The sequence below is a fragment of the Pseudokineococcus lusitanus genome (assembly GCF_003751265.1).
GTDB lineage: Bacteria > Actinomycetota > Actinomycetes > Actinomycetales > Quadrisphaeraceae > Pseudokineococcus > Pseudokineococcus lusitanus.
The window spans coordinates 230,107-287,140 of sequence record NZ_RJKN01000006.1; the positions used below are offsets into that span (position 1 = coordinate 230,107).

53 protein-coding genes (1 of these 53 cut by a window edge) are annotated in these 57,034 nt (G+C 77.7%); 25 read left to right on the forward strand and 28 right to left on the reverse strand.

What is annotated here, in order from left to right:
* From gyrA to EDC03_RS12615, 10 genes are all read right to left on the reverse strand, one after another.
* Positions 1-2,385: the 5' portion of a DNA gyrase subunit A gene (gyrA, locus tag EDC03_RS12570; protein WP_123380582.1), read on the reverse strand. Its footprint begins 378 nt before the window's first position; 2,385 of the gene's 2,763 nt are visible here — the first part of the coding sequence; the start codon lies at positions 2,383-2,385; the stop codon falls past the left edge of the window.
* Positions 2,386-2,494: 109 nt separating this feature from the next.
* Positions 2,495-4,516, reverse strand: coding sequence for a DNA topoisomerase (ATP-hydrolyzing) subunit B (gene gyrB / locus EDC03_RS12575; RefSeq protein WP_123380698.1), 2,022 nt, complete (start codon positions 4,514-4,516; stop codon positions 2,495-2,497).
* Positions 4,517-4,989: 473 nt separating this feature from the next.
* On the reverse strand, positions 4,990-5,181 hold the full coding sequence (locus tag EDC03_RS12580) for a hypothetical protein (protein ID WP_123380583.1): 192 nt from the start codon (positions 5,179-5,181) through the stop codon (positions 4,990-4,992).
* Positions 5,182-5,293: 112 nt separating this feature from the next.
* A complete protein-coding gene (locus EDC03_RS12585) occupies positions 5,294-5,878 on the reverse strand; it encodes an Asp23/Gls24 family envelope stress response protein (RefSeq protein ID WP_123380584.1) in 585 nt (194 codons plus the stop codon).
* Complete coding sequence (locus EDC03_RS12590) at positions 5,875-6,471, reverse strand: DUF6286 domain-containing protein (RefSeq protein ID WP_123380585.1); 597 nt, start codon at positions 6,469-6,471, stop codon at positions 5,875-5,877. Before EDC03_RS12590 ends, EDC03_RS12585 begins: the two co-directional genes overlap by 4 nt.
* Entirely contained in the window at positions 6,468-6,854 is a 387-nt protein-coding gene (locus EDC03_RS12595) for an Asp23/Gls24 family envelope stress response protein (RefSeq protein WP_123380586.1), read from the reverse strand. Before EDC03_RS12595 ends, EDC03_RS12590 begins: the two co-directional genes overlap by 4 nt.
* Positions 6,847-7,026 carry a DUF2273 domain-containing protein gene (locus tag EDC03_RS12600; protein WP_123380587.1) on the reverse strand — a complete coding sequence of 60 codons (180 nt, stop codon included), beginning with the start codon at positions 7,024-7,026 and terminating at the stop codon, positions 6,847-6,849. The genes EDC03_RS12595 and EDC03_RS12600 overlap by 8 nt, the downstream gene beginning before the upstream one ends.
* A 117-nt stretch (positions 7,027-7,143) precedes the next feature.
* Positions 7,144-7,866, reverse strand: a complete 723-nt coding sequence (locus EDC03_RS17900) for a hypothetical protein (protein ID WP_199720221.1) — start codon at positions 7,864-7,866, stop codon at positions 7,144-7,146.
* A complete protein-coding gene (locus tag EDC03_RS12610; RefSeq protein ID WP_123380588.1) occupies positions 7,863-8,366 on the reverse strand; it encodes an Asp23/Gls24 family envelope stress response protein in 504 nt (167 codons plus the stop codon). The genes EDC03_RS17900 and EDC03_RS12610 overlap by 4 nt, the downstream gene beginning before the upstream one ends.
* Positions 8,367-8,634: 268 nt before the next feature.
* The gene (locus EDC03_RS12615; protein ID WP_123380699.1) at positions 8,635-9,444 is read right to left on the reverse strand and encodes a TetR/AcrR family transcriptional regulator; all 810 of its coding nucleotides are present in this window, start codon (positions 9,442-9,444) and stop codon (positions 8,635-8,637) included.
* Between the two features lie 312 nt (positions 9,445-9,756).
* Between EDC03_RS12615 and EDC03_RS17645 the strand changes: the two genes are divergently transcribed.
* Both EDC03_RS17645 and EDC03_RS17650 read left to right on the forward strand, forming a co-directional pair.
* Positions 9,757-10,176, forward strand: a complete 420-nt coding sequence (locus EDC03_RS17645) for a hypothetical protein (RefSeq protein ID WP_158674290.1) — start codon at positions 9,757-9,759, stop codon at positions 10,174-10,176.
* Entirely contained in the window at positions 10,173-10,508 is a 336-nt protein-coding gene (locus EDC03_RS17650; protein WP_158674291.1) for an STAS domain-containing protein, read from the forward strand. Before EDC03_RS17645 ends, EDC03_RS17650 begins: the two co-directional genes overlap by 4 nt.
* A 30-nt stretch (positions 10,509-10,538) precedes the next feature.
* Here EDC03_RS17650 and EDC03_RS12625 read toward each other — a convergent pair whose 3' ends face one another.
* From EDC03_RS12625 to dnaA, 5 genes are all read right to left on the reverse strand, one after another.
* On the reverse strand, positions 10,539-11,165 hold the full coding sequence (locus EDC03_RS12625; RefSeq protein ID WP_123380590.1) for a DciA family protein: 627 nt from the start codon (positions 11,163-11,165) through the stop codon (positions 10,539-10,541).
* Positions 11,155-12,411 (reverse strand): DNA replication/repair protein RecF, encoded by a 1,257-nt coding sequence (recF, locus tag EDC03_RS12630; RefSeq protein ID WP_123380591.1) that lies wholly within the window; start codon positions 12,409-12,411, stop codon positions 11,155-11,157. The genes EDC03_RS12625 and recF overlap by 11 nt, the downstream gene beginning before the upstream one ends.
* 64 nt (positions 12,412-12,475) lie before the next feature.
* Positions 12,476-13,468 (reverse strand): phosphogluconate dehydrogenase (NAD(+)-dependent, decarboxylating), encoded by a 993-nt coding sequence (gene gnd / locus EDC03_RS12635; protein ID WP_422393826.1) that lies wholly within the window; start codon positions 13,466-13,468, stop codon positions 12,476-12,478.
* Positions 13,469-13,689: 221 nt separating this feature from the next.
* Complete coding sequence (gene dnaN / locus EDC03_RS12640) at positions 13,690-14,835, reverse strand: DNA polymerase III subunit beta (RefSeq protein ID WP_123380593.1); 1,146 nt, start codon at positions 14,833-14,835, stop codon at positions 13,690-13,692.
* Between the two features lie 636 nt (positions 14,836-15,471).
* The gene (gene dnaA / locus EDC03_RS17905; RefSeq protein WP_123380700.1) at positions 15,472-16,845 is read right to left on the reverse strand and encodes a chromosomal replication initiator protein DnaA; all 1,374 of its coding nucleotides are present in this window, start codon (positions 16,843-16,845) and stop codon (positions 15,472-15,474) included.
* A 736-nt stretch (positions 16,846-17,581) separates the two neighbouring features.
* Between dnaA and rpmH the strand changes: the two genes are divergently transcribed.
* The 10 genes from rpmH to EDC03_RS12695 all read left to right on the forward strand — a co-directional run bounded on the left by rpmH (position 17,582) and on the right by EDC03_RS12695 (position 25,210).
* A complete protein-coding gene (rpmH, locus tag EDC03_RS12650; RefSeq protein ID WP_010849920.1) occupies positions 17,582-17,719 on the forward strand; it encodes a 50S ribosomal protein L34 in 138 nt (45 codons plus the stop codon).
* Positions 17,720-17,728: 9 nt separating this feature from the next.
* Positions 17,729-18,127 carry a ribonuclease P protein component gene (locus EDC03_RS12655; RefSeq protein WP_123380594.1) on the forward strand — a complete coding sequence of 133 codons (399 nt, stop codon included), beginning with the start codon at positions 17,729-17,731 and terminating at the stop codon, positions 18,125-18,127.
* Positions 18,124-18,453, forward strand: a complete 330-nt coding sequence (yidD, locus tag EDC03_RS12660) for a membrane protein insertion efficiency factor YidD (RefSeq protein WP_241967178.1) — start codon at positions 18,124-18,126, stop codon at positions 18,451-18,453. The genes EDC03_RS12655 and yidD overlap by 4 nt, the downstream gene beginning before the upstream one ends.
* Before the next feature lie 95 nt (positions 18,454-18,548).
* Positions 18,549-19,772 carry a membrane protein insertase YidC gene (gene yidC / locus EDC03_RS12665; RefSeq protein WP_123380596.1) on the forward strand — a complete coding sequence of 408 codons (1,224 nt, stop codon included), beginning with the start codon at positions 18,549-18,551 and terminating at the stop codon, positions 19,770-19,772.
* Between the two features lie 143 nt (positions 19,773-19,915).
* Positions 19,916-20,491, forward strand: coding sequence for a Jag family protein (locus EDC03_RS12670; RefSeq protein WP_123380597.1), 576 nt, complete (start codon positions 19,916-19,918; stop codon positions 20,489-20,491).
* Positions 20,492-20,574: 83 nt separating this feature from the next.
* The gene (gene rsmG / locus EDC03_RS12675; RefSeq protein WP_123380598.1) at positions 20,575-21,210 is read left to right on the forward strand and encodes a 16S rRNA (guanine(527)-N(7))-methyltransferase RsmG; all 636 of its coding nucleotides are present in this window, start codon (positions 20,575-20,577) and stop codon (positions 21,208-21,210) included.
* A 676-nt stretch (positions 21,211-21,886) separates the two neighbouring features.
* Positions 21,887-22,978, forward strand: coding sequence for a ParA family protein (locus EDC03_RS18510; protein WP_422393827.1), 1,092 nt, complete (start codon positions 21,887-21,889; stop codon positions 22,976-22,978).
* Positions 22,979-23,059: 81 nt separating this feature from the next.
* Positions 23,060-24,187: a ParB/RepB/Spo0J family partition protein gene (locus EDC03_RS12685; RefSeq protein WP_123380599.1), complete on the forward strand. Its 1,128-nt coding sequence runs from the start codon at positions 23,060-23,062 to the stop codon at positions 24,185-24,187.
* A complete protein-coding gene (locus EDC03_RS12690; RefSeq protein ID WP_123380600.1) occupies positions 24,184-24,366 on the forward strand; it encodes a hypothetical protein in 183 nt (60 codons plus the stop codon). Before EDC03_RS12685 ends, EDC03_RS12690 begins: the two co-directional genes overlap by 4 nt.
* A 130-nt stretch (positions 24,367-24,496) precedes the next feature.
* Entirely contained in the window at positions 24,497-25,210 is a 714-nt protein-coding gene (locus EDC03_RS12695; protein WP_123380601.1) for a GNAT family N-acetyltransferase, read from the forward strand.
* Between the two features lie 25 nt (positions 25,211-25,235).
* On the opposite strand, the gene EDC03_RS12700 is transcribed toward EDC03_RS12695, so the two are convergent.
* The 9 genes from EDC03_RS12700 to EDC03_RS12740 all read right to left on the reverse strand — a co-directional run bounded on the left by EDC03_RS12700 (position 25,236) and on the right by EDC03_RS12740 (position 36,906).
* Positions 25,236-26,429 carry an N-acetylmuramoyl-L-alanine amidase gene (locus EDC03_RS12700; protein ID WP_199720223.1) on the reverse strand — a complete coding sequence of 398 codons (1,194 nt, stop codon included), beginning with the start codon at positions 26,427-26,429 and terminating at the stop codon, positions 25,236-25,238.
* A 108-nt stretch (positions 26,430-26,537) separates the two neighbouring features.
* The gene (gene trxA, locus EDC03_RS12705; protein WP_123380602.1) at positions 26,538-26,861 is read right to left on the reverse strand and encodes a thioredoxin; all 324 of its coding nucleotides are present in this window, start codon (positions 26,859-26,861) and stop codon (positions 26,538-26,540) included.
* 49 nt (positions 26,862-26,910) lie between these two features.
* Positions 26,911-27,924: a thioredoxin-disulfide reductase gene (gene trxB / locus EDC03_RS12710; RefSeq protein WP_123380603.1), complete on the reverse strand. Its 1,014-nt coding sequence runs from the start codon at positions 27,922-27,924 to the stop codon at positions 26,911-26,913.
* Between the two features lie 151 nt (positions 27,925-28,075).
* Positions 28,076-29,080 carry an anti-sigma factor gene (locus EDC03_RS12715; RefSeq protein ID WP_123380604.1) on the reverse strand — a complete coding sequence of 335 codons (1,005 nt, stop codon included), beginning with the start codon at positions 29,078-29,080 and terminating at the stop codon, positions 28,076-28,078.
* Positions 29,077-29,841: an RNA polymerase sigma factor SigM gene (sigM, locus tag EDC03_RS12720; protein WP_123380605.1), complete on the reverse strand. Its 765-nt coding sequence runs from the start codon at positions 29,839-29,841 to the stop codon at positions 29,077-29,079. Before sigM ends, EDC03_RS12715 begins: the two co-directional genes overlap by 4 nt.
* 35 nt (positions 29,842-29,876) lie before the next feature.
* Positions 29,877-31,904: a hypothetical protein gene (locus EDC03_RS12725; RefSeq protein ID WP_123380606.1), complete on the reverse strand. Its 2,028-nt coding sequence runs from the start codon at positions 31,902-31,904 to the stop codon at positions 29,877-29,879.
* Between the two features lie 145 nt (positions 31,905-32,049).
* Complete coding sequence (murJ, locus tag EDC03_RS12730; RefSeq protein ID WP_123380607.1) at positions 32,050-33,837, reverse strand: murein biosynthesis integral membrane protein MurJ; 1,788 nt, start codon at positions 33,835-33,837, stop codon at positions 32,050-32,052.
* The gene (locus EDC03_RS12735; RefSeq protein WP_123380608.1) at positions 33,834-36,368 is read right to left on the reverse strand and encodes a DUF6049 family protein; all 2,535 of its coding nucleotides are present in this window, start codon (positions 36,366-36,368) and stop codon (positions 33,834-33,836) included. Before EDC03_RS12735 ends, murJ begins: the two co-directional genes overlap by 4 nt.
* On the reverse strand, positions 36,361-36,906 hold the full coding sequence (locus EDC03_RS12740; RefSeq protein ID WP_123380609.1) for an NUDIX hydrolase: 546 nt from the start codon (positions 36,904-36,906) through the stop codon (positions 36,361-36,363). The genes EDC03_RS12735 and EDC03_RS12740 overlap by 8 nt, the downstream gene beginning before the upstream one ends.
* A 149-nt stretch (positions 36,907-37,055) precedes the next feature.
* Here EDC03_RS12740 and EDC03_RS12745 point away from each other — a divergent pair, with 149 nt between their 5' ends.
* Positions 37,056-38,537, forward strand: a complete 1,482-nt coding sequence (locus EDC03_RS12745; RefSeq protein ID WP_123380703.1) for a CCA tRNA nucleotidyltransferase — start codon at positions 37,056-37,058, stop codon at positions 38,535-38,537.
* A gap of 101 nt (positions 38,538-38,638) precedes the next feature.
* Here EDC03_RS12745 and EDC03_RS12750 read toward each other — a convergent pair whose 3' ends face one another.
* The gene (locus EDC03_RS12750; RefSeq protein WP_123380610.1) at positions 38,639-38,923 is read right to left on the reverse strand and encodes a hypothetical protein; all 285 of its coding nucleotides are present in this window, start codon (positions 38,921-38,923) and stop codon (positions 38,639-38,641) included.
* Positions 38,924-39,030: 107 nt separating this feature from the next.
* Here EDC03_RS12750 and EDC03_RS12755 point away from each other — a divergent pair, with 107 nt between their 5' ends.
* A complete protein-coding gene (locus EDC03_RS12755) occupies positions 39,031-39,390 on the forward strand; it encodes a hypothetical protein (protein ID WP_123380611.1) in 360 nt (119 codons plus the stop codon).
* 142 nt (positions 39,391-39,532) lie between these two features.
* Here the strand turns inward: EDC03_RS12755 and EDC03_RS12760 are convergent, their stop codons facing one another.
* Complete coding sequence (locus EDC03_RS12760) at positions 39,533-40,993, reverse strand: MFS transporter (RefSeq protein WP_123380612.1); 1,461 nt, start codon at positions 40,991-40,993, stop codon at positions 39,533-39,535.
* A 298-nt stretch (positions 40,994-41,291) separates the two neighbouring features.
* Here EDC03_RS12760 and EDC03_RS12765 point away from each other — a divergent pair, with 298 nt between their 5' ends.
* The 6 genes from EDC03_RS12765 to rplI all read left to right on the forward strand — a co-directional run bounded on the left by EDC03_RS12765 (position 41,292) and on the right by rplI (position 47,328).
* On the forward strand, positions 41,292-43,610 hold the full coding sequence (locus tag EDC03_RS12765; RefSeq protein WP_199720225.1) for a transglycosylase domain-containing protein: 2,319 nt from the start codon (positions 41,292-41,294) through the stop codon (positions 43,608-43,610).
* A gap of 33 nt (positions 43,611-43,643) precedes the next feature.
* The gene (locus EDC03_RS17655; protein ID WP_158674292.1) at positions 43,644-45,269 is read left to right on the forward strand and encodes a hypothetical protein; all 1,626 of its coding nucleotides are present in this window, start codon (positions 43,644-43,646) and stop codon (positions 45,267-45,269) included.
* A gap of 165 nt (positions 45,270-45,434) precedes the next feature.
* Positions 45,435-45,725, forward strand: coding sequence for a 30S ribosomal protein S6 (gene rpsF / locus EDC03_RS12775; protein ID WP_123380613.1), 291 nt, complete (start codon positions 45,435-45,437; stop codon positions 45,723-45,725).
* 147 nt (positions 45,726-45,872) lie between these two features.
* Positions 45,873-46,457 carry a single-stranded DNA-binding protein gene (locus EDC03_RS12780; protein ID WP_123380614.1) on the forward strand — a complete coding sequence of 195 codons (585 nt, stop codon included), beginning with the start codon at positions 45,873-45,875 and terminating at the stop codon, positions 46,455-46,457.
* Positions 46,458-46,627: 170 nt separating this feature from the next.
* Positions 46,628-46,864 carry a 30S ribosomal protein S18 gene (gene rpsR, locus EDC03_RS12785; RefSeq protein ID WP_123380615.1) on the forward strand — a complete coding sequence of 79 codons (237 nt, stop codon included), beginning with the start codon at positions 46,628-46,630 and terminating at the stop codon, positions 46,862-46,864.
* A 14-nt stretch (positions 46,865-46,878) separates the two neighbouring features.
* On the forward strand, positions 46,879-47,328 hold the full coding sequence (gene rplI, locus EDC03_RS12790; RefSeq protein WP_123380616.1) for a 50S ribosomal protein L9: 450 nt from the start codon (positions 46,879-46,881) through the stop codon (positions 47,326-47,328).
* A 137-nt stretch (positions 47,329-47,465) separates the two neighbouring features.
* On the opposite strand, the gene EDC03_RS12795 is transcribed toward rplI, so the two are convergent.
* Positions 47,466-48,848, reverse strand: coding sequence for an MATE family efflux transporter (locus EDC03_RS12795; protein ID WP_123380617.1), 1,383 nt, complete (start codon positions 48,846-48,848; stop codon positions 47,466-47,468).
* A 44-nt stretch (positions 48,849-48,892) separates the two neighbouring features.
* Positions 48,893-50,122, reverse strand: coding sequence for an MFS transporter (locus EDC03_RS12800; RefSeq protein ID WP_123380618.1), 1,230 nt, complete (start codon positions 50,120-50,122; stop codon positions 48,893-48,895).
* 26 nt (positions 50,123-50,148) lie between these two features.
* On the opposite strand from EDC03_RS12800, the gene EDC03_RS12805 reads away from it, so the two are divergent.
* From EDC03_RS12805 to EDC03_RS12825, 5 genes are all read left to right on the forward strand, one after another.
* The gene (locus tag EDC03_RS12805; protein ID WP_123380619.1) at positions 50,149-50,841 is read left to right on the forward strand and encodes a FadR/GntR family transcriptional regulator; all 693 of its coding nucleotides are present in this window, start codon (positions 50,149-50,151) and stop codon (positions 50,839-50,841) included.
* A gap of 334 nt (positions 50,842-51,175) precedes the next feature.
* The gene (gene dnaB / locus EDC03_RS12810) at positions 51,176-52,552 is read left to right on the forward strand and encodes a replicative DNA helicase (RefSeq protein ID WP_123380620.1); all 1,377 of its coding nucleotides are present in this window, start codon (positions 51,176-51,178) and stop codon (positions 52,550-52,552) included.
* 104 nt (positions 52,553-52,656) lie between these two features.
* A complete protein-coding gene (locus EDC03_RS12815) occupies positions 52,657-55,080 on the forward strand; it encodes a SpoIIE family protein phosphatase (RefSeq protein WP_158674293.1) in 2,424 nt (807 codons plus the stop codon).
* Complete coding sequence (locus EDC03_RS12820; protein ID WP_148058082.1) at positions 55,077-55,652, forward strand: hypothetical protein; 576 nt, start codon at positions 55,077-55,079, stop codon at positions 55,650-55,652. The genes EDC03_RS12815 and EDC03_RS12820 overlap by 4 nt, the downstream gene beginning before the upstream one ends.
* 69 nt (positions 55,653-55,721) lie before the next feature.
* Positions 55,722-56,963: a cysteine desulfurase-like protein gene (locus tag EDC03_RS12825; protein WP_123380705.1), complete on the forward strand. Its 1,242-nt coding sequence runs from the start codon at positions 55,722-55,724 to the stop codon at positions 56,961-56,963.
* Positions 56,964-57,034 lie beyond the last annotated feature (71 nt).

Genomic DNA, 57,034 nt, shown 5'->3' on the forward strand with positions numbered 1-57,034 from the left:
CTCGACGAGCAGCGACCCGACGAGGTCGCCGCCGCGCTCGGAGAGGCGGGCGACCTTGATGCCGTAGCCGCCGCGGCCCTGGACGCGGTAGGCGTCGACCGGCGTGCGCTTGGCGATGCCGTTCTCCACGACGACGAAGACGTCCGTCGTCGCGCCCTGCGGCACGACGCCGAGGGCGAGGAGGTCGTCGCCCTCGCGGAAGCGCATGCCCGTGACGCCGGAGGTGGCCCGGCCCATGGGCCGCAGCGCCTCGTCGGAGGCGGTGAAGCGCAGCGACTGCCCGCGCCGCGAGACGAGCAGCAGGTCGTCGGTGGCGTCCACGAGCACCGCGGAGACGAGCTCGTCGCCGCCCACGGCCACCGCCGCGGGCGGGGCCTCGTCGCCCTCGACGTCGCCGCCGTCGACCGCCACGTCCGCCTCGGCGGTCTGCGCCCCCCGGAGGTTGATGGCGATGAGCCCGCCGGAGCGCGGGGAGTCGTAGTCGGCCAGCCGGCTCTTCTTGACGAGGCCGCGGCGGGTGGCGAGGACGAGGTAGGGCGCCTGCTCGTAGTCGCGCAGGTCGAGGACCTGGGCGATCTGCTCCCCCGGCGCGAAGGCCAGGAGGTTGGCCACGTGCTGGCCGCGGCCGTCGCGCGAGCCCTCGGGCAGCTCGTAGGCCTTGGCGCGGTACACCCGGCCGTGGTTGGTGAAGAAGAGCAGCCAGTGGTGCGTCGTCGTCGTGAAGAAGTGCTCGACGACGTCGTCCCCGCGCAGCGCGGTGCCGCGCACGCCCTTGCCGCCGCGCCGCTGCGAGCGGTACGCGTCGGTCCGGGTGCGCTTGGCGTAGCCGCCGCGCGTGATGGTGACGACGACCTCCTCCTCGGGGATGAGGTCCTCGGCGGACATGTCCCCGTCGAAGGGCACGATCTCCGTGCGCCGCTCGTCGCCGTAGCGCTCGATGATCTCCGCGAGCTCGGCGGAGACGATGTCCCGCTGGCGCTGCGGCGAGCCGAGGATGTCCTTGAGGTCGGCGATGTCGCGCTCGAGCGCGGCGAGGTCGTCGACGATGCGCTGCCGCTCGAGGGCGGCCAGGCGGCGCAGCTGCATGTCGAGGATGGCGCGGGCCTGCACCTCGTCGATGGCGAGCAGCTCGATGAGCCCGTCGCGGGCGACGTCGACCGTGGCGGCGGCGCGGATGAGGGCGATGACCTCGTCGAGCAGGTCGAGCGCCTTGGCGAGGCCGCGCAGGATGTGGGCCCGCTCCTCGGCCTGGCGGAGCCGGTAGCGGGTCCGCCGGACGATCACCTCGACCTGGTGCTCGACCCAGTACCGGACGAAGCCGTCGAGCGAGAGCGTCCGCGGCACGCCGTCGACGAGCGCCAGCATGTTGGCGCCGAAGCTCTGCTGCAGCGACGTGTGCTTGTAGAGGTTGTTGAGGACGACCTTCGCGACGGCGTCCCGCTTGAGGACGACGACGAGGCGCTGGCCCGTGCGGCCGGAGGTCTCGTCGCGGATGTCGGCGATGCCGGCCATGCGGCCGTCGCGGACGAGGTCGGCGATCTTCTCCGCGAGGTCGTCGGGGTTGACCTGGTACGGCAGCTGGGTGACGACGAGGCAGGTGCGCCCCGCGACCTCCTCCACCTCGACGACGGCGCGCATCATGATCGAGCCGCGACCGGTCCGGTAGGCGTCCTCGATGCCCCGACGCCCGACGATGAGCGCACCCGTGGGGAAGTCGGGGCCCTTGACCCGCTCGAGGAGCGCCTCGAGCAGCTCCTCCTTCGTGGCCTGCGGGTTCTCGAGGTACCACTGCACGCCGGCGCCGACCTCGCGCAGGTTGTGCGGCGGGATGTTCGTCGCCATGCCGACGGCGATGCCGGCGCTGCCGTTGACGAGGAGGTTGGGGAACCGGCTCGGCAGGATGAGCGGCTCCTGCGTGCGCCCGTCGTAGTTGGCGCCCATGTCGACCGTGTCCTGGTCGATGTCGCGGACCATCTCCATGGCCAGCGGCGCGAGGCGGCACTCGGTGTAGCGCATGGCCGCCGCGGGGTCGTTGCCCGGCGAGCCGAAGTTCCCCTGGCCCTGGACGAGCGGGTACCGCAGCGTCCAGTCCTGCGCGAGGCGCACGAGGGTGTCGTAGATCGAGCTGTCGCCGTGGGGGTGGTACTGCCCCATGACGTCCCCGACGACGCGGCTGCACTTGTTGAAGCCTCGGTCCGGGCGGTACCCGCCGTCGTACATGGCGTAGAGGACGCGGCGGTGCACCGGCTTGAGGCCGTCGCGCACCTCCGGCAGCGCCCGCCCCACGATGACGCTCATCGCGTAGTCGAGGTAGCTGCGCTGCATCTCCATCTGGAGGTCGACCGGCTCGACCCGGTCGGTGGGGGGCGGCGTCGTCTCGCTCATGGCGGGTCCTGTCCGTTCGGTGCGGGGGCCGGGCCCGCGGCGGGGCGCCCGGGCGGGGCGGGGACGTCGGGGCGGGCCGCGCGCCCGGCGGGGGGCGCGGCCCGCCGCCTCAGATGTCGAGGAAGCGGACGTCCTTGGCGTTGCGCTGGATGAAGGAGCGGCGCGACTCGACGTCCTCGCCCATGAGGACGGAGAAGATCTCGTCCGCCCCGGCGGCCTCGCCGATGGTGACCTGGCGCAGCGTGCGCTGGTCGGGGTCCATGGTCGTCTCCCACAGCTCGGAGAAGTCCATCTCGCCCAGGCCCTTGTAGCGCTGGATGCCGTTGTCCTTCGGCAGGCGACGGCCGGCGGCCGTGCCCTCCTTCACCATGGCGTCGCGCTCGCGGTCGGAGTAGACGAACTGGTGCTCGCCCTGCGTCCACTTGAGCCGGTAGAGCGGCGGCTGCGCGAGGTAGACGTGCCCGCCCTCGATGAGGGGCCGCATGTAGCGGAAGAGCAGCGTCAGGAGCAGGGTCGCGATGTGCTGGCCGTCGACGTCGGCGTCGGCCATGAGCACGACCTTGTGGTAGCGCAGGCGGGCGATGTCGAACTCCTCGCCGATGCCCGTGCCGAACGCCGTGATGAGGGCCTGCACCTCGCGGTTGCCGAGGGCGCGGTCCAGCCGCGCCTTCTCGACGTTGAGGATCTTGCCGCGGATCGGGAGGATCGCCTGGGTCTCGGGGTTGCGGCCGCGGACGGCCGAGCCGCCGGCCGAGTCGCCCTCGACGATGAAGATCTCCGAGCGCGCGGGGTCGCGGGTCTGGCAGTCCTTGAGCTTGCCGGGCATGCCGCCCGACTCGAGCAGGCCCTTGCGCCGGGTGGCCTCACGGGCCTTGCGGGCCGCCATCCGGGCCGCCGAGGCCTGCAGCGACTTGCGGATGATGTCCCGCGCCGCCCCGGGGTTGCGCTCCAGCCAGTCGCCCAGCTCGGTGCCGACGACCTGCTGGACGAAGGTGCGGGCGATGGTGTTGCCCAGCTTGGTCTTCGTCTGCCCCTCGAACTGCGGCTCGCCGAGCTTGACGGAGATCACCGCGGTGAGGCCCTCGCGGATGTCGTCGCCGGTGAGGTTGTCGTCCTTCTCCCGCAGGAGGTTCTTCGCCCGCGCGTAGCGGTTGACGAGCGAGGTCAACGCGGAGCGGAAGCCCTCCTCGTGGGTGCCGCCCTCGTGCGTGTTGATGGTGTTCGCGTAGGTGTGGACGCTCTCCGAGTAGGCGCCCGTCCACTGCATGGCGATCTCGACGTCGATCTGGCGCTCGGCGTCCTCGGACTCGAAGGAGATGACGCCGTCGTGGACGGTCTCGACCTTCTTCGCGGCGTTGAGGTGCGTGACGTAGTCGACGAGCCCGCCCTGGTAGCAGTACGTCACCCCGCGCTGGGCGCCGTCCTCCGCGACGTCGGCCGCCTCGTCGGTGCTCTCGTCCACCGCGCCCGGGACGGGCTCGCCGCGACCGTGGCCCGCCCGCTCGTCGGCCAGCGAGATCGTGAGGCCCTTGTTGAGGAACGCCATCTGCTGGAAGCGGCCGCGCAGCGTCTCGTAGTCGTAGACGGTGGTCTCGAAGACGGTCGGGCTCGGCCAGAAGGTGACGCGCGTCCCCGTCTCGTCGGTCTCCTCGCCCTTCGCGAGCGGGGCCTCGGGGACGCCGAGGTGGTAGCGCTGGCGCCAGACGTGCCCCTGCCGCCGGACCTCGACCTCGAGCTTCTCCGACAGCGCGTTGACGACGGAGACGCCGACGCCGTGGAGCCCGCCGGAGACGGCGTACCCGCCGCCGCCGAACTTGCCGCCGGCGTGGAGGACGGTGAGGACGACCTCCACGGCGGACCGGCCCTCGGTGGCGTGGACGTCGACGGGGATGCCGCGGCCGTCGTCGGTGACACGGACGCCGCCGTCCGCGAGGAGGACGACCTCGATGTGGCTGCAGTACCCGGCGAGGGCCTCGTCCACGGCGTTGTCGACGACCTCGTAGACGAGGTGGTGCAGGCCGCGCTCGCCCGTGGAGCCGATGTACATGCCGGGGCGCTTGCGGACCGCCTCGAGCCCCTCGAGCACGGTGATCGCGTCGGCGCCGTAGCTGCCCTCGACCCGGTCGGCCAGCGAGGCGGCCGCCTCGGGGTCGGCCGACGGGTCGAGCCCGGCGCCGTCCTGGGTGACGGGCGCGACGCCCGCCGCGTCGGCCACGTCGTCCTCGCCCAGCTGCGCGGGGTCCTGGACCCCGGCGGCGTCACCGGTGGGGGGGACGTGCGGGACGCCCGGCTCCTCCGGCGTCGCAGGGCTGCCGTCTGCTCCGGTGCTCACGCGGGCGGGGTCCTTCCGGCTGGCCGACGCGGTCCCTGCCGCTCCGCGCACCCGCGGGCGCACCGGGCGCAGCCCCGCTGATCACGACCATGGTACCCCGCGAGGGGTCGCCGGCCGGCTCCGGCGCGGGCCCCGGACGGGCCCGACCCGCCCCCTGCGGGCCCTGGTCGGCCTCAGGGCCGCCGCGAGGTGCCGCGCGGGGAGGGGTACGTGCTCGGCCCGGGCGGGCCGAGGGCGGCCCGGGACCGCGCCGGGCCGACCCGGGCAGGGCCTCAGCGGTGGCCGCGACCCCGGCCGCGCTGCTGCTCCGCGAGGCGGCCGCCGCCCTGGAGGATCTTGGGGAGCAGGCCGGGCCCGCGGCTCGCCTCGAGGCGGCGGCCGGCGGCCCCGAGGCCCTTGGCGGCCAGCGGGAGGACGACGGCGGCGACCGCGTAGCGGCGGACGAGGTTGGCGATGACGGGCACGGGGGCCTCCGGGGTCTCGGCTGGTGCGGGGTCGTGCGCGGCGGCCGGGCGCCGGGTGGGCCCGGGTCCGGCCGCCGGGCCGCGCCGGGGGGCGGACGCCCCCCGGCGGCGGTCAGGCCAGCTGCCGGCGGGAGCCGCGGCTGGTGCGGGCGACGTCCAGGTGGACGCGGGCCGTGACGTCGTCGCGGCCGAGGACGGTCGCGAGCTCGCCCATGGTGCGGTCGGCCGCGGCCGCCACGGTGGTGAGGTCGGCGTCGGGCTCGACGGTCACCTTCAGCTCGGCGACGAGGTGGCCGCGGTCGGCCACCACCTTGCCGCCGGCCGAGCGGACGCCGTGGGTCTCGGCGATGACGTCCGCCGCGGTGGCCGCGGCGGCGGAGCCGTCGACCCGGCGCGGGTCGGCGGGCGTGCTGCCCTGCAGGCGGAGGTCGCCGACCGAGCGGTGCGTGCGGTGCGCGACGAGCCACCACAGCGCGAGCAGGCCGAGGACGACGCCCGCGGCGAGGGAGGCCCCCGGCCACCACGAGGCGGCGAAGGCGTCCGTGGCGGTGGCGAGGGTGACCTCGTCCGGGGAGCGGTCCCAGACCCGCGGGAGCAGGCCGGCGCCCCAGGCGGCGACGACGAGGCCGACCGCGAGGACGAGGAGGCCGAGCAGGACGAGGACGACCCGGTCCAGGCCCAGGACGCTGCGCTTCACGAGGAGCTCCCGTCGGTCGTGGCCCGGACGCGGACGCGCGGGGCGGGGTCGAGCGCGGACAGGCGGCGGGTGACGGCCTCCTGGACCTGCGCCTGCACGTCCCCCGTGCCGACGACCTTGACGGTCACCGAGCGCAGGGAGGCGCTCGACGACGCGTCGAGCACGCCGTCGACGGACCGTGCGGCGCCGGAGGCGAGGCGGGCGACGTCGCTCGTGCCGGTGAAGACGCCGGTCTGCGAGCGGACGGAGACCTCGGAGCGCGTGCGGCGGCGGAAGCCCTGCAGCAGGAGCCACAGCCCGACGAGGGCGACGAGGACGCCGACGACGGCGACGGCCGCCGAGGGGGTCAGGCCGACGAGCGCCTCGACGGCGGCGGGCAGCCACGGCGAGCCGGCGAGGGTGCCGAGGCCCACGAGCGCGTCGCGGACGAGCACGACGGCGAGCGCGAGCAGGAGCACCGCGACGACCGCGGCGAGGACGGGGACGCGCCCCGCCCCGGTCCGGGCGGGCGCGGGGCGCATGGTGCGCGCCCCGGTGCCCCGGTCGCCCGACCCCGTGGCGGGGGCGGTGCGGGGGCCGGTCGTGGTGGTCATCGGACGCTCCTCTGGCCGGGCCCCGCCGCACGGGCGAGGTCGGCGACGGTGACGGCGACGCTGTCGACGTCGACGGACACGTGCTCCCGCAGGCTGCGACGGACCGCCTCCTGCACGCGGCCGGCCACGGCGTCGGCCGGCTGCGGCCAGACGGCGGCCACCTCGACGTCCACGGTGGCGCGCGTGCCGGCGCGGTCGACGTCGACGGAGGGGTACCCGCGACCGAGGACGGAGCCGAGGCGGCTCGTCGTCGCGTCCTGCGGGGCCACGCCCTCGACCTGCAGCGTGGCCCAGCGGGCGAGCTTCTCCACGACCTTGTCGGCCACGGTCAGCGTGCCGCGGCCCCCCGCCTCGCCCCGGCCGCGCTCCGCGCCGTCAGCCACGGCCTCGGCCGGACAGCACGGACGAGAGGTCGAGGCGGCCCTCGAGGTGCGCGCCCACGGCGAGGCCGACGGCGCCGAGCACCACGGCCAGGAGGAAGTAGCCGAAGCCGCCGACGGCGGCCACGAGCGCGAGGATGAGACCGACGAAGAGACCGGTCAGGGACTGGGGCATGACGACTCCAGAGAGGTTTCGGGGGTGCTCGCGGGGGCGCCGGGTCGGCGCGGGCGCGCGGGGCGGGGGCGCCCCGGGGCCGCGCGGCCGGCGAGGGCCGGCCGCGCGGGCGGGTGGTCAGGAGCCGTCGCGGGGCGGCTGCTGGTCGTGCTCGGTGACGTGCACCGACGCGTCCTGCCCGTCCGCCGAGGTGGTGACCTCGGCGGTCTCGGCCACGACGACGACGGCAGGGGTGCCGTCCCCGGGGGCGGCGGCCGGGACGGTCCTCCCGGACCGCTCCCCGTCCTGCCCGGCGGGCGCGTCCTGCTCGTCCTGCTCCTCGCGGCGCGCCTGCTCGGCGTCGTCCTCCGCGCGACGGGCCGCGCGCTCGCGGTCCGCCTCGGCCTGCTCGCGCCCGGCCTCGGCCCGCTCGGCCTCGCGGCGCTCGGCACGCCGGGCCTTCTCGGCCTCCGCCTGCTCGCGCTCGCGGCGCTCGCGCTCCTCGCGCTCGCGCTGCTCGGCCAGCTCCGCCGCCGTCATGACGTCCTCGACGACGACGTGCACCGGGCCGCTGACCAGCGGGGTGACCGCCGCGTGCACCGCGGCGGCCGTCTCCGTGACCGGGACCTCGGCGCTGGCGACGACGTGGACCTCGCTGGGCCGCCCGTCGCCGTCCGCGGCCGGGTCGGCGAGCCGCACCCCGGCGACGCGACGGCCCGGGAGGAGGGTCGCCACCTCGCCGAACGCGCCGCCGTGGAGGGAGACGACGCCGTCGACCGCGAGGACGGCCGCCGCGACGGCGTCCGCGGGGTCGGCCGGGCCGGTGGTGCCTGCCCCGTCGGCCCGCTCGGCGGGCGTCACTGGACGCGCGAGGTGCGCTGCGGCTGGTCGTCGGCGTCGTCGTCGTCCGAGTCGTCGAGACCCGGCACGAAGACGTCGACGACCTCGACGTTGACCTCGGTGACGTCGAGGCCCGTCATCCGCTCGACGGAGGAGATGACGTTGCGGCGGACGCCGGCGGCCAGGTCCGCGATGGCGATGCCGTACTCGGCGACGAGGGTGATGTCGACGGCGGCCTGCTTCTCGCCGACCTCGACCGACACGCCCTGCGAGACGTTGGTCTTGGCGCCGGGGATGCGCTCGCGGAGCGAGCCGATGGTGCGGGCCGCGCCGCCGCCGAGGGCGTGGACGCCGGAGATCTCGCGCGTCGCGATGCCCGCGATCTTCGAGACGACCTGGTCGGCGATGGAGGTGGTCCCCTGCGTCGTCGCGAGCTCCGAGCCCGTCGAGGACGCGTGGCCGGCGCTGCGAGCCGTGCTCGTGGCGGCGGACGAGGAGGACGAGGAGGTGCTCTGGCTCATGGCATGACCCCTGTCTCAGCCCGGGCGGGCTGGCCTGCGGCGCCGGCGGCGCCGCACGTGCGGACCGGCGCGACCCCTGCGGTCCCGCCGTGTTTACGTCGTAAGACGTCTACGGGTGACGACGCTAGGGGCGGTCCGAGCGACCCGCCACCGGAAGCGCGGGGGGCGCCCGCGGCGTGGTCACCCGTGCGGTGGGAGGGGTGCCGGGGGCAACGGTCGGTGGCACCGCCCCGGCCGGCCGGGCGCGCCGGCGGGCGTCAGGCGGACGTCAGGCGGAGGGGGCGGACGGGGCGAGCCGCCCGCGCGCGGCGTCGAGCCGGTCGAGCAGCGCCTCGAGCGCGTCGTCGAACTCCTCGCCGAGGTCCTCGACGGCCAGGCGGTCCGCCAGGCGGCCGATGACCGGGTAGGCGGCCACGGGCTCGCCGGGCGGGCCGACGGCGGCGGCGCCGGCGTCGGCGCCGTCGAGCCCGGCCCCGCCCTCGGGGTCGCGAGGGCTGGCCACCTGCGAGCCCGGGGACACGTTCTCGGCCGCGGCGACGTCGACGAGCAGGTGCCCCACGAGGAAGCTGCCGAAGGCGCGGTAGGCGTAGACCGCGGCCTCCTCGTCGAAGCCGCGGGACAGCAGGCCCGACAGGAAGCCCTCGACCCACCGCAGGCTGCGCAGCGGCGGGCGGATCCACGGCGCCGTGGGCGCCCGCGTGGCGAGCAGGGGGAAGAGGGCCGGGTGCTCGTGCGCGACGCGGCGGATGCCCTCGGCGATCTTGCGGAGGAACTCGCGCCAGTCGTCGCCGTCGGCGAGGAGGACCGACGGGTCGGCGTAGAGCTGGTCCATGACGCGGTCGACCATGGCGTCGAGCAGCTCGTCGCGGCTGCGCACGTAGCGGTACAGCGCCATGCCCTCGACGTCGAGGGCGGCGCCGAGCTTCCGCATCGACAGCTCCGCCAGGCCGTAGCGGTCGACGAAGTCCACGGCGGCCTCGAGGACCGCGCTCTTGGAGAGGGAGGGACGGCGACGGGTGGAGCCGCCGCCGGGCCCGTCGGAGGGCGGCGGGGCACCACGTCGTGACGCCGGAGCCATGCCCGCCACCCCTCGTCGTCGCCTCGTCGGGTCCCGTCGCAGATCGCGCCGACCGCCCGGGTCGGGACGAGTCTCCCACCGGGACCCCCTCCTGCCGCGACCGGAGGAGGCGCTCCGCACCACCGGGAGGGTGAATCGTGAACGACACGATCACCTTTACGATGTAATCTGCGGTCCGTCGGCACCGTGGCCCCGAAGGCCCCGGTCACACCCACGACGGACCACCGACGGCGTGCCCTCCACAGCAGGCGGGCTGCCGGCGGCGCGGTCCCCGAGTCCCGGCCGAGACCGCGCCACGGACAGGAGCCCGTCATGCCCAGGCCCATCACCGAGGACCAGGCGCTGCTGGTCGCCCAGGCGGCGGCCGTCGACCGCGAGGGCCGCACGCTGGGACGGGTGGTCGACCTCTACTGGGACGACCACACCGGCCGGCCGACGTGGGTGGCGGTCCGGCTCGTCGACGAGCTGCGCCCGGCCGACGACAGCGGCGTCACGGCGGCCCCCCTGGCCAGCGCCTCGTACGCCCGCGGCATCCTCACGCTCGACGTCACGGCGGCGCAGGTGCTGGGCTCCCCGCGCCTCGAGGACGCCGACCACCTGGACGGCCCGGCCGAGGTGCGCCTGTACCGGCACTACGGCCTCTCGCCGGCCGGGGACACCGACGTCGACCCGGGCACGGGCAGCACCGTCCGCGAGGGCGGGTCCGCCCACTCCCTCCTGCCGCCGTCGTGAGCGCCGACGCCGCCGCGGGGGCCCTCGCGCCGTCGGGGCCGCCGGCCGTGCGGGCGGACCCGGACGAGCCGGGCGTCCTGCGGCTCGCCGGCGACGTCGACCACGCGGCGGTCGTCGCCGCGGAGCCCCTCGTCGCGTCCCTGGCGGGCACGGTCCGGGTCGTCGACGTGGGCGAGGTCGCCTTCGTCGACTCCGCGGGGGTCGACCTGGTCCTCCGGCTGCGCGCCGCCGCGCCGGACGGTCGTCTCGTGCTCCGCGACGTCGTGCCCGACGGCCTCGTGGCGTCCCTGCTCGCCCTGCTCGGCCTCACGGGCGCCTTCTCCTACGCCTGACGCCCCGGTCGCGCCGACGGCCGCCCGACGTCACCCGTAGGTGTCGCGCGGGCCCCGCCCGCCCGCGGCGCGGCGCGGCCCCCGCCCCCACGACGGCGCCCCCGGGCCCTTGACCTGCAGCCGCGTGACGACACCGGCGCCGAGCTCCTCGTCGAGACGGCGGGCGATGACCGGCTCCAGCAGGCGCAGCTGCGCCGCCCACGCCGTGGAGTCGGCGCGGACGAGGAGGACGCCGTCGGCGAAGCGCTCGGGCGTCGCGTGGGCCGCGACCTCGGGCCCGACCACCTGCTCCCAGCGGCCGACGACGCCGCCCACGGCCACGGGCGCGGACCAGCCCATCTCGCCGACGAGCCGGTCGACGCTCGTGCGCGCCGTCTGCGGGTCGCGCGCGTCCGGCCCCGCCCCCGACATCGCCGGCCCGCCCCGCCGCCGGGCCTCGCGCCGCGCGGCCGCGCCGGAGCGCCCGGTGCCCGGGGCGCCGCGCACGTCGCCGCGGGCGCGCGCGGCGGCGCGGGCCCGCCCGAGCGCGGCGCGGACGGCCTCGGCCGAGACCTCCTCCGACACCTCGGCGCCGGCCGGCCCCGCGGCGGGCGTCGGTGCCCGGTCGTCCGCGGGGTCGTCCGCGGGGTCGTCCGGCCCGTCCGCCTCAGCCGCCACCGTCGTCGCCCCCCGCCCCCGTCGTGCCCGCGGGAACGGCCGTCGCCGCGGGCAGGCTCAGGGAGCCCGCGCTGACGCCGACCCGTCGTCCGGTGAGCTGCGCCGGCACGTCCTCGGGCACGGCGGCCGTGAGGAGGACCTGCTCGGCCGGCGCGACGAGCTCGGCCAGGCGGGCCCGGCGGCGGCCGTCGAGCTCGGCGAAGACGTCGTCGAGGACGAGGACGGGCTCGCGCTCCGACGGCGTCCCGGGGCCCTCGCTGCGCAGCAGCTCGTAGGCCCCGAGCCGCAGCGCCAGCGCGAGCGACCACGACTCGCCGTGGCTGGCGTAGCCGCGCGCCGGCAGCCCGCGCAGCGAGAGCAGGACGTCGTCGCGGTGGGGCCCGACGAGGGTGAGGCCGCGCTCGACCTCCCGGCGCCGCAGGTCGGCCATCGCCTCGAGCAGCTGCGCCGCGAGGACGTCCCGGGGCGCCGCGCCGGCCTCCCGCGCCGCCTCGGCCGACAGGTCCTCCTCGCCCTCGCCGCGGTGCTCGGCGAGGGAGCCGCGGTAGGCCGCGCCCACGGCCGTGCCGCCGCCGTCCGTCTCGGCGACGGCGTCGTAGGCGCGGGCCACGTACGGGGCGAGCCGGGCCAGGAGGTAGCGCCGGGCCGAGAGCAGGTCCGCCCCCAGCGCGGCCAGCTGGGCGTCCCACACCTCGATGCCGGGCAGCGGACCGGCCCCGCGGCGCGCGGCCGCGGTGGCGCCCGCCGACCGCAGGAGGGCGTTGCGCTGCCGCAGCGCCCGGTCGTAGTCGGCCCGCACGCCGGCGAGCCGGGGCGCGAGGAGGACGAGCAGGTCGTCGGCGAAGCGGCGGCGCCCCTCGGGGTCGCCCTTGACGAGGGCGAGGTCCTCCGGCGCGAAGAGGACCGTCCGCAGGGTGCCGACGAGGTCGCGCGCCCGGGGGAGCGCGCTGCGCCCGAGCCGGGCGCGGTTCGCCCGCCCCGGCGTGATCTCGACCTCCGCCAGCAGCGACCGCCCGTCCCGCACGACGGCGGCCCGCACCACGGCGCGCTCGGCGCCGGCCCGCACGAGCGGCGCGTCCTGGGCGACGCGGTGGCTCGACAGCGAGGCGACGTAGCCCAGCGCCTCGACGAGGTTCGTCTTGCCCTGGCCGTTGGGCCCGACGAGCGCCGTCACGCCCGGCTCCAGCGGCAGGTCGGCGGCCGTGTAGTTGCGGAAGTCGACGAGCTGGAGGTGCGCCACGTGCACCGCGCGTCCTCCTGCCCTCGACCTCCGCCGTCCTGCTGCCCGCCGTGCCCGCCGGCCGGGTGGCTCAGGCGGTGTGGTCGACCTCGCCGCCGCCGGACGTCGGCCCGGCGTGCGCCGCGTCCTCGGCGGAACGGCCCGTGCTGCGGTCGGTCGTCGCGTCGCCGAGGTCGCCGCCGCCCGAGCTGGGGCCGGCCTCGTGGACGGCGTGCCCGCCGAACTGGTTCCGCAGCGCCGCCACGGCCTTCATCGCGGGGGAGTCGTCCTGCCGCGAGGTGAAGCGGGCGAAGAGGGACGCGCTCATGACGGGGGCGGGGACGCCGTTCTCGACGGCCTCCTGCACCGTCCAGCGGCCCTCGCCGGAGTCGTCGACGTAGCCGGTGATCCGCTCGAGGTCCGGGTCGCTGTCGAGCGCCCGCACGAGGAGGTCCAGCAGCCAGGAGCGGACGACCGTGCCGCGCGTCCACGCCTGGAAGCAGCCGGCCTCGTCGGTGATGAGGTCCTTGGCCCGCAGGAGCTCGAAGCCCTCGGCGTAGGCCTGCATGAGGCCGTACTCGATGCCGTTGTGGACCATCTTCGCGTAGTGCCCCGCGCCGACCGCGCCGGCGTGGACGTAGCCCTCCTCGCGGGGGCCCTCCGGCCGCAGCGCGTCGAAGACGGGCAGGAGGCGCTCGACGTCGGCCGCGTCGCCGCCGCACATGAGGCCGTAGCCGGCCTCGCGGCCCCAGACCCCGCCGGAGACGCCGCAGTCGACGAAGCGGACGCCGACCTCGTGCAGCTGCCGCGCGTGCACCTCGTCGTCGGTCCACTTCGTGTTGCCGCCGTCGACGACGAGGTCGCCGGGCTCGAGCAGGCGGGCGAGCTCGTCGACGACGCCCGAGGTGACCGCGCCGGCCGGGACCATGACCCACACGGCGCGCGGCGCGGGCAGCGCGGCGACGAGGGCCTCGAGGCTCTCCACGTCGGTGGCCTGGGGGTCGCGGTCGTAGCCGGTGACCTCCACGCCGCCGGCGCGCAGCCGGTCGCGCATGCCGCCGCCCATCCGGCCGAGGCCGACCATGCCGAGGTGGCGCACGGGCGGGGCGGACGCCGTGCCGCCGTCGGGGGCGTCGGTGGGGGACGTCGCCTGGTCGGTCGTGCTCTGCGTGCTCATCGCTCTCCTTCCCGCCCGGGGGCGGGGTCGTGCCGCGTGCCGGCCCCGGGTGCTCCGGGCCGGTCGGCGTCGGTGAGGGGCGGTCGGGCCCGCCGTGCCGCCCGCCCTCGAGCGTGCTCCCCGAGGGGTCAGCCGGCCATCCGGACGGGCATGAGGAGGTAGCGGTAGCCGGGGTCGTCGTCGCCCTCCGCCTCCTCCTGGCCCGTGAGGACCGCGGGCTTGGTGGGCTGGGTGAAGGACAGGCGCACGTGGCTCGTGGGGATGGCGCCCAGCCCGTCGAGGAGGAAGGCCGGGTTGAAGGCGATCTCCAGAGGGTCGCCGTCCAGCGTCGCGGGGAGCGCCTCGCTGGCCTGGGCGTCGTCGCCGGCACCGGCCTCGAGGACCACCTGGCCCTCGGAGAAGGACAGCCGGACGGGGGTGTTGCGCTCGGCGACGAGGCTCACGCGCCGCACGGCGCCGACGAGGTCCTCGCGGGCGACGACGGCGCGGACCGCGGCCTCGGCCGGGAAGAGCGAGCGCACCTTGGGGTACTCGCCGTCGACGAGCAGCGACGTCGTGCGGCGGCCGCCGGCCTCGAAGCCGATGAGCTCCCCGCCGCCACCGCCGGAGCGGCCCTCGGACAGGGCCACGACGACCTCGCCGCCGCCGGAGCCGAGCGACCGCGCCACCTCCGACAGCGTGCGGGCGCGGACGAGCGCCGTCGCCGAGGCCCCGGGCGTGGCCGGTCGCCAGGGCAGCTCCCGCATGGCGAGCCGGTAGCGGTCGGTGGCCAGGAGCGTGAGCCGGTCGCCCTCGATCTCGAGCCGGACGCCGGTGAGGATCGGCAGCGTCTCGTCGCGGCTCGCGGCGACGACGACCTGGCCGACGGCCTGCGTGAGGACGTCGCCCGCGACGGTGCCGCTGGCGTCGGGCAGCGCCGGCAGCGCCGGGTACTCCTCGACGGGCATGGTGAGGAGCTGGAAGCGGCTCGCGCCGCAGGTGAGCGTGACGCGCGCGCCCTCGCTGACGACCTCGACCGGGCGGCCCGGCAGCGAGCGGGCGATGTCGGCGAGCAGCCGGCCGGAGACGAGCGCGCGGCCCGGCTCGTCGACGTCGGCGGCCACCTCGACCCGGCCGGAGACCTCGTAGTCGAAGCCCGCGAGCGAGAGGGTGCCGCCCGCGTCGGCGTCGAGCACGAGGCCCGCGAGCACCGGCACCGGCGGCCGGGTGGGGAGGGACCGGGCGGTCCAGGTCACTGCCTCCGCGAGCACGTCGCGCTCGACCCTGAACCTCACGACGGACCGCCCCTCGTCACCGCCCGGGCGCTGGTCGCGCCGGCGGGCACCGGTGCCCGGCAGCAGTCCCGGGCGCGGTCGCCGACCCTACGGCAGCAGGCGGTGCCCGGGCGCGCGAGGAGCGGGGGAGGCGGACGCACCCGCTCCGGCCCTTGGGGGCCCCCGGCGCTCGTCCCCAGGTCGGGGTCCTCCCTGGTGTGCGCGGGCAGATGTCGTCACGGGGAGGCTCGTCAACGTCATCGGTGGTGTGGACGGTGTGGACGACGGGGTGACCTCGCAGGTCGGCAGGCGTGTCGCCCTCGGGACGACCTGGTGGCGGCGCCCGGACCACCCGGGGCCCGTCTGTGCACGGACGGCCGTGCGGGGGCGTCCGTCCACGGGGGTGTGCACGACGACGGGGCGGGGTCCACAGATGTCCACAGCCTTGTGCACACCTGTGGGAGATGACGCGGAGCGACGCCGGTGACCGTGGGGTACGGCGGACGTCACGCTCGGTCCCCCTGGCGGGTGCACGCCGCGTGCCCGGGGCGTCGCCCAGGAGGGTCCGGGACGCCGCAGCCCCCGTCCGGCGGGGGCCGGCGGGGGCTGCGGGGCGCGACGGGGCGTGACAGGGGACGGACGGCGACGCGGCCGGCCTCAGGTGCGGTGCTGCTGCTTGATGCGGTTCGTCAGCTCGGTCACCTGGTTGAAGGTGGACCGGCGCTCGGCCATCTGCTCGCGGATCTTGCGGTTGGCGTGCATGACCGTCGTGTGGTCCCGCCCGCCGAAGGCCTGCCCGATCTTGGGGAGCGAGAGGTCGGTCAGCTCGCGGCACAGGTACATGGCGGTCTGGCGGGCCGTGACGAGCGTGCGCGACCGCGAGGCCCCGGCGAGGTCCTCCATCGTCACGCCGAAGTAGTCCGACGCCTGGGCCATGATCGTCGCGACGGTGATGACGCCGGTGCCCGTGTCGGTCAGCAGGTCCTTGAGGACCACCTCGGCCAGCGGCAGGTCGACGCCCTGGCGGTTGAGGTTGGCGAAGGCCGTCACGCGGATGAGGGCGCCCTCGAGCTCGCGGATGTTCGTCGAGATCTTGCTGGCGATGAACTCGAGGACGTCGTCGGGCGCCTGGAGCTCGTCGCCCACCGCCTTCTTGCGGAGGATGGCGATGCGGGTCTCGAGGTCGGGCGGCTGGACGTCGGTGATGAGCCCCCACTCGAAGCGGGACCGCATGCGCTCCTCGAACCCCGACAGCTGCTTGGGCGGCAGGTCGCTCGTGACGACGACCTGCTTGTCCGCGTTGTGCAGCGTGTTGAAGGTGTGGAAGAACTCCTCCTGCGTCTGCACCTTGTTCGACAGGAACTGGATGTCGTCGATGAGCAGCACGTCGACGTCCCGGTACCGGCGCTGGAAGGCCGAGGCCTTGTCGTCGCGGATCGAGTTGATGAAGTCGTTGGTGAACTCCTCGGAGTTCACGTACCGCACCCGGACGCCCGGCCAGAGCTTGGCGGCGTAGTCGCCGATGGCGTGGAGCAGGTGCGTCTTGCCGAGCCCCGACTCCCCGTAGACGAACAGCGGGTTGTAGGCCTTCGCGGGCGCCTCGGCCACGGCGACCGCCGCCGCGTGGGCGAAGCGGTTGGAGGCGCCGATGACGAAGCTGTCGAAGGTGTACTTGGGGTTGAGCCGGGTGGGCTCGCTCGGCCGGCTGGGGTCGCGGGGCCGGACGGCGGCGGGCGGCGGCTCGTCGTCGGGGACCTCGGGGACCTCGTCGTCCTCGTCGGGCGCCGCCTCCGGGGCCGGGACGTCCTCCATCGACGTGTCGACGGTGACGGCCAGGCGCACCGGGCGCCCGAGCTCCTCGCCGACGACCCCCACGACGGTGTCGCGGACGCGCTGCTCGAGGACGTTCTTCGTCAGCTCGTCCCGGACGACGAGCAGCAGCGTGCCGTCGATGAGGCCCAGCGGGCGGGTGTGGTGGAGGAAGCCGCGGTGGGCGGCGGTGATGCGCTCGTCCGTCCGCAGGCGCGCCATCGCGCGCCCCCAGGCGACCGCGAGGTCCCCCTGCTCCGTGCCGGCGTCCGTGCTCACGCGTCTCCTCGTGCCGCCAGTGGTCCCCCGGGTGGTGCCGGCGGCCGTGCTCGTCCTGCCGCCCCACGGTCGCACGCGCGACCGGGCGGCCGGCCCGCGGCATCGTGCCCGCCGGGGCGGGCCACCGGGGCCGTCGTGCACAGGTCGCGCCGCCGCCGTGGCGCCGGGCCGCGTCGGGCGGCCCTCACGAGGAGGACGCCGTCCACAGACTTGTCCACACCTGTGGGTAGCACACGGGGCGTCGCCGTCGGGGCGCGGCTGCGCGGCCCCCGACGCGACGTCGTCCGACCCCTGCGGCCGGCCCCGCGGCAGCGGTCGTCCGGCCCGACGGCGTGTCGGTCCGCGGACACTACATGCCGGAGGGCGAGGATCGAAGGCTCTCGCGGCGTCCCCTCGTCCCGGCCCCGGGACCACCGGCGACGTCGCCCCGACAGCGCGGCGCGACGTCGCCCGCGCGCGCCCCACCAGGTCCTGCGCCGGGTCCCCGCGCCGTTTGACCCCGGGCGCCGCCCGCCCGTACCGTGCTGCGGTCCGGGCCCTGCTGCCCGCTGCCCTCCTCCCGCCCCCGCCACCTCGGCGACGGCGCCGGTGGGCAGGGACGGCAGCGCCCCGCACCACCGAGGACCACCAGCACCGACCGCACGTGCGCTCACCCAGCGCGCCGACCCGTGGAGACGCCGTGAGCAAGCGCACCTTCCAGCCCAACAACCGCCGCCGGGCCAAGACCCACGGCTTCCGCCTGCGCATGCGCACCCGCGCCGGCCGCGCCATCCTCGCCGCCCGGCGCCGCAAGGGTCGCGCCGAGCTGTCCGCCTGAGACGGGCGCGTGCTGCCGGCGGCCCGCCGCGTGCGCACCGCTGACGCCTTCGGGCGCGCGGTGCGCGGCGGCGACCGGGCCGGCCGCAGCACGCTCGTCGTCCACCTGGCCCCCCCGCGGGCGGGGACGGACGACGACGACCCCACGACCACCCCGTCACCGCGTCCTGCGGCGGCGGGGTTCGTCGTCTCCCGCGCCGTCGGCGGCGCCGTCGTCCGCAACCGCGTCCGGCGCCGGCTGCAGCACCTCGTGGCCGCCCGGCTCGACGGGCTGCCCCCCGGCACCGAGCTCGTCGTCCGGGCGCTCCCGCCGGCCGCCGACGCCGACGGGGCCCGGCTCGCCGAGGACCTCGACGGCGCGCTGAGGTCCGCCTCGCGCCGGCGTGCCCGCCGGGCGGGGACGCCGTGAGGAGCGGCGACGCCGTGCGGGCGGACGCCGGGACGCGGGAGGCCCGGGTCACGGCGCGGCCGGCCGGCCCCGCCGCCGTCCCGGCCCGCGTCCTACGGGGCCTCGTCCGGGCCTGGCAGCTCGTCGTGTCGCCCTGGTACCCGCCGGTGTGCCGCTTCTACCCGTCGTGCTCGGCGTACGCCGTCCGCGCCCTCGAGGAGCACGGCGCCGTCCGGGGGACGCTCCTGGCGGCACGGCGGCTCGCGCGGTGCCACCCCTGGAACTCCGGGGGGGTCGACCACGTCCCTCCGAGGGGGTCGCCGGACCGCCCCTCCCCGCAGGCCTGACGCCGGCACCCCGGCGTCGACCCCTCGTCCCGCCCGGCCCACCACGACCGCTCCCGGACCCGCCGGCCCGCGGTCGACCACCTCGGCAGGAGACCATGCAGCTCGGTTTTCTCTACCCCATCGAACTCGTCGTCGCCTGGATCATGGTCGGGGCGCACGACCTGCTGACGGCCGCCGGCCTGTCCGCCACCTCCGGCGTGACGTGGGCCCTGTCGATCGTCTCGCTCGTCGTGGTGATCCGGATCGTCCTCATCCCGCTGTTCGTCAAGCAGATCAAGGCGTCGCGCGGCATGCAGCTCGTCGCGCCCGAGGTCAAGCGGATCCAGGCCAAGTACAAGAACAAGAAGGACCCGGCCTCGCGTCAGAAGATGACCGAGGAGACGATGGCGGCCTACAAGAAGGCCGGCACCAACCCCTTCGCGTCGTGCCTGCCGATCCTCCTGCAGATGCCGATCTTCTTCGCGCTCTTCCAGGTCCTCAACGGCCTGAGCGCGATCGCCACCGGCGCCCGCGAGCCGATCGGCCGCATGACGCAGGAGGTCGCGGCGCAGGCGGAGGCCTCCACGCTCCTCGGCGCGCCCCTGTCGTCGACCTTCCTCGGCAGCGACGACGTCACGACGAAGGTCGTCACGGTCCTGCTCATCGTCCTCATGTCGGCGACGACCTTCACGACCCAGCGCCAGCTGATGATGAAGAACATGCCGGCCTCCATGGCCGACAACCCGATGGCGCAGCAGCAGAAGATCCTCCTGTACGTCCTGCCGCTCGTCTTCGCCGTCACGGGCGTCAACTTCCCCATCGGCGTCCTGCTCTACTGGCTCACGACGAACCTGTGGTCGATGGGCCAGCAGTTCTACGTCATCCGCAACATGCCCGCGCCGGGCTCCGAGGCCGAGACGAAGCTGCTCGAGCGCAAGGCCCGCAAGAAGGGCGTCACCGTCGCCGAGCTCACGGGCGACGCGCCCACGGGGCCCGCGGCGGCCGCCGACGGGGCCCCCCGTGGTCAGCGCGTCCAGCCGCGCCGCAAGGACCGCCAGCGCAGGCCGGGCACCCCGCAGGGCACGGACGGCACGGCGGACGGCGCCGGGACGGGCGACGCCGCGGCCCCCGTCGACGGGACGCCGGGCACGGGCGGCGCCAAGGGGCCGAAGGGCACGAAGGGCACGCCCGGCGGGGAGGGCACGGACGGCGGGGCCCGCCCCGCCGACGGGCCGTCGTCCCCGCGCGGGGCGTCGGGACGACCGGCCGGGAGCGGCAGCGCCCGCCGTCGGCCGTCGTCGTCGCGGCCCGGCCAGGGCCGCGGCGCCCGGCGCGCCTGACCGCCCGGCACCGCACCAGCAGGGCCCCGCGTCGAGGCGGGGCGCAGGACGGCACGGCGGGACCCGGCCCGGGCGACGGCGCCCGGGCCGGCCCGCCCCGCACCCTTCCCCCGGCAGCACGGGGGCACGACGGAGGAGAGCGCATGAGCACGGCGGACAGCACGGGGACCGCGGCGGAGCGGCCCGAGGACGGCACGGCCGCGGCGGCCGTGGACGCGTCGGCGTCGGAGCAGGCGCCGGCGGGCGACCGCCGCGCCCGCCTCGAGGAGGAGGGCGACGTCGCGGCCGACTACCTCGAGGAGCTGCTCGACATCGCCGACCTCGACGGCGACATCGACATCGACGTCGCGGACGGCCGCGCCGCGGTCTCGGTCGTGGCCGAGGACGCGCCCGGCTCCCTCACCCGGCTCGTCGGCCCCGAGGGCGAGGTCCTCGAGGCGCTCCAGGAGCTGACCCGCCTCGCGGTGCAGACGCGGACGGGCGAGCGCAGCCGGCTCGTCCTCGACGTCGGCGGCTACCGCGACCAGCGCCGGGGGGTGCTCACGCGGCTGGCGCAGGACGCCGTCGAGGAGGTCCGCGGCGGTGCGGCGGCCGTGCACCTGGACCCCATGAACCCCTACGAGCGCAAGGTCGTCCACGACGTCGTCGCCGAGGCGGGCCTCGTGTCGGAGTCCGAGGGGCTCGCCGACCGCCGGCACGTCGTGGTGACGGCGTCCTGAGCGGCACGCAGGGCGCGGGCGGCCCCGCCGTCCCGGCGGAGGACGGCGGGCTGCCGCCGGAGCCCCCGGAGGCGGCCCGGGTCATGGGCGCCGGGCTGGAGCAGGCGCGCCGGCTCGTCGCCGAGCTGGCGGGCGAGGGCGTCCTCCGCGGCGTCGTCGGCCCGCGGGAGGTGCCGCGCCTGTGGACCCGGCACGTCCTCAACTGCGCCGTGCTCGGGGAGCTCGTCCCCGAGGGCGTCCGGGTCCTCGACGTCGGCAGCGGCGCCGGGCTGCCCGGGCTGGTCCTCGCCATGGCCCGCCCCGACCTCGAGCTCGTCCTCGTCGACTCGCTCCAGCGGCGGGTGGCCTGGCTCGAGCACGCCGTGCGCGTCGTCGACGGCGCCGGTATCGCCCCCGCGCTGCGGGTGCGCGTCGTGCGGGCTCGCGCCGAGGAGCTCGTCGGGCGGGAGAGCGCCGACGTCGTGACGTCCCGCGCCGTCGCCCCGCTCGACCGCCTGGCCCGGTGGTGCGCGCCGCTGACGGCGCCCGGCGGCCAGGTCCTGGCCATCAAGGGCTCCTCGGCGGCCGACGAGGTCGTCGAGCACCGGGCCGCCGTGGCGCGGGCCGGCCTGCTCGAGCCCGAGGTCGTCACCTGCGGCGACGGGGTGCTGGACGAGGTCACCACCGTCGTCCGGGCTAGGGTCGGGGACCGCCGACCGGCCCGGCGCCGGCGCGGCTGACGTCCGCGCCGTCCCGCCGGGGCCCGGCACGGGCGAGGTGGTGGCAGGACGAGGGCGTGGGCCGGGAGGCCGGCGCGGTGGAGGTGCGGCGCAGGTGCGGGGACTCCCCTCAGCCGGGACGGCAGCGACGACGGCAGGAGCCGGGACGCCGCCGACGGCGCCGGTCGACCCTGCAGGGACGTCGGCGGCGCCGGTCGGCTGGCAGCCCCTCGCGGCCTCGGGCCCCCGGCCCGGTGAGCTCGGCTGGCCGGCCGTTCCACGTGGAACGGCGATCGCCGAGGTGACCGAGGCCGTCCACGGCCGTGCGGTCCCGTCGTCCGACGACGGCGTGGGCGGGGTCCCCGGACCCGTGGGGACGGACGCGACCTCGACGGCCGACGTCCCGCCCGCGCGGCCGCCCGCGGAGGCAGCCGTCGACGCGACGGCTGACGGGGTGGCCGCGTCCGACGGCGGCACGCCGAGCGACGACCCGGAGGCCCCGGACGTCGCGGAGGCCCCGGACGTCCCCGAGCCCCCGGACGTCCTGGCGGTCCCGGTCGACGGCGTGCCGGACGACGTCGCCGCCCTCGAGGCCGACGCCCTCCGCGTCGCGGTCGCCGCGGCCACGGCGTCCGGCGAGTCGGCCCCCGTCACCGCCCGCGTCGGCGGGGCGGACGAGGACGACCCCGCGAGCGGCGTGGCGTCCGCCCCCGCCGTCCCTCCGACGGACCCCGCGCCCGGGACGCGCGACACCGCGGCCGCGGCCGCCCCCCTCGCGTCGGCGGCCCCGACCGCGGACGGCGACGACCCCGCGGCCGTGCTGACGGCGGCCGAGATCGCCGGCGAGGAGGACGCCCGCCGGGCGGAGCTCGCCGGGTCCCTGCCCGACGGCGACGACCTCACCCCGCTCGCCCGCGAGGTGGCCGAGGACGCCCGTCGCCGCATCGAGCTCCACGGGCGTCCCATCGCCGCCCCGCCGCGGACCCGGGTGCTGACGGTGGCGAACCAGAAGGGCGGGGTCGGCAAGACGACGACGACCGTCAACGTCGCCGCCGCCCTGGCGCAGGCCGGCCTGCGCGTCGTCGTCCTCGACAGCGACCCGCAGGGCAACGCCTCGACGGCGCTGGGCGTCGAGCACCACAGCGACGTCGTCGGCCTCTACGACGTGCTCGTCGACGAGGTCCCGCTCGAGGACGTCCTGCAGCCCTGCCCGGACGTCCCCGGGCTGCTCTGCGCGCCCGCGACCATCGACCTGGCCGGTGCGGAGATCGAGCTGGTCTCGATGGTGGCGCGCGAGACGCGGCTGCGGTCGGCCGTGCAGGGCTACCTCGACCGGCTGCGCGCCGCGGGCGAGCCGGCCCCCGACTACGTCTTCGTCGACTGCCCGCCCAGCCTCGGGCTCCTCACGCTCAACGCCTTCGTCTGCGCCGAGGAGGTGCTCATCCCGATCCAGTGCGAGTACTACGCGCTCGAGGGGCTGAGCCAGCTGCTGAAGAACATCTCGATGATCACGCGGCACCTCAACCCGGGCCTGCACGTCTCGTCCATCCTCCTCACCATGTACGACGCCCGGACCCGGCTGGCGGCGCAGGTGGCCGAGGAGGTGCGCGAGCACTTCCCCGAGCAGGTGCTCGGCACGACGGTGCCGCGGTCCGTCCGCGTGTCGGAGGCGCCCTCGTACGGCCAGACCGTGATGACCTACGACCCTGGCTCGAGCGGCGCGCTGTCCTACCTGGCGGCCGCGCGCGAGCTGGCCGAGCGGCTGCCGCGGGCCTCCGCCCGCGCCTGACCGGCCGGTCCCCGCGGGGGCCGACGACCGGGTCGCCCGCCGGGCGCCCGGCAGCACGACCGAGCGACAGGAGCAGGGGACGTGGCGGACCGACGACGTGGGCTGGGACGAGGGCTCGGGGCGCTGATCCCCGCCGGGCCCGAGGGCGACCGGCCCAGCGACGTGTTCTTCCGGGCGCCCGAGCCGCGCGAGGGCGCGTCGGACGTCGCGTCGGCGCCCGAAGCCGCGCCACGCCGGCCGGAGGACACCGGCCCGCCGCCGGCCGACGCCGCGCCCGCCGCGGCGCCGTCGGCGGACGACGAGCCGGCGCTCGTGGGTGTCCCGGGCGTCCGGCTCGCCGAGGTCCGCCTCGACGACGTCCGGCCCAACCCCCGCCAGCCCCGCCAGGTCTTCGACGAGGACGACCTCGCGGAGCTCGAGCAGTCCATCCGCGAGGTCGGCGTCCTGCAGCCGGTCGTCGTCCGCCCCGTCCCCGCCGACGAGGTCGACGGCGGCGCACGCTTCGAGCTCGTCATGGGCGAGCGGCGCTGGCGGGCGAGCCGTCAGGCGGGGCTCGAGTCCGTGCCGGCCATCGTCCGGGGCACCGAGGACGACGACCTCCTCCGCGACGCGCTGCTGGAGAACCTCCACCGCAGCGAGCTCAACCCGCTCGAGGAGGCGGCCGCCTACGGGCAGCTCCTCGAGGACTTCGGCTGCACGCACGACGAGCTGGCCCGACGGATCGGCCGCTCGCGGCCGCAGATCTCCAACACGCTGCGCCTGCTGCGGCTGCCGCCGCTCGTGCAGCGCCGCGTCGCCGCGGGGGTCCTCTCCGCCGGCCACGCCCGTGCCCTCCTGGGGCTCGGGGACGCCGCGGCCATGGAGCGGTTGGCGCAGCGCGTCGTCGCGGAGGGCCTGTCGGTGCGGGCCACGGAGGAGGCCGTCGCCATGGGCGGCGACCCGACGCCGTCGGCCCCGCGCCGCCGGGCGGCCGCCGCGCCCGACGAGCGCGCGGAGGCCGTCGCCACAGCGCTGGCGGAGCGGCTCGAGACGCGGGTGACGGTGACGGTCGGCCGGCGGAAGGGCCGTCTGACCGTCGAGTTCGCCGGTACGGAGGACCTGGAGCGGATCGTCGCGGCCCTGGCGCTCGAGGGCGTCGACGTGACCGCCGGTGGCACCCCCGGCCACGACGCGGTCGCGGGCGAGCCGTCGGGCGCAGGCGCGGCATGAGCCTGGCCGGCACGGCGCTGCGGCGGTGGGCCGCCGTCGTCCCCGCACCGCGCACCGCGCGTGGTCGTGCCCTCGTCTCGGTGGCGCTCGGGCTGTCGCTGGGTGCGGCGGCCACCTTCACGGGTGCCCTGCTGCGTCCGCGCCGCCCGGCCTCGTACGACCCCCGGAGCCCCCGCTGAGGACGGGACGCGGCCGTTCCACGTGGAACGTCGTCGGCAGAGCGGGCGCGCACACGTTCCACGTGGAACAGCGAACCGCTCGTGGGCAGCACGGCGGCACGCCCACAGCCCGGCGGCGCCGGACGCCGTCGTGAGCACGGCCTCGGCGGACGGCGGTCGCAGCACCGGGCCGCTCACCCTCGCGGACGTCGCCTCGCTCCCGGAGCCGTGCCGCGGCTGCGTGCGGTGGGAGCTGGGCGACGAGGGGCACGACGCCGCGAGGGCCCGGGGTGACAGCGCCTTCGAGAAGGAGGCGTGGCTGTCGCGCACGCTCCTGGAGTGGGGGGCCGCCGGCCGCGTGGCGCACGAGCACGGCGCCCTCGCCGGCTTCCTCACCTACGCGCCGCCGGCGTACGTCCCCCGCTCGACGGCGATGCCGACGTCCCCCGTCTCAGCCGACGCCGTGCTCCTCATGACGGGGGGCGTGCTGCCCGGTCACCGCGGGACGGGCCTCGGCCGTGTCCTCGTGCAGGGGGCCGCCAAGGACCTCACGCAGCGCGGCGTGCGGGCGGTCGAGGCCTTCGCGGCGCGGACGCCCGAGGGGGCTGCCCCCTCCGGCCCCCCGGCGGGACGGGCGTCTGCGGCTCCGCCCGCGGGACCGCTGGACGTGCCGTCCTCACGCCTCGGCGGCGGGTGCCTCCTGCCGGCGGGGCTGCTGCTCGAGGTGGGATTCGAGGTGGTCCGCGACCACGCCGAGGTCCCCCGGCTGCGGCTCGAGCTCCGGACGGCGCTCGGCTGGCGCGAGGACGTCGAGCGCGCCCTCGACCGGATCCTCGCCGACGTGCGGGTGCCCGCCCTGCGCTGAGCGCGGCCGACCGCGCCCCGTGCGGTCAGGCCGGCGGCGGCACCACGGTCAGCACGCCCGTGGGCACGTCCTCGTCCGCCACGAGGAAGAAGCGGTGGACGGCGGCGACGAGGGCCTCGGCGACGCGGTCGCGGGCCGCCGGGTCGGCGAGCAGGGCCGCGTCGTCCGGGGAGGTGAGGTAGCCCACCTCGACGCGGACGGCCGGCATGGCGGTGAGGCGCAGGACGTCGCTGTCCCAGGTGTGGCTGCCGCAGTCGGCGAGCCCGGTGCGGACGACGAGCTCGCGCTGGACGAGGCCCGCGAGGCGGGCCCCCTCCGTGGAGCGGGAGCGGGCGGTGCCCCAGGAGAAGGTGGCGACGCCGGAGGCGGGCGAGGGCGGCGGGGGCGCGTCGTGGTCGCGTCCCGGGGGCGTCAGCGCGTCGGCGTGGAGGACGAGGACGACGTCCGCGGCCACGTCGGCGGCCAGCGCGGCCCGCTCCTCGGAGGTCGGGTTCTGCGCCGCCCCCCGGGTGAGGACCGCCGTCGTGCCGGCGGCCTGCAGCCGCCCCTCGACCCGCTGGGCGAGGTCGAGGACGACGTCCGCCTCCCGCAGTCCGTGGCCGGTCGCACCGCTCTCGGGGCCGCCGTGCGCCGGGTCGAGGACGACGACGCGCCCGGTGGCCCGGCGCCGGGCCTGCGCGGTGCGCTCGACGTCGCGCAGCGCCGACGGGTCCCCGCCCACGACGGAGCGGTCGAGGCCGCGCAGCGCCTCCAGGGTGCGGGGGCCGACGACGCCGTCGACCGCCACGCCCGTGCTCCGCTGGAGCTCGCGGACGCCGGCCTCCGTCCGCGGCCCGAGGCGGCCGTCCCGCCGGTCGTCGAGGAGGCCGAGGGCGAGCAGCCGCCCCTGCAGCTCGGCGACGTCCTCGCCGTGGAGGAGGTGCCCCGGCACGTGGCGGAGCACGCGGTCGCCCAGGCGCCAGCGCGCGCCGTCGAGCGCACGGGACGTGTGCCGGCCCACGACGCCGTCCGCCCGGAGGCCCCGCTCCTGCTGGACGGCGCGCACGACCCGCTCGAGCGCCTCGTCGAAGACCTCGGCGGCGGGGCCGTCGGCGGCGGCGTCGGCGGCGCCGGCCCGGACGAGAACGTCGCGCAGCGCGGCGACCCGGGGGCCGCTGTCCCCGCGCCGGAGCAGGAAGGTGCGGGGGGCGTCGTCGGGGTCGGGCGTCGGGGACGTCACGGGGGCTCCTGGGCGTCGGCGGGCGGGACGGGCGCCGGCGGGGCCGGCACGACGACGGCTCCCGACCGCGGGGGTCGGGAGCCGTCGACGGGTGGTGCGGGCGGTGCGTCAGAGCAGGTGGTCGGCGAGCTCCCGGACGAGCGCGGGCTTGGGCCGGGCGCCGACGACGGTCGTCACGGGCTCGCCGCCGCTGTAGACGGTGAGCGTGGGGATCGAGGTGATGCCGTAGCGCGCCGCGATCCCGGGGTTCTCGTCGGTGTTGACCTTGACGACGCGGATCTTGTCCGCGTACTCGGTGGCCAGCTCCTCGAGGATCGGGGCGACCTGGCGGCACGGGCCGCACCAGGGCGCCCAGAAGTCGACGAGGACCGGCCGGTCGGCCCGGAGGACCTCGGCGTCGAAGGTGTCGTCGGTGACGGCGGTGGTGGTCATGCGGTGCTCCTCGGGCTGCGGTCGTGCGGGCGAGCGGGGCGGGACGGCGTCAGGGCCGGTTCCCGGCGGTGCCGGCCATCTCCGGCTTGCCCTCGACGAGGCTGGCGTCGGGTGCCGGGCTGCCGGCGTCCCCGAGCTCGGCGAGGTACTTCTCCGCGTCGAGGGCGGCGGTGCAGCCGCTGCCGGCGGCGGTGATGGCCTGCATGTACTCGTGGTCGATGACGTCGCCGCAGGCGAAGACGCCGGCGAGGTTGGTGCGGCTCGAGCGGCCGTCGACGTCGATGAAGCCGTGGTCGTTGATGGTGACCTGGTCCTTGACGAGGTCCACGCGGGGGTCGTGGCCGATGGCGACGAAGAGGCCCGTGACGTCGAGCTCCCGCTCGCCGCCGCCGGTCGTGCTCCGCACCCGGAGCCCGGTGACCTTGTCCTCGCCGAGCACGTCGACGACCTCGGTGTCCCACGCGAACTGCATCTTCTCGTTCTTGAAGGCCCTGTCCTGCATGACCTTCGACGCGCGGAGCTCGTCACGGCGGTGCACCAGCGTCACCGAGCGGGCGAAGCGCGTGAGGAAGGTGGCCTCCTCGACGGCGGAGTCCCCGCCGCCGACGACGGCGATGTCCTGGTCCTTGAAGAAGAAGCCGTCGCACGTCGCGCACCAGCTGACGCCCCGGCCGGAGAGGCGCTTCTCGTTCTCCAGGCCGATCTCGCGGTAGGCCGAGCCCAGCGCGAGGATCACCGTGCGGGCGCGGTGGACGGTGCCGCCGCCGACGGTGATCTCCTTGACGTCGCCCTCGAGGCGCATCTCGGTCACGTCGTCGAAGAGCACCTCGGCGCCGAAGCGCTCGGCCTGCTGCTCCATGCGCTCCATGAGGTCGGGGCCCATGAGCCCCTCGGGGAAGCCCGGGAAGTTCTCGATCTCCGTCGTGTTCATCAGCGCGCCGCCGGCGGTGACCGACCCGGCCACGACGAGGGGCGAGAGGTTGGCCCGCGCGGCGTAGATGGCGGCCGTGTACCCGGCCGGCCCGCTGCCCACGATGATCACGTTGCGGACGTCGTCGCTCACGCTGACTTGCTCCCTCGGTCGGTGTCCTGCTGCTGCCGGCGGTGCCCCGGCGGGACGCCATGCTCCCGCACCCGGGGGCACCACTGCGTCCGGTGGCGTCAACGGCGCCCCGCCGGGCCCTGTTCCCCGCGGACGGACGGCGGCGAGGGCCTCAGCCGCCGACGACCTCGTAGTGCAGGAGCGCGTCGGCGCCGCCCGGGCAGCCCGCCCGGACGACCCACACCTGGACGTCCGCGGGCGCCCCGGCGTGGCCGACGAGCAGGACGTCGGCGGGCTCGCCCTCCCACGCGGCGGCGTCCACGGCGACGACGGCCCCGCCCGCGCCCAGGCCGGCGAGGCACTCCTCGAGGGCCGCCGGGTCGTCGGCGGTCAGCCGGGGCCCGGTCGCCATCGCCTCCTCCACCCCCTCGTCGGGGCCGCGGTCGGGGGCGGAGGGGGCGCTGCCGGCGCCCGCGTCGCCCGAGGCGCTGGAGAACTCCTGGCTCAGCGTGAGCGCCGCGGCGGCCGGGGTGCCGCGCAGCGCGGCGTCGAGCTGGTCGGCGACACGGCCGGCGCGGTAGTCGGTGCCGGAGGCGAGGAAGGTCGGGGCGGCGACGTCGGCGGACGCCCCGCTGTCACCGCTGTCCGCGCCCCCGCCGCCCCCGGCGCTCGCCGACTCGTTCGCCGCGCCCCCGAAGGACCCGTCCTGCACCTGCCCGACGACGACCGTCCCCGCCCCGCCGACGACGACGAGCGCGGCGGCCAGGGCGAACGCGGTGCGGCGGCGGCCGGCACGGCGGGCGGCGCGGGCGCGGTCCTGCTCGTCGGCGACGGCGGCCGCGATGCGGGCGGCGAGGTCCTCCGGCGGCGGGGGCGCAGCAGCGCCGCCGGAGCGCAGCAGCGCCCGGACCCCGCGCATGTCGGCGAGGACGCCGTGGCAGCGGGGGCAGCCGAGGACGTGGGCGGCGACCTGGGCCTCGGGGGGCACGGTGCCGTCGTCGGGACGCCGGTCGCGGACCTCGCGGAGGTCGGCGTCGAGGAGGGCGTCGACCTGCTCGTCGCCCGGGTGCCCGCCGGTCCAGGGGCCGGGCGACGGGTCCGGGGGGCCGCCGGGGGGACGTCCGCCGCCGCGCCCGTCGTCGGTGCTGCCGTCGGCAGGAGGCCCGGACGTGCTCACGGCTCCTCCTGCGGGGTGTCGGCGGGGGGCCCGGAGCGCCGGGACCCGTCCTCTGGGACGTGGCGGGGGCCGTGCGGGTTCCCGCCGTCGGGGGCGACGTCCGCCCGGCCCCCGCCGGGCACGGCCGGGCCGGCGCCCCCGCGCGAGGGGTCCAGCCCCCGCTCGCGGAGCATGACGGCCATCGCGGCCCGGCCGCGCGAGCAGCGCGACTTCACGGTCCCGACGGCGACGCCGAGGAGCTCGGCCGCGCGGGCGACCGGGAGGTCCTCGAGGTCGACGAGGACGAGGGCCTCGCGCTGGTGGGGCGGCAGGAGGGCCAGGACCGCCCGGACGTCGACGCCGAGGTCGACGTCGGCCGCCGCGTCGCCGGGCGCCGCGTGCTCGAGGGCGCGGCCGTCGTCGTCCGGGCCCCGCACGCCCTCGAGGGGCACGGTGCGGCGGACCTTCGCCCGCCGGAGGCGGTCGAGGCTGGCGTTGACGGTGATGCGGTGGAGCCACGTCGTCACGGCGGCGTCCCCGCGGAAGCGGTCGGCGGCGCGCAGCGCCGAGACCACGGCGTCCTGGACGGCGTCGGCGGCCTCCTCGCGGTCGCCGAGGACGCCGTAGGCGACCCGCCAGAGCCGGTCCGCGTGCCGGCGGGCCAGGACGCCGAAGGCGTCGCGGTCGCCCGCCACGTGCGCCGCCAGGAGGGCGGCGTCGTCCCGCGGGTCGGCGGCGTCCCCCGCCCCGACGGTGCCGCGCGGCCGCGGCGCTCCCGGCACGCCTCAGCCCGCCGGGGCCGGGCGGCCGGACGGCCTCACCGCACCTGCACCTCGACGAGCTCGAGGCGGGCGTCGCCGTCGACCGTCGGGAGCTCGGTGAACCACAGGACCAGCTGCTCGGTCGTCGTGCCCTCGGGCAGCGGCACCTCGACCGTGCCGCCCAGCTCGGCCGTGGCGACGACGGTGGAGCCCTCGACCTCCGGCGCGTCGGCCGTGCGGACCTCGACGGTGCCGCCGCTGCCCCGGGTCGTGAGCGTGACCGCCCGCACCGGGGTGGGGGCGCCGAGGTCCAGCGCGTACCCGACGCCGTCCTTGAGGTTGCCGAAGGCGGTGGAGCCGTACGTCGACGTGCGCCAGGCGGTGCCCTCGTCGCCGTCGAGGGCGTCCTCGACGGTGTCGGGGCCCTCCTCCCCGTCGCCCTCCGGGTCGAGGTCGGTCGCCCCGACGACCTCGGGGACGGCGGCGGGGTCGGTCGGGGTCGCCGACGGGGCCGCCGACGGCTCGCCGCCGCCCGTGCCCCCGGTGGCCGTGGGCTGCGGCGAGGACACGGGGTCGTCGTCGCCGCCGATGCCCGTCAGCACGTCGACCGCCCACACGAGCGCCACGACGACGCCGACCGCGACGACGGCCACGACGGCGACCGTCCGGCCGCGCCCGGCGCGGCGGCGTCCGCCGTCGTCCGGGCCCTCGGGACCGTCCGGGTCGTGCGGGTCGTCCGGCCCGTCGTCGCCCCTGCCGTCCGGGGCGCGGTCGGCGGGGGCGGCCACGGCGGCGACCCCCGCGGCGGGCGTCTCGAAGGCCCCGGGCCGCGGGGCGGGCCGGGACCCGCCCCGGGCCGGCGCGGCCGCGTCCGCGGGGGGCGGGACGGGGGCCGCGGCGGCCGTGGGGGCGTCGACGAGCGGGACGTCCGTCGTGGCGGCGGCGGAGGTGCCCGCGCCGGACCCGGCCGCGGCGGCGGCGACCGGGGCGACGGCGGGGGCCCCGGCGGGGGGACCGGCGTCGGCCGCGGGGCCGCCCGCGGGACGGCGGGCGGCGGGGACGGCGGGCCGGCGGACGGGGCGGGCCCCGCCGCCGGGGCGGCCGTCGACGTAGGGGGAGTCCCACGGCGCCAGCTGGTCGGCGAGCTCGCCCGGCGTCCGCGGGCCGTCCTCGTGCGGGCCGAGCGTCACGGCGCACAGCAGGTCGAGGTCGGCGGGGACGTCGGCGACGAGGTCGGCCGGCGGGACGGGCTGGTCGCCGGGCCCGTGCGGGACCGGCGCGCGGGGCGCCAGCGGCAGCGCGGGGGCGTCGGGCACGCCGGCGTCCTGCTCGTCGCCCTCGCCCCGCAGGGGCCCGGGCCAGCGGCCGGTGAGGCCGGCGTACGCGAGGGCCACGAGGGCCACGGCGTCCGCCCGGGCGGCGACGGCGGGGTCGACGACGGGCAGCGGGCCGGTCGGCTCCCCGCCCTCGGCGAGGTGCTCGCCCTCCGCCGCGGCGGCGTGGACCTCGACGCCGGTGACGCCGACCCCGCCGTCGCGGACCCGGCGCAGGTGCGCGGGCGTGAGGCGGCGGTGGTGCAGGCCGAGCGCCCGCGCGCGCTCGAGGGCCTGGGCGGCCTCCCCGACGAGGGTGCGCACGAGCGAGGCCGGCAGCGGGCCGCGGCGCTGCACCATGGCCGCGAGCGTCTCGCCGGGCACCGACTCGGTGACGACGTAGGACCAGGTGGCGTCCGGGTCGGCGGCCGGGGCGCCCGCGGCGGGCTCCTCGGCGTCGGCGAGCGGGTGCTCGTCCTCGCCGGGGGCCGCGGCGTCGGGCGCCCGGCTCGTGCCGACGTCGAGGACCCGCATGACCCGCGGGTCGTCGACGAGCGCGGCCCGGCGGGCGGCGTCCACGACGTCCTGGGCGCCGCCGGCGACGGCGAGGAGCTCGACGGGGCGCCCGAGCAGCAGGTCGCGGCCGCGCCACGTCGTCGTCGAGCCGGACGGCGCGGCCGCCCGGTCCGGCGCCGTCCCGCCGGTGCGGCGCACCAGCCGGTAGCGGCCCGCCAGGGCGTCGCCCTCGCGCAGCGGTGGTGCTGCCTGCACGCTCGCGCCTCCTCCCGGCCCGTCGGCGGCGCCCCGGTGGCTCCGGGCACCGCCGCCCCCAGCGTAGGGGCGGGGCACGACAGGGGCCGGGACCGACCGGCCGCCGGGCGCCGTCGCCGGGAGCCGAGGGGTCGGCGCGGGGCGGTCAGCCGCGGCGGCGGACCTGGGCGAGCACGTCGTCGAGCTCCCGCACCCGGGTCGCCCGGAGCATGAGGACGTACGCGACGACGACGACGGCCCCGGCCACGAGGACGACGGCGAGGGCCGACGTCCGGCCGGTGATGCCGCCGAGCAGGGCCTGGACGCCCTCCGAGGCGCCCCAGCCGGCGAGGCCGGCGACGACCGCGGCGAGCAGCACCCGCACGTGCAGGCGCAGGACGCGGGGGCCGTCGAAGGGGCCGGTGCGCCGGCGCAGGAGGACGAGCGCCGTGACGAGGCCCGCGACGTTGCCCACGCTCTGCGAGAGCCCGAGGCCGACGACGACGAGGTCCGCCGGCAGCGTGAGGGCGACGACGACGGTGAGGACCGCGGACGTGGCCGCGGCGACGGCGACGCCGACGAAGGGGCGCCTGCCGTCCTCGCGGGCGTAGAAGCCGCGCTGCACGAGGTAGAGGGCGCTGTAGAAGGGCAGGCCGAGGGCCATGGCGGCCGTCGTCCGGCCGACGTCCTCGCCGCCGCCCGCCCCGAAGAGCAGGACGCCGACGGGCCCCCCGAGGACGACGAGCCCCGCGGCCGAGAGCACCGAGACGACGCCGAGCAGCCGCAGGCCGAGCGACATGTCGGCGCGGGCGCCGTCCTCGTCGCCGGAGGAGATGCGCCCGGACAGGCGCGTGAAGAGCGCCGTGACGACGGAGACGGCCACGAGGGAGTGCGGCAGGACGTAGAGGAGGTAGGCGAGGCCGAGGACCGCGGGGCCGGGGGGCGCGGCGGCGTCCTCGGGCAGGGGCGAGCCGGCGCCCTGCGACCCGTAGACGGCGACCTGCGTCGTCACGACGTACCCGGCCTGGGAGACGAGGATGCCGGCGAAGGTCCACAGCGCGACGGTTCCCGCGCTGCGCAGCCCGACGCCGCGGACGCCGAGCCGCGGCCGCCAGCGGAAGCCGAGCCGCCGCAGCGGGACGAGGAGGACGAGGGCCTGCGCGACGACCCCCGCCGTCGCGGTGCCGCCGAGCAGGGCCACCTGGCCGCTCGTCATCGACGCGAGACCGGCCTCGGGGTCCGCGCTCCCGTGCAGGCCGATGAAGACGGCGAGGCCGGCGATGGAGACGACGTTGTTGACGACGGGCGCCCACATGTACGGCCCGAAGCTGCCGCGGGCGTTGAGGACCTGGCCGAGCACCGTGTAGAGCCCGTAGAAGAAGATCTGCGGCAGGACCCAGAGCGCGAAGGCCGTGGCCAGCCGCAGGAGCTCGTCGCCCCCGGACGCGCCGGCGTACAGCCGCACGAGGAGCGGCGCGGCCAGGAGCGAGAGGCCGGTCACCGCGGCGAGGCCGACGACGACGAGGGTGACGAGGCGGTCGACGAAGGCCTGCCCGCCGTCGGGGTCGCGCGAGGCGCGGACGATCTGCGGCACGAGGACGGCGTTGAGGACCCCGCCCGCGATGAGCAGGTAGATGATGTTGGGGATCCGGTTGGCGACGTCGAAGGCGTCGGCGCCCGTGCCCACCGCGGCGACCGCGGTGACGAGCACGACGGACCGGGCCAGGCCGAGCACGCGGCTGACGGCGGTGCCGGCGGCCATGACGGTGCTCGAGCGCAGGAGGCCCTGCACGCCCGTGGGACCGCCCGGGGCAGGGGCGGCGGCGGGGGTCGCGGTGCCCGAGGGCGCCGTCGGGGCCGTGGCGGGCAGGTCGGCGGGCGCCGTCGTGGTGCCGTCGTCCTCGCCCTCGCGGCGGGGGGTCCCCGTGGTGCCGGGGGGGCCGGGGGTGCTCATGGGGCCTCCTGGGCGGGCCGGGGCGGGGTCGCCCGGGCACCGGCCTGCTGCTGCGCGTCGTCGCCGTCGGGGCGGGGGTGGTCGGGGTCGTGCGGGACCGGCGGGGCGCCGGGGGCAGGGGCGGGCGAGCGGGGGCCCTCGCCCGGCGCGCGGCGGCGGGCGCTGCGGACGGAGCGGACGAGGCCCGCGACGAGCACGACGCCGCCCGCGGCCGCGACGCCCGCCGTGCCCCAGGCCGCCCACTCCAGCCGGACCCGCACGGGGACGGACACGGGCTCGCCGAGGTCGGCGCCGCCCGGGGCGGAGAGCTGGAGGGTGAGGACGGCGTCGCCCTCGCCGACGGCCTCCACGGGCACGAGCACCTGCGTGCGGGCGCCCGCGGGGACGGAGGCGGCGACGTCGTCGAGCACGCGCAGCCGGGGCGAGCCGGAGCGGCCGGCGACGACGACCTCGACCGGCCGGTCGAGGTCGTTGCTCACCGTGACGGGCACGGACGCCTCGGCGCCGACGACCGTCACCTGGCCGCCCTGCAGCAGCGAGACCCCCGAGGCCGCCGCGACGGACGCGCGGGCGACGGCCAGGACGGCGTCCGCCCAGCCGCTCTCGGTCCGGGCGGCGAGGGCGGCCGCCGCCGTGGCGCGCAGGCGGGCGTCGTCGACGGCGCCGGTGTCCCCGAGGGCGCCCGCGAGCGGCAGGGCGGCCGTGACGGCGTCCGAGGCGGCGGCCAGGGCGGTGCCGTCCAGCGGCGGCGTCGGCGTGCCCTCCGCGGTGGCGGGCAGGTCGAGGGCGACGGGGGTGCCGGCGGCGGCCGGGTCGAGCAGCTCGGCGACGGGGGCGGCCCGGCTCCACGGCGCCGCGGTGAGGGCGTCGAGCGCCGCGTAGCCGTCGGCCACGCCGACGTCCCAGCCGCGGGGGGCGACGACGAGGACGCGCGCGGCCGTGCCGTCCGCCCGGGGCTCGCGCGCCAGGGCCGCCGTCTCGGCGAGCAGGCGGGCGCCCGCCACCGGGTCGTCGCCGACGGCGGCCAGGGCGGCGGACAGCGGGCCGTCGGCCACGAGGGCCGGGGCACCGGCGGCCTCGCCCGCCCCCTCGCCGAGGACCGCGGCCGCGGCGGTCGCCGCGGGGTCGGTCCCGGCGTCGGCGGTCCCGGCCGCGCCGGTCGCGGCGGGGGCGAGGAGGAAGGCGGGCCGGCCGTCGGCGGCGTCGCCCGCGGCGTCGGCGGCGAGGTCGGCGGCCCGGTCCCCGAGGACGCCGCCGGCCGGCCAGACGACGTCGTCGCGCACCCGCGCGCCGTCGACGGGCAGCCCGGCGCGGTCGAGCGCCGCGCGGGCCTGCCGGCGGCCCTCCGCCCACAGCGCGGGGCGGCCGGCGCCGGCGACCGAGAGGAGGTCGGTGTCCCCGCGGGGCAGCGCGAGCACCTCGTGGTCGGGGGCCGTGGCGAGCAGCCGCTCGCGCCAGGCGGCGGCGCCGGCGGGGACGTCCTCGTCCTCCGTCGTGGCGCCGCCCCCGCCGTCCGTGCCCCCGTCCGTGCCCCCGTCCGTGCCCCCGTCCGTGCCGCCGGTCGCCGCCGGGACGTCCGTCGGGTCGGCGGCGCCGCCGCCGTCGTCGGCCACGGCGGGCGGGGCCGCGGCCCCGAGGTCGGCACGGTCCTCGGCCGTGGAGTCGAGGAGGAGGGGGTCGAGCGCCCACGAGGCGGCGGGGTGCCGCGCCACCTCGAGCAGCCGCCCGAGACGGCCCTCGCCGGCGCCCGCGGGCCCGTCGCCGTCCACGAGCGCCGCGAGGTCGTCCGTGGGCACGAGCGCCGAGGCCGGGTCGGGCACGGCTCCCGTGAGGGGCACGACGACGCCCGTCGCCACGGGCTCGCCCGCCGGCAGCGGGGTCTCGTCGGCGGGCTGCCACACGAGGAGCCCGCGGTCGGCGTCGAGGCGGTCGCCGCCCGCGTCCACGACGTCGACGGCCAGCCCCCGCGGCCCCCACGACGACGGGCGCGACGGCAGCCCCAGCGCGTCCGCGGGCACGGACGCCACGAGGTCGCGGCCGGTGCCGGGGGCGAGCGGCTCGACGAGCGGGAGGGTGAGGAGGACCTCGCCCGCCGAGGCGTCGGGCGGCGCGTCCGCCCAGGCCGCGACGGCGTCCCGGCTGCCGAGCCGCTCCGGCTGGACGCGCAGCTCGGCCGTGAGGCCCGTGGCGGCGGTGGCGTCCCCGTTGACGACGCGGAGCCCGACGACGAGCTCGTCGTCCGGGGTGAGCGGGTCGTCGCGCAGGGCGGTGACCTCGACGGACACGCCGTCGGGGGCCCCGGCGACGGGGACGTCCGGCACCGCGGCGACGTCGGTGCCCGGGTCGTCGGCCGCCGCCCCGTCGGTCGGCGGGTCCGCGACGGGGGCGTCCTCGGCCGGGGCCGCCGTGCCGTCGTCGCCCGGCAGCGTCGTCGCCGCGGCGGCCGGGGGGACGACGAGGAGGGCGGTCGCCACGAGCGCCCCCGCGGCCCGGGCCACGGCGCGCAGCGGGACCGGCGCCGGCTCAGCCACCGTCGCCGAGCAGGTCCTCGGCGGCACGGGCGATGCGCCGCTCGTTGGGGAAGGCCAGGCGGGCGCCCAGCTCGGGCACCGGCACCCACGCGGCGTCCACGGCCTCGGCGTCCGGGTCGCCCTCGACGCCCAGGCGGCCCCCGGTGGCCCGCAGCAGGAAGTGGTGGACGGTCTTGTGGATGCGGCGGCCGTCCGCGGTGAACCAGTAGTCGATGGTGCCGAGCGGGCGGACCGGCTCGCCGACGATCCCCGTCTCCTCCGCGATCTCGCGGACGGCGGCCTGGACCGGCGTCTCGTCGCCCTCGAGGTGGCCCTTCGGCAGGCACCACTCGAGCCGGCCGGCGCGGTTGAGGCGGGCGATGAGCGCCACCTGGGGGACGCCGTCCTCCTCGCGCACGACGAGCCCGCCGGCGGAGGTCTCCTCGACCGTCGTCCCGCGGGCCCGGCCGCCGCGCACCGGGCGGCCGGACGGCCCGGACGGGTCGTCCTCGCGCGAGGCGCGCGCCCGCGGCAGCGGGCGGCCGGACGGGGCAGGCATGCCAGCACTGTAACGACGGGTCCCCGCCCGCCCCCCGCCGTCGAGGGGCGGCGCGGCGGTCGTGACCGGACCGGGACCCGGGCGGAGGGGCCCGGCGGCCGTGGGACCCTCGGGCGGTGCCCGCTGACGCCGTCCCCGCGCCCGAGCCGGTGCCCGCCCCCGCCGTCGCCGCGGCGGTCGACGCCGCCCGCGACGAGGCCGTCGCGGCGCTCCTCGCCTTCGCCCCCGACGCGGTGGAGCTGGGCCGCCGCTTCGCCGAGGCCGGCCACACGCTGGCCCTCGTGGGCGGGCCCGTGCGGGACGCGCTCCTCGGCCGGCTCGGCGCCGCCGCCACGACCGACCTCGACCTCACGACGAGCGCACGGCCCGAGGAGTCGGCCCGTCTCGTCGGGCGCTGGGGCGAGGCCGCGTGGGACGTGGGCGCCGCCTTCGGGACGGTCGGCGGGCGCCGCGGGGACGTCGTCGTCGAGGTGACGACGTACCGCACCGACCTCTACGACCGCGTCTCCCGCAAGCCTGCTGTCGAGTTCGGCGACTCCCTCGACGCCGACCTCGTCCGCCGCGACTTCACCGTCAACGCCATGGCCGTGACGCTGCCGGACGGGGCCTTCGTCGACCCCTGCGGCGGCCTGCGCGACCTGGCCCACCACGTGCTCCACACGCCGCGCGCGCCGGAGGAGTCCTTCGCCGACGACCCGCTGCGGATGATGCGGGCGGCCCGGTTCAGCTCGACCCTGGGGCTGCGGGTGGCGCCCGCCGTCGTCGAGGCCATGACGGCCATGGCCGACCGCATCACCATGGTCTCGGCGGAGCGCGTGCGGGTGGAGCTCGAGAAGCTGCTGCTGGGCGCGGACCCGCGGGCGGGGCTGGAGCTGCTCGTCGGCACCGGCCTCGCCGCGCACGTGCTGCCCGAGCTCCCGGCGCTGCAGCTCGAGGTCGACGAGCACCACCGCCACAAGGACGTCTACGAGCACACCCTCACCGTGCTCGAGCAGGCGATGGCGCTCGAGGACGGCCCCGACGGCGACGTCCCGGGCCCCGACCTCGTCCTGCGCCTCGCCGCGCTCCTCCACGACGTCGGCAAGCCGGCCACCCGCCGCTTCGAGCCGGGCGGCGGCGTGAGCTTCCACCACCACGAGGTGGTCGGCGCCAAGATGACGACGAAGCGGATGCGGGCGCTGCGGTTCGACACCGCCACGACGAAGCAGGTCGCGCGCCTCGTCGAGCTGCACCTGCGCTTCCACGGCTTCTCGGGCGGCGAGTGGACCGACTCGGCGGTGCGTCGCTACGTCACCGACGCCGGGCCGCTGCTGCCCCGGCTGCATCGGCTCACGCGCTCGGACTCCACGACGCGCAACCAGCGCAAGGCCGCCCGGCTCTCCGCCTCCTACGACGCGCTGGAGCGGCGCATCGAGGAGCTCACCGCCGCCGAGGAGCTCGCGGCCGTGCGCCCCGACCTCGACGGCGAGCAGATCATGGCCGCCCTCGGCGTCCCGCCCGGCCGGGTCGTGGGCCGCGCGTACCGGCACCTGCTCGAGCTGCGGCTGGACCGCGGGCCGCTCGGCGAGGACGCCGCCCGCGCCGAGCTCCTCGCGTGGTGGGCGGAGCAGCCGGAGGCGTCCGAGGGCTGAGGTCCTCCCCGCCGACCTGCACAGGTCGGCGCCGTGGTGTGTCGTCGCAGGTCAGGGGCGCGGAGGTCGCGCGACGGCCGACCTGTGCAGGTCGGCCGGCGTCAGCCGCGCTCGCGGACGAGCCGCAGGACGACGTCGAGGTTCACGAGCAGGAGGAAGAGCCCGGCGAGGGCGGACAGCCCGCCGACGACGTGGAGGAGCACCCCGAGCTGGATCACCGTCCAGGCGCCCACGGTTCCGCTGACCCACAGCAGGAAGAGCCCGCCGACGAGGAGGACCGGTCCGCCACCGCGGTGCCGGGACGTCCGGGACGCTCGGGTCGGCCGCTCTGGCGCGCGCTCGTAGCGCCCGTCGCCGAGGGAGAGGTGCTGCTGTCGCTCGTCCACCCGCGCAGCGTGCCGGACGGCCGCCCGCGGGGGTGCCGGAACGGGTGGACCCCCGGCCTCGTGGGAACGGGTGTGACCCGGTCGGCCGCAGGGCCGAGGATCGCGGGGTGCACCCCCTGGCCACCCGCCGCCGGTCCCAGCCCGCGCCGCCGTGGGCGGTGGTCGAGGCCCTCGTGCGCCCGGACGGCGACCCCGCGCGGCCGTGGCTGCTGCTGCAGCCCGGCGAGGTCCGGCCGCTCGTCCTCGAGGCGGGGCCCGCGCACGTCCTGTGGTCCTCGCCCTGGCCCGGCCGGCCGGGCCTGCGGGTCCGGCTCGACGTCACCGCCCGAGCCGACGGCGCGGACGGTGCCGACCTGCGGTGGACCCTGCTGGGTGAGGCGCCGCTGCCGCTCGACGAGGTCCGCCCGCTGCGCCGTCGTCTCGACGAGCTGCTCAACCGCGACCTGCGGCAGTCCTTCGACCAGTAGCCGGTCGAGCGCCCCGGCGATGTTTCACGTGGAGCGGCGCCGGGCGGCAGGGGACGGTCGGCCGCCGCCCGCGTCGTGCCCGGTCACGGCTCGACGCCCCCGTGGGGACCGACCAACCCCTGTTGCCCGGAGTCGTCGGGCGTCAGGCGGTCGGCGCGCCCGCCGCCGGGGCCACCGGACGACCGTCCACCCGCGCGAGCAGCACCGCGGTGGACAGCAGGAGCACCGCGAGCGGGAGCAGGAGCGAGGTCACCGCGGCGTCGGACGGCCCCGGCGGCAGGAGGAGCGCGGCGGCCAGGGCCCCCAGCACCGTCGCGGCGTTGAAGACGGCGTCGTGGACGGCCACGAGCCGGCCCCGGTGGTCGGGGCCCGCGCCGCCGAGGACGAGCGCGTCGACGCAGATCTTGAGGGCCTGCCCCGCGCCGCCGAGGACGAGGCCTCCGGCCACGAGCGCCCCGAGCGCGAGGGCCGGCACCGCGAGCGCCGCGGCGAGGGCCGCGGCGGCGAGCCCGGCGACGACGAGGCAGCCGGCGCCCCAGCGGGCCGGTCCGGTGCGGGCGGCGCCGCCCGGCGTCGTGACGACGGCGAGCACCACCCCGCCGGACGCCGCGCCCAGCGCCAGGCCGGTGAGGGCCAGGGCCTCGTCGGCACCGGCGGGCGTGCCGGGGTCGGTGAGCCGCGTACGCGTGACGACGACGACGAGGACGAGCAGGACGCCCGCGGCGGCCCGGGAGGCGGCCAGCCCCGCCATGGCGCGCGCCGCCACCGGGCGTGCCCGCAGGTGGCGGAGGCCGTCGAGGAGGTCGCGGCCCGCCGCCCCGAGCGCGGCGCCCGGCCCGGGGGCCCCGCCCGTCGGGGCGAGGTGCCCGCCGCCGAGGGCGCCCGCCGGCAGCCGGAGCGCGGCGAGGACCGAGCCGACGACGGCGGCGGCCGCCAGCCCCAGCACGGCGGCGTCCCCGCCGCCGGCGAGGCGCACGGCCGCGCCGGCCGCCGCACCCGCCCCGAGCGCGAGCGTCCCGACGGTCGGGACGACGGAGGAGGCGAGCACGAGGTCGCGCGGCTCGACGACCGCCGGCAGGCCGCTGCCGAGGGCGGCGAGCACGAGGCGGTTGACGGACAGGCACACGAGGACGGCGGGCACGAGGAGCACCTCGCCCGCCGTGCCCGGGGCGGCCCCGCCCACCCCGACGAGCAGCGCCGTGCCCGCGACCGCCGCGGCGCGCAGGGCTCCGGCGAGCACGAGGACCGAGCGCCGGGGCCAGCGGTCGAGCACCGTCCCCACGAGGGGCCCGACGAGCGTGTACGGCAGGAGGACCAGCGCGAGGAGCGCGACGACGGCGCCCGCCGAGGGTGCGCGCTCCGGGGCGAAGAGCAGGAGGCCGGCGAGGCCGAGCTGGAAGGCGCCGTCGCCGGACTGGGACAGCAGGCGGACGAGCAGCAGACGTCGCAGGCCCCGCCCCCGCAGCAGCCGCGGCAGCGCCCCGAGCCCGGAGGTCCGCTCCCCGGCCGCGGTCGCCGTCGTCGCGCCCGGGCGACCCGCGGCGCCCGGCGCGCCGGGGCCGCCGCCCGGGTCCGGACGAGGGCCGTCGGCGGGGGCGTCCACGCGCCCATCCTCGCGCCGGCGGGCGCCGGGCGGGCGGCCCGGCCCGGCGGCGTCCAGGCACCGCCCAGCGTCGGCGCGCATACTGGCTCGCGGCCGGTGGCCGTGGTAGAGCCCCCGGCGGCCGCCACGGCAGCACCTCGCGGCCCGACGGGCACGCCCGGCCGACCCCTCACGGAGGCCGCGGCGCTGCCGATGGCACCCGTACGACGGCACCCCGCAGCAGCGGCGCGGCACCCCGCGGCAGCACCGGGCACCCGCCCCGCGCGCAGCAGCACGACGACGCAGAGGAAGAAGGACCGTGGCAGCAGGCTCCCGACCGACGAGCGCCCCCCGGGGCGGGGGCGCCGCGCGCCCGCGCCGCTCCGTCGCCAAGCGGATCGCCCTCGTCCTCGGCGGGCTGGTCGTCGTCGGCGGCGCCCTCGGCGTCGCCGGCTTCGCCTACGGCTACGCGTCCACCGACGTCCCGGAGCCCACCGAGCTCGGCCAGAAGGCCACGACGACCGTCTTCTACTCCGACGGGACGACGCAGCTCGGCCAGTTCGCCGACGTCAACCGGACGCCCGTCGAGACGGCGGCCATCCCCGAGGTGATGCGCCAGGCGGTCATCGCCGCCGAGGACCGCAGCTTCTACGAGAACCGGGGCGTCTCGCCGTCGAGCATCGCCCGCGCCTTCGTCTCCAACCTCCGCGGCAACGCGACGCAGGGCGGGTCGACGATCACGCAGCAGTACGTGAAGAACTACTACACCGGTGACGACACGCAGTCCCTCGAGCGCAAGGTCCGCGAGGCGTTCATCGCGCTCAAGGTCGACCAGCAGCTCGACAAGGAGCAGATCCTCACCGACTACCTCAACACCATCTACTTCGGCCGCGGCGCCTACGGCGTGCAGGAGGCGGCGCAGGCGTACTTCGGCGTCGACGTCGAGCAGCTCGACGCCTCGCAGGCGGCGCTGCTGGCGGGCGTCGTGCCGGCCCCGTCGGCCTACGACCCGGCCGTCGACCCCGCCGCCGCCGAGCGCCGCTGGGACTACGTCGTCGGCGGCATGGTCGAGACGGGCGCCCTCACGCAGGCCGAGCGGGACGCCCTCGCCTTCCCGGAGACGGTGCAGCAGGAGGCGGACGAGGTCTACGCGGGCCCCGACGGGTACCTCCTCCAGGCGGTGCGCGACGAGCTGACGACGCGCGGCGCCTTCACGGCCGACGAGCTCGACGGCGGCGGCCTCACCATCACGACGACCTTCGACGTCGCGATGCAGGAGGACGCCGTCGCGGCCATGGAGGACGAGGACGCGTTCCCCGTCGAGGACCGGCCGGAGGGCGTGCTCGGCTCGCTCGTGTCGATCGACCCCGCCGACGGTGCGGTGAAGGCCCTGTACGGCGGGGCCGACTACCTCCAGCGGCAGGTCAACGGGGCCACGCAGGACAAGATGCAGGCCGGGTCGACCTTCAAGCCGTTCGCGCTCGTGGCGGGGCTCGAGGAGGGGATCAGCCTGCGGACCCGGTACAACGGCAACGACAGCGCCACCTTCGAGAACGGCTACGGGCCGGGCAACTTCGGCGGCGAGAGCTACGGGCGGCAGAACCTCGTCGAGGCGACGGTCACGTCGACCAACACCGTCTACGTCGGCCTCAACGAGGACGTGGGACCCGAGGCGACGGCGGACGCCGCCGTGCGGGCGGGCCTCCCCGAGACCACGGCGGGTCTCTTCCCGGCGTACCCCTCCAACGTCCTCGGCACGGCGTCGCCGACGGTGCTCGACATGGCGCACGCCTACTCCACCTTCGCGGCGCAGGGCGTGCGCACGACGCCCCACGTCGTCGCCGAGGTCCGGCAGGCCGACCAGGTCGTCTACCCGGGCGGTCCGCCGGCGTCGGAGCGCGTCTTCGACGAGGACGTCATGGCCGACACCACCTACGCCCTCGAGCAGGTCGTCGAGGACGGCTCCGTCCGTCGCACCATCGACCTCGACCGGCCCACGGCCGGCAAGACGGGCACCTCCAACGAGGCGAAGTCCGCGTGGTTCGTCGGCTACGTGCCCCAGCTGGCGACCGCTGTCGCGATCTACTCGACGGACAACGAGGGCATGGACCGCTGGGACAGCGGCAACCGCGGCCGCGCCGTCACGGGCAGCAGCTACCCCGCCGCGATCTGGCAGGAGTACATGGAGGCCGCCACCGACGGCATGGAGGTGCTCGACTTCCCCGAGCGCGCCGACGTCGGCTCGACGAACGGCCGCTCCTCCTCGGACGACGACGACGAGGACGACGACGAGCCGCAGGAGGAGCGCACCGTGCTCCCGCCGGCCCCCGAGCCGACGGCGTCGACGCCGGCCCCGACGCCCAGCGAGACCGAGGAGCCGACGCCTCCGCCCTCCGAGCCGCCGGCGACCACCGAGGCCCCCGCGCCGTCGCCCAGCGCCACGCCCGAGGACGACCCGGAGCCGACCGAGCCGGCCGAGCCCGCCGAGCCGGCCCGGCCCACCGAGCCGGGCGACCGCGGCGACGGCCGCGGCGAGGGCCCCGGCGGCGGGGACCCGGGCGACCCCGGCGACGAGGAGCCGGACGCCGCGCCCGCGCCCGCCGCGGCGCGCGAGCCCGACGGCGCCCCGATCGGCTGACGCCTGCGCGCGACGGCTGCGACACTCGCCCGCGTGAGCCCGCAGGTCCCCGCCGACGACGGCGCCCGCCGCGCCGTCCGGCCCGGCCGCGCGGCCGACGTCGGGCACCGCGACGCCGACGAGCTCGACGGCGCGGACGCGCCCGTCGTCCTGCCGACGCGGGAGGACCCGCTCGCCGCGGCGGCGTCCGCCGTCGTCGGGGGGCCCGCCGGCCGGCGCGCGCGCCCGGGCCGGGACCCGCTGCGCGCGGTGCTCGTCGCCGGCACCGCGCTGGGGCTCGCCGTCCTCGCCGCGGCCGTGGTCCTGCGCGACTACTGCCGCGGCACGGTGTGGAGCACGCCCGAGCGCTTCCTCCACGCCTGCTACAGCGACGTCCCGACCATCTGGTCGTCGGGCTACCTCGACCGGGTCGTGCCCTACCTCGAGCGGTTCGGCGCCCCCGGCACGGGGGGGACGTACCTCGACGCCCCCTTCGGCCAGGGCTGGCTCCTCTGGGGCCTCGGCCGCCTCGCCGGGGAGGGGGCCACGGCCACCGACGTCTTCGACCTCACGGTGCTGCTCGGCGCCGTCGCGCTCGTGCTGCTCGTGGCCGCGACCGCCCGTGTGGCCGGGCGCCGGCCGTGGGACGCCCTCCTCGTCGCCGGGTCGCCCGTCGTCCTCTGCTGCGCGCTCGTGGGGACGACGCTGCTCCCGGCCGCCCTCGTCGTGGGGGCGCTGTGGGCCACCTCGCGCGGGCGCGCCGTGACGTCCGGCGTCCTCCTGGGGCTGGCCACGCTGCTGTGGCAGCCGGCCTTCGTCGTCGTCGTCGCGCTGCTCCTCGTCCGGCTGCGGCGGCGCCGGGACGCGACGCCGGCCGACGACGGGGCGGCGTCGGCCGTCGCCGGGCCGGGCGACGACATCGACGAGGAGCAGCGGCCGGCCGCGCCCGTCGTCGTCGACGCCGGGGTGCGGACGGCGCTCGCGGCGCTCGTCGTGTGGGTCGTGGGCGGGCTGCCCGTGCTCGTCGACAACTCCTCCGTCTGGCTCGGCGCCGTGACGGCCCGGGTCGTCAACGGGCCCGGGTACGGCTCGGTGTGGCTGCTCGGCCGGCTGCTCGACGTCCCGACGTCGGTCGCCGCCACGACGGCGACCTCGCTCCTGCTCGCGGTCGCGGGCGTCGCCGCCGTGGCGCTCCTCGTCCTCCGCGCCCCCCGGGCGCCCCGGCTGCCCGTCGTGGCGCTGCTGCTCGTGCTCGTCGTCCTCCTCACGGCCCCGGCGCTGCCGCCGCAGGCGGCCGTCGTCGTGCTGCCGCTGGCGGCCCTCTCGCTGCCGCGGTGGCGCCTGCTCCTCGCGTGGGGCGTGGTCGAGGCGGCGGCCGCCACCGGGACGTGGCTGTACCTCTACGGCCTCGAGGTGCCGGAGCGGGGGCTGCCGGAGTGGGGCTACGCCGTCGTGCTCGTGGCCCGTCTCGTCGCGCTCGTCGTCCTGGGGCTGAGGGCGGTCGACATCACGCTCCACCCGGGGCGGGACGTCGTCCGGCGCCCCGCTGTCGAGGGCGGGCCGGGCGCCGACGACCCGGCGCTGCCCGACGACGAGGTCGACGACGCCGTCGGCCGTGCGGGCCGCCACGGGGCGACCGCCCCGCCGGACGACGCCGCGACCGCCCGCACGGGGGCCTGACGCCCCTCGGGCGGTACGGCCCGTCGTCCGCGTCGACTACCCTGGGCCCGCTCGACCGCCGTCCCGCCGTGCCCCGTGCCCGGTCGGAGCGGAGGTCGTGACGCCGACACCCTCCTGCCACGGAGAGACCGTGGCCGCCTGAGACCAGAGGAGGTGGGTACTCGCATGCGTCACTACGAGATGATGATCATCCTCGACGCGGACCTCGAGGAGCGCACCGTCGCCCCGTCGCTGGACAAGTTCCTCGACGTCGTCCGCCGCGGTGGTGGCTCCGTCGACAAGGTCGACATCTGGGGCAAGCGCCGCCTGGCCTACGAGATCGACAAGAAGGCCGAGGGCATCTACGCCGTCGTCGACATGAAGGCCGAGCCGGCCGTCGCGAAGGAGCTCGACCGCCAGCTCAACCTCAACGAGTCGGTCCTGCGGACCAAGCTCGTCCGGCCCGAGCTGCACTGACGCCCCGACCGGGCACCGCCTGTGGACGAGCCGTCCGCGGCGTCGGTGCCCGCGTCTAGCGTCCGAGCCGCTCGCGCCACCCGCCCGAGCCCTGCACGTCGCCACCCGGCGGCGCGCGGGCAGTGCACGTCCCGCTGAGGAGGAGCCATGGCAGGCGAGACCCAGATCACCCTGGTCGGAAACCTGACCGCCGACCCCGAGCTGCGCTTCACCCCCTCGGGGGCGGCCGTGGCCAACTTCACCGTCGCCTCCACGCCCCGGCAGTTCGACCGCCAGAGCAACGAGTGGAAGGACGGCGAGACGCTGTTCATGCGCTGCTCGATCTGGCGCGAGGCGGCCGAGAACGTCGCCGAGTCGCTCGGCAAGGGGCAGCGGGTCATCGTCACCGGCCGCCTCGTCTCCCGGTCGTACCAGACCAAGGAGGGCGAGAACCGCACCGTCAACGAGCTGCAGGCCGACGAGGTCGGCCCGTCGCTCCGCTACGCCACGGCCAAGGCCCAGCGCACGCAGCGCGGGGGCGGCGGCGGTGGCTTCGGCGGCGGGGGCGGCCAGCAGCAGGGCGGTGGCGGCGGCTACGGCGGCGGCCAGCAGCAGGGCGGCGGCCAGTCCGGCGGCGGCTACGGGCAGGACGACCCCTGGGCCACGGCCCCGGCGTCCGGCGGAGGCCAGTCCTCCGGCGGCGGCGGTGGTGGCGGCTGGGGCGGCGGCCAGAGCGACGAGCCCCCCTTCTGACCTGATGCACCTGGCGGCCCGGCCCCCACGGGCCGGCCGCCGCACCACCGCGGACCCCGCACGACCCCGTCGGCGCGGGGCGTCCGCACCCCCGACCGGCCCCCGGCCGGTCCCCACACCCATCCCGGGCCCTCGGCAGGGCCCGGGCTCCGAGCACGAGGAGCTCCACGATGGCCAAGCCGGCGATCCGCAAGCCCAAGAAGAAGTCCAACCCGCTCAAGGCGGCCAAGGTCAGCTACATCGACTACAAGGACACCGCCCTGCTGCGGAAGTTCATCTCCGACCGCGGCAAGATCCGCGCGCGTCGCGTGACGGGCATCTCGGTCCAGCAGCAGCGTCAGGTGGCCAAGGCCGTCAAGAGCGCGCGCGAGATGGCGCTGCTGCCCTACAGCAGCTCCGCCCGCTGAGGAGGGGGAACGAGATGAAGCTCATCCTGACCCAGGAGGTCTCGGGCCTCGGTTCCGCCGGGGAGGTCGTCGAGGTCAAGGACGGCTACGGCCGGAACTTCCTGCTCCCGCGCAGCCTGGCCACGCCGTGGACCAAGGGCGGCCAGAAGCAGGTCGACGACATCCAGCGCGCGCGCCGCAAGCGCGAGATCGCGTCGGTCGAGGAGGCGCAGTCCCTGCGCGCCTCCCTCCAGGAGACGCCGGTGCGTCTCGCCGCCAACGCCGGCCAGGGCGGGCGCCTCTTCGGCGCCATCACCCCGGCCGACGTCGCCGAGGCCGTCCAGGCCTCGACCGGCAAGGACATCGACCGCCGCAAGGTCGAGATCGGCCGTCCGATCAAGGCCCTCGGCACCTACACGGTGACCGTCCGTCTCCACCCGGACGTGCAGGCCAGCCTCGACGTCGAGGTCGTCCCCTCGGCCTGACGCCGTCCGCCCCGACGCCCCCCTCGCCCCCGGCGAGGGGGGCGTCGTGCGTCCGGGGCCGCCGGGCCCGGGCGCCGTCGAGGCGTCCGCCCGCCGACGGGCTCGGCGGGCCCACGGGGCTCAGCGGGCAGGTGGGCTCAGCGGGCGCGCACGGCCCCGGTGACGGCCCAGGCGTCGCCGCGCGCGCGCCGGCCGAGCGTGACCGTGCGGGCGAGCATGTAGCCGCCTGCGAAGGCTGCCCACAGCCACACGAGCCCGGCGGTGCCGCGAGGTGCCCAGACGACGACGGCGCCGACGAGCGGGAGGTAGGCGGCGAGCGTCACGACGCCCGCGGCCGCGAGGTAGCGGCCGTCGCCGGCGCCGATGAGGACGCCGTCGAGGACGAAGACGTAGGCGGCCAGGGGCTGCGCCAGCGCCACGACGAGGAGGGCCGCGACGATCCCGGCCCGCACGCCCTCGTCGGGCGAGAAGAGCGGGGCGAGCACGCCGCGGCCGAGGAGGACGACGAGCCCGCTGACGACGCCGAGGACGGCGCCCCAGCCGAGCAGGCGCCGCAGCACCGCGTGGGTGCCCGCGACGTCGCCCGCGCCGAGGGTGCGCCCCGTGAGCGCCTGGCCGGCGATGGCCAGGGCGTCGAGGCCGAGGGCCAGCGCCGTCCACACCGTGGCGACGACCTGGTGCGCCGCCAGCGCGGTGTCGCCGGAGCGGGCGGCGGCCACGGTCGTCACGACGACGGCGGCCCGCAGCGTGAGGGTGCGCAGCAGCAGGGGCGTGCCGTCCCGGGCCGACCGGAGCACCCCGGCGCCGCCCGGCCGCAGCGCCACGCCGTGCCGCCGCGCGCCCCGGGCCACGACGACGGCCAGGGCCACGCCCATCCCGAGCTGCGCGACCGACGACCCCAGCCCGCTGCCCGCGATGCCGAGGGCCGGCACGGGGCCGAGGCCGTGGACGAGCACGAGGTTGAGGGGCACGTTGGCCGCCGCGCCGCAGACCGCGACGACGAGCGGCGTCCGGGTGTCCTGCAGCCCCCGGAGCACGCCCGTGGCGGCGAGGACGACGAGCATCGCGGGCAGGCCGGGGAGCGAGGCGCGCAGGTAGGCGGCGGACGCGTCGGCGACGTCGGGGCCCGCGCCCAGGGCCACGGACAGGGTGCGGGCGACGGGCCACAGCACCGCCGCGGTGACGACGCCGAGGCCGACGGCCAGCCACAGCCCGTCGACGCCCTGGCGCAGCGCCGCGGGGACGTCGCCGGCGCCCAGCTGCCGGGCGACGGCGGCCGTCGTCGCGTAGGCGAGGAAGACGAAGACGCCGACGGCCGTCAGCAGCACGGTCCCCGCGATGCCGAGCCCGGCCAGCGGGACGACGCCGAGCCGGCCCACGATCGCCGAGTCGGCGAGGAGGAAGAGCGGCTCGGCGAGGAGCGCCGCGAAGGCGGGCACGGCCAGCCGGGCGACCTCGCGGTCGAGCGGGCGGGGCCCCAGCCGGCGGACGGCGGCGCCGAGGGAGGACCGGGCGGGCACGGGCGGATCGTGCCACCGCCCGCGCGGACGGCGTCCCGCGGGACTCAGGCGTCGACGAGCGCGGGGCGGCGCACCTGGTCCTCGAGCACGGACGGCCGGCACGCGACGACGCCGGCGCCGAGGAGCACCGCGAGGCTGACGAAGAGCACGGCGAAGGGGGCGCCCCACCCGTCCGTCGTCGTGCGCAGCAGCCCCACGCCGAGGGGGCCGATGCTCGCGACCGCGTAGCCCAGGCCCTGCATCGCGCCGGACAGCACGGTGGAGCCCGTCGTCGTCCGGGTGCGGGCGTTGACGAGGGTGAGGCACAGCGGGAACGTGCTGACCCCGAGGCCGAGGGCGACCACCCACGCGACGGCGCCCGCGGCGGGCGCCACGAGGAGGCCGACGTAGCCCACCGCCATGAGGGCCGTGCACACGGCGACGACCGGGAAGGGGTTGCGCAGGCGGATCGCCAGCGGCGGCACGACGAAGGCGGCGGGCAGCCCGAGCACGGAGAAGAGGGCGAGCAGCGCCCCGCCCGAGGCCGGGTCGGCGCCGGCGTCGACGAGCACCGACGGCAGCCACGTGAAGATCGCGTGCACGTTGAGGCTCGTCATCCCCATCATGAGGACGAGCGACCACAGCAGCGGCGTCCGCCAGGCCCCCTCGAGGCGGGCCGGGGCGGGGACCGCCGTGGTGGTCGGGCCCGCGGCGTCCGCCCGGTCGGTCCGGGCGGCCCGGGCGGCCACGACGACCCAGAGGACGACGGCGACGCCCGTGGGGACGGCCCACAGGCCCACCGCCCAGCGCCACCCGGCGGCCACCGCCACCGGCAGGGCGAGCAGCGGGGCGACGAACTGCCCCACCTGCAGCAGCGCGATGTAGAGGGAGCTCACCGCCTTGAGGTGGTCGGAGAAGTAGCGCTTGACGAGCGGGATGACGAGGACGTTCGACAGCCCGATGCCCGCGACCGCGACGACGGTGGACGCGACGAGGGCGGCGGTGCCCGGCGAGAGCGCCCGCAGCGTCACGCCCGCGGTCGTCAGCGCGACGGCGACCGCGACGGCGCGCTCGAGCCCCGTGCGGCGGACGAGGGGGGCCGACAGCAGCCCGAGGACGGCGAAGCCCGCCGTGACCGTGGTGCCGAGCACGCCGTAGAGGCCGGGGCCGAAGCCGAGGTCGGCGCCGACGACGTCGAGCAGCGGGGTGAAGCCCGTGACGGCGGTGCGTAGGTTCAGCGCGGTCAGGGCGACGGCCAGGAGCGGCAGCGCCCTCGCGCCCGTGGTGTGCGGCATGTCGGCCCCAGAGATCGGATGATGGGATGAATGAGGCCCAGGGTAGGGGCGCGCCGGTGCGGAAGGCGCCGGGCGTCACCGACGCGGTGACGGCGCGCTTCCACGAGGCCATCGCCTCGGGCGAGTGGCCCGTCGGCCGGCGCATCCCCGTGGAGGCCGAGCTCATGCGGTGGGTGGGCGCGGGGCGCAACACCGTCCGCGAGGCGGTCCAGTCGCTCGTCCAGGCCGGCCTCGTGCGCCGCGAGCAGGGGCGCGGCACCTTCGTCATCGCCCGCTCCGAGCTCGTGCGGTCGCTCACCCGTCGGGCCACGCGGGCCAGCCGGCGCGACGTCCTCGAGCTCCGCACGGCGCTCGACGGCGCCGCCTCCGCCATCGCGGCGGGCCGGCGCGACGCGGAGGACGTCGCCGCGCTGGAGGCCGCCCTCGCCGCGCGGGCGCGCACGTGGGCGGCGGCGGACCGCACGGCGCGCGTGGAGGCCGACGTCGCGCTGCACCGCGCCGTCGTGGCGGCCACGCACAACGAGCTGCTCGCCGAGCTCTACGACGGCCTGGTCCCCCTCTACGCCGAGACGCTGGCCGACGACGTCGACCACGAGCACGACCCGCACGCCGCGGAGCACGAGCAGCTGGTGCGCGCCGTCGTCGACGGCGACGGGGCGGGGGCGCGCGCCGCCGTCACGGCGATGCTCCAGCCGCTCATCGACGACCTCCCCGCCTGAGCGGCGCGCGGACCGGGCGCCGCCGGGCCCGTCACGGCCCCGGACACCCGCTGTCCACGCCTCGGACACCTGCCGGTCGGATGTCCGTCCACACCCGGTGCACGACGTCGGCGCTGGTCACCGGGCCTGTGCTCCGCGTCACGTCCCCAGGTGTCCACAGGCTTGTCCACCACGTGTGGACGGCGCGCCGTCGTTCTCCACAGGTGTGCACAGCGCTGTGCACAGGGGGTGTGGGCGACGGGTTCGACCGTCGTCGGTGGCCACCCCTACCGTCCGGGCGCAGGGGTCGGGGGCGTGCTCGTCGCCCGGTGCGGGACCGACGGAGGGGCAGGGCATGAGCCTGGCGGAGATGGACCGGTCGGTGGCCGACGAGCCGCCGCGCGAGGAGCTGGGGCGCAAGCCCCCGCAGGACGTCGCGGCGGAGCAGGGCGTCCTCGGCGGGATGATGCTGAGCAAGGACGCCATCGCCGACGTCGTCGAGGTGATCCGCGGCAACGACTTCTACCGCCCGGACCACGAGAGCATCTACGACGCCGTCACCGACCTCTACGGGCGCGGCGAGCCGGCGGACGCCGTCACGGTCGCCGCCGAGCTCAACCGGCGGGGCGACCTCGGCCGGGTGGGCGGCGCCGCCTACCTCCACACCCTCATCGCGTCGGTGCCGACGGCCGCGAACGCCGGCTACTACGCCGAGATCGTCCGCGAGCGGGCCGTCCTGCGCCGCCTCGTCGAGGCCGGCACGCGGATCGTCCAGCTCGGCTACGCGGCGGGCGGCGGGGACGTCGACGGCATCGTCGACGCGGCGCAGGCGGAGGTCTACAAGGTCACCGAGCGGCGCAGCAGCGAGGACTACCTGCCCATCGCCGACATCATCGAGGGCACGATCGACGAGATCGAGGCCTCGAGCCACCGCGGCGAGGGCATGGTCGGCGTCCCCACGGGCTTCGCCGACCTCGACCAGCTGACGAACGGTCTCCACGCGGGCCAGATGATCGTCATCGCCGCCCGCCCCGCCATCGGCAAGTCGACCGTCGGGCTCGACATCGCACGGTCCGCGTCCATCAAGAACGGCCTGCCGTCCGTCGTCTTCTCCCTGGAGATGAGCCGCAACGAGATCACCATGCGCCTGCTGTCGGCCGAGGCCACGGTCTCGCTGCAGCACATGCGCAAGGGGACGATGCGCGAGGAGGACTGGACCCGGCTCGCGCGGACCATGGGCAAGGTCAGCGAGGCGCCGCTGTTCATCGACGACTCGCCCAACATGTCGCTCATGGAGATCCGGTCCAAGTGCCGGCGCCTCAAGCAGCGGCACGGGCTCAAGCTCGTCGTCATCGACTACCTGCAGCTCATGAGCTCGGGCAAGCGCGTCGAGAGCCGCCAGCAGGAGGTCTCGGAGTTCTCCCGTGCGCTCAAGCTGCTCGCCAAGGAGCTCGAGGTGCCGGTCATCGCCATCTCGCAGCTCAACCGTGGTCCCGAGCAGCGCACCGACAAGCGGCCCGCCATGTCCGACCTCCGCGAGTCCGGCTCCATCGAGCAGGACGCCGACATGGTGATCCTCCTGCACCGCGAGGACGCCTACGAGCGCGAGTCCCCCCGCGCCGGCGAGGCCGACCTCATCGTCGCCAAGCACCGCAACGGGCCCACCGACACCATCACCGTGGCGTTCCAGGGCCACTACTCCCGCTTCGTCGACATGGCGCAGGGCGGCTGACCCGACGGCCGGGCCGGTGGCGTTCGTCACGAGACGTCATCTCTCGTCACGCTGAGGTGGGTCGCGTGCGGCAGGATGGCCGCCGTCGGGGGAGGGAGGCAGCCGTGGCTGCGAGCAGCGCCGGTGTCGCCGCTGCACCTCGCGCCCCGGGCGCCCGCCTCGCCGAGGTGGCGCGCCGGGCGCTGGGTGCGGACGGCGCGCGCCTCCACGAGGACGCGACGGCCCTGGCCGGCGACGTCCTGCTGCGCGCGGCGGCCGAGGGCGCCCTCGTCGTCGACGACGCCGCGGCCGACTCCCGGACCGCGGCCGCCCCCGAGGTGCTCGAGGGGGCCGTCGGCGCGGTGCTCGCCGTCCCCCTCCGGCTGGACGGGGCGCTGCTCGGTGCCCTGGCCGTCCACGGCGCCGGTCCGCGGGAGTGGTCCGAGGACGACCGCCAGGTCCTCGAGGACCTGGCCGCGGCGCTCGTCGCCCAGCACCAGCGCGGCGACCTCGTCGACGAGCTCGCCGCCAGCCGGCTGCGCCTCGGGCTCGCCGTCGGCACCGCCGGCGTCGGGGCCTTCGACCTCGACGTCCGCACCGGCGTCCTCGAGTGGGACGACCGGCTCATCGACCTCTTCGGCTACGACCCGCTGAGCTTCGGGCGGCGCATCGAGGACTTCGTCGCGCGGCTGCACCCCGACGACCGGCAGCGGGTCGAGGACGCGATGGCCGAGGCCATCACGACGGTCGGCGGCTACGACGAGCAGTACCGCATCGTCCTGCCCGGTGGCGAGGTGCGCTGGATCACCGCCCGCGGGCACGTGGTCGCGGAGGACGGGGTCGCGGCGCGGCTGCTCGGCGCTGCCTACGACACGACGGACGCCACGCACGCCGAGGCGGGCATCCGTCGCGTCCTCGAGTCGATGTCGGCGGCCTTCTACTCCCTCGACCGGGACTGGCGCTTCACCTACGTCAACGGGGAGGCCGAGCGCCTGCTGGGCCGCCGGCGCGAGGAGCTCCTCGACGGCGTCGTGTGGGAGCTCTTCCCCGCCACGGTCGGCAGCGCCTTCGACGAGCACTACCGGGGCGTCGTCGCGAGCGGCGAGCCGACGGTCTTCGAGGCGTACTACCCGGCCCCGCTGGACCGCTGGTACGAGGTCCGGGTGTGGCCGGACGGCGGCGGGCTGTCGGTCTACTTCCTCGACGTCACCGAGCGCCGGGCCGCCGAGGAGCGCCGGGCCCTCGTGGCCGCGCGGGCCGACCTCCTCGCGCGGGTCAGCACCGAGCTCGCGGCCACGGGCGACCCCGAGGCCGCCGTCGCCCGCCTCGCGCAGCTCGTCGTGCCCACGCTGGCGGACTGGTCCGTCGTCACCCTCGTCCGCGACGACGGCCGGCTCGAGGACGTCGGCTCGTGGCACGCCGACGAGGAGGCCCGGCCGCTCGTCGCGCGCTACGCGGCGTCCCGCCTGCGGGCGCTGGACGCGTCGACGAGCTACGTCCACCAGGCCCTCGAGTCCACGCGGCCCGTCCGCATCCCCGAGCCGGCCCACGCCTCGATCGCCGCGCTCATGCGTCCCGAGGAGGAGGCGCACCGCCTCGTCGGCGAGCTGGCGCCCCAGCAGGCGACGGTGTTCCCCCTCGTGGCGCGGGGGAGGACGCTCGGCGTCATCACGCTGTTCCGCGGCGCCGACCGGGCCCGGGCCACGGCCGACGACCTGGCGACCGCGCGCCAGCTCGCCGAGCGCGCCGGCGTCGGCCTCGACAACGCGCGCCTGCACCGGCAGCAGGTCCGGCTCGCCGAGGAGCTCCAGCGCAGCCTCCTGTCCGCCCCGCCGACGCCGGACCACCTCGAGATCGCCGTGCGCTACCTGCCCGCCGCCGAGGCGGCGCGCGTCGGCGGCGACTGGTACGACGCGTTCCTCCAGCGCACGGGCGACACGGTCGTCGTCATCGGCGACGTCGTCGGCCACGACACCGCCGCGGCGGCGGCCATGGGGCAGATGCGGGGGCTGCTGCGCGGCATCGCCTTCCACGGGGGCGAGAGCCCGTCGCTCGTGCTGGCGGGCCTGGACGCCGCGATGGAGGGGCTCGGGCTCGACACGACGGCGACGGCCGTCGTCGCCCGGGTCGAGCAGTCGCCCGAGCTCGAGGCCGAGGGGCTGATGCGGCTGCGCTGGTCGAACGCCGGGCACCCGCCGCCGTTCCTCGTGGACCCGCAGGGGGACGTCCACCAGCTGCTGGCCCGCCGCACCGACCTCCTGCTCGGGGTGCTCCCGGAGCGGGGGCGCACGGAGGGCGAGGCCGTCGTCGAGCGCGGCAGCACGGTGCTCCTCTACACGGACGGCCTCGTGGAGCGACGCGACCAGAGCCTCCAGCAGGGCCTCGCCCTGCTCCGGCAGGTCCTCGCCGACCTCGTGGACCTGCCGCTGGAGGACCTCCTCGACGAGCTCCTGCTGCGGCTGCTGCCCGCCGACCGGGCCGACGACGTCGCGCTGCTGGCGCTGCGGCTCGAGTGCGGCGCACGGCCGGTGCCGGTGGGTGGGGCGTGAGCGGCGGGCCGCCGGACAGCGGTGCGGGGGACAGCGGTGCGGGGGGCGGCGGCGCAGGGGACGACGGCGCGGGGGACGGCGGGCCGGCCGACGGCTGGGCGGCTGCTCGCCGCGACGCGCCGACCGAGGCCGTCGTCGGCGCGGAGGGGCGGCTCTTCGCGTGGGTCGCGCACGTCGACGACGTGCCGCCCCGGTCGGTGCCGGCGGACGGCGGGCCGGTCGAGGGCTCGGGCACGGGGGCGCAGGCGTACGTCCTCGCGGCGTGGCTGGGCGCCGAGGCGGCGTACGAGGCGGGTCACCTGGCGGACGTGACGCTGCAGTACCTCCAGGAGGCCGTGTCGCGCGCCCTCGGGTCCAGCGCCGAGCCCTCGCTCCTCGACTGGCTCGCCGACCACGGCGGGCGGGAGGTCGACCTGCGGACGCTCCTCGACGACCCGCCCCGGCTGCAGTCGCTGCTGCGCCACGTGCTGGCCGCCCAGCGCGAGTGGGACGCGACCCGTGACGACGACGTCGAGTGGCTCGAGTCCCCGGCGGGCGCGGACGAGGACGACGACGGCGTCGGGGGCCGCTGACCTGCACCGGGACCCCGCGGCGGCCGCGCCTGCGCGCGGGTGGGCCGTCCCGGCGGCACCCTGGCGACCATGAGCTCCACCGCCCCCTCCGCCGACCTGCCCGTCGTCGACGTCCCCGCGCTGCGCGCGCAGGTCCCGGCCCTCGCCGAGGGCCTGGCCTTCTTCGACGGCCCCGGCGGGACGCAGGTCCCCGCGCCCGTGGCTGCCGCCGTCGCCGCGATGCTGGGCTCGGCCGTCTCCAACCGGAAGGGGCCCCACCACGCGAGCCGCCGGGCCGAGGAGGCCGTGGACGAGGCGCGTCGCGCCGTCGCGGACCTCGTGGGCGGGGTGCCGGAGGGCGTCGTCCTCGGCCCGTCGATGACGCACCTCACCTACGTCGTGGCCGGCGCGCTGGGCCGCACGTGGGGCGAGGGCGACGAGGTCGTGCTGACGCGGCTCGACCACGACGCCAACGTCCGCCCGTGGGTCCAGGCGGCGGCGCGGGCGGGCGCGTCGGTGCGCTGGGTCGACGTCGACCCCGCGACGGGGGAGCTCGTCGACCCGCTCGCGGCGGTCACCGACCGCACCCGGCTCCTCGCCGTCACCGGTGCCAGCAACGCGCTGGGGACGCGGCCCGACGTCGCCGCGCTCACCGCGGCCGCCGACGCCGTCGGCGCCACGTCGTACGTCGACGGCGTCCACCTGACCCCGCACGCGCCCGTGGACGTCGCGGAGCTCGGCTGCGACCTCTACGCGCTGTCCACCTACAAGCTCATGGGACCGCACGCGGCCGCCGTCGTCGCCGACCCCGTCCTCCTCGAGGGCCTGCGCCCCGACAAGCTCCTGCCGGCGCCCGACGAGGTGCCGGCCCGCTTCGAGCACGGGACGCCGCCCTTCGAGCTCCTCCCCGGCGTCACCGCGGCCGTCGACCTCCTCGCCGACCTCGTGCCCGGCCCGGGCGGGACCCGGCGGGAGCGGCTGCTGCGCTCGGCCTCCGCCCTCGAGCGCAGCGAGGCCGCCGTCTTCGCACGGCTCCTCGACGGTCTGGGGGCGCTGGACGGCGTCACGGTCGTCGGGGCGCCGGCGCGCCGCACGCCCACCGTGTCCTTCCGGGTCGCCGGGGCCTCGCCGCGGGACACGTCCCGGTGGCTGGGCTCGCGGGGGGTCGCCGTCTCGGACGGCGACTACTACGCCCGCGAGCTCGTCGAGGTGCTCGGCCTGCGGGCCACCGGCGGCATGGTCCGCGCGGGCGTGGCGCCCTACACCGACGCGGGCGACGTCGACCGGCTGCTCGCGGCGGTCGCCGAGGTCGCCGACGGGGCGCGCGTCTGACGACCGGCCCCGGTCGCTGCCGTGGTCGCTGCCGTGGTCGCTGCCGGGGACGGCCGCGGGTGCGGCGGGCC

What these genes read in the sequence shown, in the direction of transcription:
- EDC03_RS12690 (WP_123380600.1), top strand. Translation starts at nt 24,184, where the DNA reads ATGAGCCTGGCCGGCACGGCGCTGCGGCGGTGGGCCGCCGTCGTCCCC.
- trxA (WP_123380602.1), bottom strand. Translation starts at nt 26,861, where the DNA reads ATGACCACCACCGCCGTCACCGACGACACCTTCGACGCCGAGGTCCTC.
- dnaB (WP_123380620.1), top strand. Translation starts at nt 51,176, where the DNA reads ATGAGCCTGGCGGAGATGGACCGGTCGGTGGCCGACGAGCCGCCGCGC.
- EDC03_RS12610 (WP_123380588.1), bottom strand. Translation starts at nt 8,366, where the DNA reads ATGAGCCAGAGCACCTCCTCGTCCTCCTCGTCCGCCGCCACGAGCACG.
- EDC03_RS17645 (WP_158674290.1), top strand. Translation starts at nt 9,757, where the DNA reads ATGCCCAGGCCCATCACCGAGGACCAGGCGCTGCTGGTCGCCCAGGCG.
- rpsR (WP_123380615.1), top strand. Translation starts at nt 46,628, where the DNA reads ATGGCCAAGCCGGCGATCCGCAAGCCCAAGAAGAAGTCCAACCCGCTC.
- yidC (WP_123380596.1), top strand. Translation starts at nt 18,549, where the DNA reads ATGCAGCTCGGTTTTCTCTACCCCATCGAACTCGTCGTCGCCTGGATC.
- EDC03_RS12740 (WP_123380609.1), bottom strand. Translation starts at nt 36,906, where the DNA reads ATGCCTGCCCCGTCCGGCCGCCCGCTGCCGCGGGCGCGCGCCTCGCGC.
- rsmG (WP_123380598.1), top strand. Translation starts at nt 20,575, where the DNA reads ATGGGCGCCGGGCTGGAGCAGGCGCGCCGGCTCGTCGCCGAGCTGGCG.
- EDC03_RS12600 (WP_123380587.1), bottom strand. Translation starts at nt 7,026, where the DNA reads ATGCCCCAGTCCCTGACCGGTCTCTTCGTCGGTCTCATCCTCGCGCTC.
- gnd (WP_422393826.1), bottom strand. Translation starts at nt 13,468, where the DNA reads ATGGTCGGCCTCGGCCGGATGGGCGGCGGCATGCGCGACCGGCTGCGC.
- EDC03_RS12590 (WP_123380585.1), bottom strand. Translation starts at nt 6,471, where the DNA reads ATGACCACCACGACCGGCCCCCGCACCGCCCCCGCCACGGGGTCGGGC.
- EDC03_RS12825 (WP_123380705.1), top strand. Translation starts at nt 55,722, where the DNA reads ATGAGCTCCACCGCCCCCTCCGCCGACCTGCCCGTCGTCGACGTCCCC.
- rplI (WP_123380616.1), top strand. Translation starts at nt 46,879, where the DNA reads ATGAAGCTCATCCTGACCCAGGAGGTCTCGGGCCTCGGTTCCGCCGGG.
- EDC03_RS12615 (WP_123380699.1), bottom strand. Translation starts at nt 9,444, where the DNA reads ATGGCTCCGGCGTCACGACGTGGTGCCCCGCCGCCCTCCGACGGGCCC.
- rpsF (WP_123380613.1), top strand. Translation starts at nt 45,435, where the DNA reads ATGCGTCACTACGAGATGATGATCATCCTCGACGCGGACCTCGAGGAG.
- EDC03_RS12800 (WP_123380618.1), bottom strand. Translation starts at nt 50,122, where the DNA reads ATGCCGCACACCACGGGCGCGAGGGCGCTGCCGCTCCTGGCCGTCGCC.
- dnaA (WP_123380700.1), bottom strand. Translation starts at nt 16,845, where the DNA reads ATGGCGCGCCTGCGGACGGACGAGCGCATCACCGCCGCCCACCGCGGC.
- EDC03_RS12805 (WP_123380619.1), top strand. Translation starts at nt 50,149, where the DNA reads ATGAATGAGGCCCAGGGTAGGGGCGCGCCGGTGCGGAAGGCGCCGGGC.
- EDC03_RS12670 (WP_123380597.1), top strand. Translation starts at nt 19,916, where the DNA reads ATGAGCACGGCGGACAGCACGGGGACCGCGGCGGAGCGGCCCGAGGAC.
- EDC03_RS12780 (WP_123380614.1), top strand. Translation starts at nt 45,873, where the DNA reads ATGGCAGGCGAGACCCAGATCACCCTGGTCGGAAACCTGACCGCCGAC.
- murJ (WP_123380607.1), bottom strand. Translation starts at nt 33,837, where the DNA reads ATGAGCACCCCCGGCCCCCCCGGCACCACGGGGACCCCCCGCCGCGAG.